This window comes from Staphylococcus hominis subsp. hominis, assembly GCF_002901845.1.
Classification (GTDB): domain Bacteria; phylum Bacillota; class Bacilli; order Staphylococcales; family Staphylococcaceae; genus Staphylococcus; species Staphylococcus hominis.
The window spans coordinates 27,647-85,317 of record NZ_PPQE01000005.1 but is presented as its reverse complement, the minus strand read 5'-3'; the positions used below and the strand labels follow the sequence as shown (position 1 = coordinate 85,317).

The window sequence follows — 57,671 nt, the reverse complement described above, 5'->3', positions numbered from 1 at the left end:
TTACTAATAATTCTGCATATTGTTTTAATTTGTCTTGATAATCTTGATTGGCCATTTAAATTCTCCTTACTCGTGACGTAAATTACCTAATTCATCAGCAATTGCTGTAATTTCACTTGGTGAAAATGAATCTTTAGACATAACAAAATCATGAATATCTTTAATATCCTTTGTATCTGTATCTTTAAATTTTTCTGGATTAATTAAAGATTGATTTACAATATTTAATTTTTTTCGAATATTTTTAATCATTTGTTCATTATTCTGTGCCATTTGTTTCACCTCTTTATTATCATATTTTATCAAAGTATAAAAATTTATTAAACTTTTATAGAAATTAGTAAAATTATGACTTTATAAATGTTAAAAATAACTATAAAATAGTTTATATATTAAAGTTTGGAGGAGTACAAGATGATAGATGTAGCTTTTGTATGTCTTGGAAATATTTGTCGTTCTACAATGGCTGAAGCAATCATGCGTCAACGATTAAAAGAACGCGGTATTTCTGATGTTATTGTACATTCTAGGGGTACTGGACGTTGGAATTTAGGTGAACCTCCTCATCAAGGTACTCAAAAAATTCTGAAACAACACCATATACCTTTTGATGGTATTGTTAGTGAATTATTTGAACCGGATGATGATTTTGATTATATTATCGCTATGGACCAAAGTAATGTGGATAATATTAAATCAATTAATCCCAATCTTAAAGGTCAATTGTTCAAATTGCTAGAATTTAGTAACATGGAAGAGACTGATGTGCCTGATCCTTATTACACAAATAATTTTGAAGGTGTATATGACATGGTACAATCATCTTGTGACAATTTAATAGATTTCATCGTTAAAGATGCTAATTTGAAAGAGGGGTAACTAAAATGGAAAACAAATTTGTTCCAGGTATTATTATTGGTGCTATCGTTGGTGGAGCTGCTACTTTAGCAGATAAATCAACACGCAATGCATTAGTACAATCATTCAAAGACATTAAAGAAGGTAATCGTTCTCGTAAACCTTCTAAAATTACTTCAATTAAAAATGAAGTATTGTATTGGAAAGATACGATCGAAGAAATTCGTCGTAATAATCCAGAATTAGAAAAATCAATTAAAGATGCTAAAGATACATTTGTAAATCGTAAAAACAATCGTCTTAGCTAATCAAATATAATTGACAGAAAATAAAGGCAAAATTCCTTTTTACTTAGGTAGTTTTGCCTTTATTTTAGAATTAATTTTTAAGGAGACGTCTATGTCAAAAAAAAATCAATCAAACTCTAAGTACCTTAACTCTATTAAGGAAAAAGAGACAGAAAATAAAGAGAAAATAAAGGTTGATCGTACATACGTAGAACCTCAGGAATTTCAATCAAAGAAGCCTAAAAAAGATAAACAAGTTTTTTTCGTTTCTAGATTGAATAAACCTGCAAAATACACTAAAAATTCTAATTTTTTATCTTATCTTATTTATCGTATTGGTAAAGATGATGCTTCAGGTTTAGCGGCTCAAATGACGTATCACTTTGTATTAGCTTTATTCCCAATGTTAATCTTTTTATTAACTTTATTACCATTATTCCAAATTGATCCTCAGCAAATTAAAGACTTAGTTAGTCAAAATGCTCCTGCCGAGACTGCTGACGTTGTTACTAAAATTTTTAAAGATATTACAAGTAACTCTAGTGGTAGCTTATTATCAGTTGGTTTGATTTTAGCTATTTGGTCAGCATCAAATGGTATGACAGCAATTATGAATTCATTCAATGTTGCTTATGACGTTGAAGATGCTCGTAATCCTATTGTTCTTAAATTATTAAGCATTTTGTTTACAATTGTTATGGCTATTGTATTAGCTATAGCTCTAACATTACCTACATTTGGTAATTTTATTAAAGATCATCTATTTGGTCCGTTAGGTTTAGATCAACAAGTCGCTTGGATATTTGATTTAGTGCGTATATTGTTACCACTTATTGTTATTATTATTTTATTCTTAACATTATATTCAGTAGCACCTAACGTTAAAACTAAGTTTAAATCTGTATATCCTGGCGCAATCTTTACTTCTATTGTATGGTTATTAGGATCATTTGCATTTGGTTGGTATTTATCTAACTTTGGCAACTATTCTAAAACATATGGTAGTCTTGCTGGAATCATCATTTTATTACTATGGATTTATATTACATGTTTTATTATTATTATTGGTGCTGAAATTAATGCAGTTATCCACCAAAGACATGTTATTAAAGGTTCTACACCTGAAGAAGCTGCCTTAAAACATGATGATAATAATGAAAATCACTACAATGAAAATACAAAATATGAATACGATTCTACAGCATCATCTAAATATGAAAAAAATTATGATGTGGATCCTACACCAAATGATAAACATAGTGAACAAGAATCTTTTGTTGATAAAATTAAAGATAAATTTGATAAAGATAATAATAAATAGCTATAGAAAAGAAAATATCTAACGAAAAAACTCCTTATGAGATAGTCATTTTTAGACCTCTTTATAAGGAGCTTTTTTATTATTGAATTAAATTATGTTGGAATGCATAAATAACCGCTTGTGTTCTATCTTGTACCTCTAGTTTACTTAAAATATTACTCACATGTGTTTTTACTGTTTTAATTGTAATATGTGAAGCACTGGCAATTTCTTGATTAGAATAGCCTTTAGCAATTAATAACAATATTTCCATTTCACGTTCAGTGAGCATTTCATATAATTCTGCTTTCTTCTTCATTCTATTTCTCATTTTTACTAAAACTTCTGGCTCAAATACAGATTCTCCACGATATGTTTTTCTAACTGCTTCTGCAATATCACTTGCACTTGTCGTTTTTAATATATAACTATCAACCCCTGCATCAAGTGCCCTATATACTTCTTTATCTTCTATAAAACTTGTTAACATGACTACTTTGATGTGAGGCAAATCTTTTTTTATTTGTGTCGTCGCTTCTACACCGTCCATATCATTCATTAACAAATCCATTAAAATTAAATCAGGATTTAACGTATGTGCTTTTTCGATTGCCTCTTTTCCTGATGATCCTTCCCCTACTACTTCAATATCAGATTGAGTAGATAAATAACTTGAAATACCAATTCTAACCATTTCATGATCATCTACAAATAATACTTTAATCGTCATATTAACCCTCCTCTTTCGTTAAAGGTGCTTTTACCTCTATTCTAGTTCCTGAATCTGGTAAAGATACGATATGAAACGTTGCACCTATTTCTAATGCACGTTCTCTCATATTTTTCAATCCATAACTTTGTTCTACTTTTTCATCTACGTTAAAACCTTTACCATTATCCTGAATTCTTAATAATAAATAATCTTGATGATTAAATAATTCTACTGTCACTTTAGTTCCATTAGAATGTCTTAATGTATTTGAAATTGCCTCTTGTGTAATTCGAAATAGATGATCTTCAATTCCTTTAGGAACTTTAAAATCTTGTATATCATAAATGACTTTCATAGGTACTTTCTTTTGTAAATCAATGACTAAATCTTTAATACCTTCCCCTAATGATTTATCTTTGAGTCCTAAAGGTCGCAAATGTAGTAATAGCGCTCGCATCTCTAATTGAGATTCTTGTATCATTTTCTCAAGTACTGGAATTTGTTGATTAAGAGGTGGTGCTAGTTCTGTTTCTTTTATCGCTGATAGCATCATACTTGCTGCGAAAAGTTGTTGACTTACTGAATCGTGTAGTTCCCTTGCTAAACGCTGACGCTCATCTTCTATGATTTTTTTAACTTTAATGTCATTCATATTATAGTTTTCATTTGTTAAATTTTGAGTTTTAATTCTTAATCTCTGTAATTCTTGATTTAAAGGCACTAACATTTGATAAATATCAATTGTCTCATTATATAGTTCTATATTTTTATCATTAATCCCTACCGTTTCGCCTTCAATGGCATGTTCAATTTGATTCTTTATCCAATCATTTTGCTGATTTATTTTATAAGCTAATACAGAGCCAACGATAATACAAAGTAAAATAATCACTAAATTAAGAAATAGAAACACAGGTATACCAAATATTTGAGTATAGAACATTCCTTGAAAATATATAATATTTACAAAAACTTTATCTATAAATAAAAACGCAGTTAGCATGCTATACACTAAAATAAGCATGGATCCTATTGCTCTTAAATAGTGATTCATCGATAAATCACCTCAACATCACCAATAAATGTTGATACATATATATTTACACTATAATTTTCTTCTTTAGGTTTTTCTTCTACTTGGACATGATTATTTTCTACTTTATATGCTTCTCCATTTATATAAGCTGTACCATAAAATGCTGCCATGTGAAGATTAATATTATAATTAACTGGAACAATCAGTTGTACTTTACCTAAAATATGTCTAACTACAATCGTATTATTTTCTTTGATATTTGCTGCTTTTGTCATATCAATATGAATATCTCCAACCCCATGTTGAATTTGCACATCTTCCCATTTATATACATATACTGGAGTGCGTTGTTCACCTAGCCAACGTTGTTTAATAAATTGAGGAGAGGTCACTTCTTCTTCCGACGCCGCAATCTTCAAAGGTTTAAATTTAAAAACTAAGTATCTAATAATGATTATTACTAAAAATATAAATAAAATAATAATCGTATATTTGTTGGATAACAAGGTAAACGCTATGAGTAGTGCTCCTATCCAAAACGCTAATAACCCTCTTACTTTATGAAAGTAAAGGTATCCTACATAAATTAATATACACCCTAATAATAAAATAAATAAATATCCAATTTTTTCAAAAAAGATGTAATAAAAGTTAGCGATAATCATTAGCGCTGTAAAAATAATTAATAATTCAGTAGATATATATTTACGTGTCAATGTGTCCCTCCTGATTTTAATTAAGCTACATAACTCATTTGTTCAATCATTGCATATTGTTCTTCTGTAGCAATTCGTTCTTTCGTACAACGATGAATATTAGCTTCAATTTTTGCATAGTATGCTTCAAATTTATCTAAACGTTGTTTTAATAAATCTATTTCATAATTATGGACTTCTTGCGCATTTTTTATATTATACATATTTATCATATCAATATACTTATTTTCTAGTGTAGCAGATAAACTGTCAATTAATGTATTCATTTTTGCTTTTTTATTTTTTAAATATTTTATATATCGCTCCATATTTTGAAGCTTATCATCTAATAATGAGCGATAATCATTGATATTATTTTTTATAATTATTTTTAAAAAGTGTTGTAAATATAAATCTAAATAATTCATAGAACCACCTCGTTGTTGATTAAACTTTATTATAAATGAGTTTAATCTTACTTAATATAGTCCTAGGAACCATTTTCTTCTCATACTTAAGTACGATTAATTTTAATTTATTGAAGAATATGCTATAAATAAATAGCGCTAAATTAAATTTATAGTTAAATCAATTCATTATTCATCAAAATTAGCATATAATAATGTATATTTAGTTAGAAAGTAGGTCATATGAGTTGAATACAATTAAAAAGAGAGATTTAAGTTGGCTTCCATATATTGTAATAGTTATTTTACTTCACATTATCGGCTTTAGTTTTTTATTTATTGCTAATACTAATCATTTATTATTTGGTATGGGAATTTTAGCATATACTCTTGGATTGCGTCATGCTTTCGATGCAGATCATATTGCTGCTATTGATAATACAGTCCGCAAGTTACTTCAACAAAAACGAAATCCTGTTGGAGTTGGGTTTTACTTCTCTATAGGTCACTCAACTGTTGTGTTTTTAATGTCTGTTCTTCTAGGAATTTCAGTAAAATGGGCTAAAGATGAACTTCCATATTTTCAAAATATAGGCGGTATTATAGGGACATTAGTGTCTGGATTCTTTTTACTTCTTATTGGAATATTAAATTTATTTATTCTAATTTCATTAATAAAGCTTTTTGCTCGATTACGTAATGAACATATACGAGAAGAAGAATTAGATGCACTATTGGAATCACGTGGTTTTATTACTCGCTTTATTGCTCCTTATTTTAAATTGATTAGCCGTAGTTGGCATGTCTTACCTTTAGGTTTCTTATTTGGTTTAGGTTTTGATACTGCAAGTGAAATCGCTCTTCTTGCACTTTCATCAGGAGCTTCTCAACAATCCATTTCGTTTTTAGGCATTTTATCTCTGCCTATTTTATTTGCAGCAGGAATGAGCTTATTAGATACACTCGATGGCATTATTATGAAATCTGCCTATAATTGGGCTTTCTTTAATCCTATACGCAAAATTTACTACAATATTACAATTACAGCCATTTCAGTAATTGCGGCATTAATTATTGGATTAATTGAATTACTTCAAATTATGGAAGATAAACTTCACCTTAAAGGTACGTTTTGGAATATAATTCAGTCGATTCAATTTGATTATTTAGGCTACATCTTGGTAGCTTTATTCTTAATTACATGGCTTATTTCTACACTTATTTGGAAATTTGGCAAAGTAGAACAACGTTGGTCATAAAAAGAAGTTGGATAGAATTCAAAACGAATTCTATCCAACTCTTTTTTCTTAATCAATTTTTGTTGTTAGAATCGGACCGTCTTTAGTAACAATGACAGTATGTTCAATTTGAGCTACAAAACTTTTATCTTTAGTTTCAAATGCCCAATCGTTTTTACCTTCAGTAACAAAAGTTGCTTTAGACGAAATAAAAGGTTCTACTGCAATGACTACGCCTTCTTTTAAAAGCGTCTTATCTTTAGGATCATAATAATTCATAACATGACTTGGCGCTTCATGTAAAGATTGTCCTACACCATGACCTGTTAAATTCTTAATAACAGTTAAATCATTTTTACGTGCTGTAGCGTGGACTGCCTTACCAATGTTACTTAATTTTGTACCTGGTTTTACTTTAGCCATTGCTGCATCAAATGCTTCAAGTGCTACATCACATACTTTTTGTTTTAAAGGATTATCCGCTTCTCCTACTACAAAAGAAATGCCAGTATCTGCATAATATCCATTTTTTAATGCTGAAACATCTATATTAACTAAATCCCCTTCACGAATAACACGTTTGCCAGGTATGCCATGAGCTACTTCTTCATTAACACTAATACAAGTTTGACCTGGGAATTTTTCATCATGAATAGGTGCTGAGATTGCACCATGTTCTTCAAATAATTCTTTAGCGATATTATCTAATTCTTTTGTAGTAATACCAGGTTTAGTTGCTTCTTGCATTGTATCTCGCACTTTCGCACATATATATCCTATTTCTTTTAACGCTTGTAATTCTTCATCTGTTTTTACAATCATATTATCCCGTTCCTTTTTAAAAAATATTCCACCTTATTATACCAAAAATTTTTTGATATACTAAATAAGAAATGTACTATCTACTGACTTGATGTCTCACTACATCAAGCTTGATATTAAACTTATTCTAACATTATAATCATCACGTTCATTCTTTGAGAGGATTTAACAATATGAATCAATGGTATAAACATATTATAGGCGCTAGAACAATAAAAACGGGGCTAGCTACTTTTCTAACAACTTTATTTTGTTTACTATTAAACTTAACTCCTATATTTGCTATTTTAACAGCAATTGTTTCGATTGAACCAACTGCTAAAGCTTCTTTACGAAAAGGTTATCGTCGACTTCCTGCTACTGTCATAGGTGCATTATTTGCAGTTATTTTTACGTATATCTTCGGCGATCAATCTCCATTTACTTACACCTTTAGTGCTATTTTCACTATTTTAGCGTGTACGAAATTAAATCTCCAAGTTGGTACAACTGTTGCAGTATTAACTTCAGTTGCTATGATACCTGGTATTCATGAAGCCTATCTTTTTAATTTTTTCTCAAGACTCTTAACAGCTTTAATTGGCCTAGTAACTGCTGGATTAGTAAATTTTTTCGTATTACCGCCTAAATATTATCATCAAATCGAAGAGAACTTAATTCATTCAGAAAATAAATTGTATGAACTATTCGCTTCTAGATGTCATGAATTATTATTAGGAAAATTTGATTCAGATAATAGTAATATTTCATTAGCAACCTTATCTGATATGAATAAAAAAACAGATACTTTAATGAATTATCAACGAGATGAATTACGCTATCATAAAAATAACGAAGATAAATGGAAACAATTAAAAAACATGTCAAATAGAGCATATATTGATAGACTTCTTGCTACACATTTATCAAATATTATTTATTTACCAAAAAACGTAAATATTTGTTTTACTACTGAGGAAAAAATGGCAATTATAAAAATTAGTAATAGTATCAACAATATTCCTTTAGATGGAGTTTTTAAAAGAGAATCTAAGTCTGTATCTACTTTAAAATCATCAGTCAAAATATTAGAAGAATTCGATAAGAATCAAATTAAGAGTCATGTTATTTATGAAATTTTACTTATCTATAATTTACTAGATAATCGATTTGTTAAAGCATAAAAAAGTTGGATGAATTGAAATAATTCAATTCATCCAACGTTTTTTTATTTTTCTGAACGTTCAATAATAACATATTTCGCAGCTTCTTCTTCAGTATTATCTAACTGTTTAGGTGTAAATGGAATCCCTTTACGTTCACATGCCTTCTCTAATAAATAATCAGTAAGTTCATGATTTTTCGGTAATATAGGGCCATGCAGGTAAGTTCCTAATAAGTTTTTATAATGAATACCTTCTTTTTTATCATCATCATTATTTCCATACCCTGTTACTACATGCCCCAATGTATCAAAATTATGATATGTACGACCACCGTGATTTTCAAAACCTACTATTGTTCCAAATGTATCACTTTTAATTACGATATCCCCTGTTAAACGATCTGTTTTTGATTTTGTATAAAAGTCCAAAATTCCAAGTCCTTCTAACTCTGTACCATCAGGGGTAATATATTTAGTACCTAAAAATTGATATCCACCACAAATGGTTAAACCTGGCATTCCATCTTCTATTGCATCTTTTAATATTGTTTTAATTTCACTTAACTCTTTAGTAGCGATACTTTGTTCTCTATCACTACCCCCACCAATAAAGAAAATATCGCAATTTTCTAATGTAACTCCCTCAGTTTCATTAATTTCGATAACTTTTAAATTAATATTGCGTTTTTTTGCTCTCTGTTTTAAAGCAATAATATTTCCTATATCACTATATAAATTTAATTTGTCCGACATAAAATGAAAAACTGTTAATTCGTACATATCTAACGTCCTCCTGCAAATGAGCGATTAAGTTGTTCTAACATAGGTGAAAGTGACGTATAATTTGGAATCGCTACTGTAAAGCCTGCATAATTCATAGTTAAAGCTGTAGCTTTATAAATATCTTTCTCTAAAATAATTGGAACATCTACTTCAGCTAATTTCAGTCTAAGTTGTAATTCTTCTGCTCTTGTACCCGTTACAATAATTTTTTCTATATTTTGATTACGTAACTTTTCAAAATCTGCATCGTAAATCCAAGATGTATCTCTGCCATCAGCTGCATTATCATTCAGACTGATAACATATACTTTTTTTTCTTTAAGTTGATCTCCGACTGATAGACTCACATTCATGCCAGCAGGATTTTTAGCTAAATTAATCATTGCTTCTTTTTGACCACGTTTAAAGTATTGCATTCGGCCATTATTTGAAGTGTATGTGTTAAATCCTTTACGAATTGCATCATTATTTAAGCCTAATTCTTTTAATACTGAATATGCAGCAAGTGCATTAAAAGCATTAAAATCACCAGCAATTTTCATTTCAAAGTGTGCATCGTTCACATCCATATCAATAAATGGCTGTACCTCAAATTGTGAAACCTCATATTTAGGTGTTTCACGCTTAAATCCACATTCACAATGATAATGTCCTAATTGATTATAATGGGTATAATCATAAGTTAATAATCTACCACAATTCGGACAATATTTACTTTCATTCATAGTACTTTGTTCAAATTCATGTGCATGAGCTTTCATTCCGTAATATACAATTGTATCACTCGCTATTTTCAAACGACTTACAAATGGATCATCGGCATTTAAAATTAATTTAATCCCTTTATTACTAATTGATTTTGCAATATTATTAACCATAATATCAATTTCACCAAATCGATCCATTTGGTCGCGAAAGAAATTAGTAAATACCATCATTGAAGGTGTAACTTCTTTTAATACTTTTGGAATTGAACCCTCATCAATTTCAATAACCGCTACTTTAATACCTTTTACATTTTTCATGATGAATGCCGAGGTAATTCCAGCAGCCATGTTAGCACCTTCATTATTATGTATAATTTCAATATTATTTGCTTTTAAAGTGTGCCCAATCAAATTGGAAGTTGTTGTTTTCCCATTTGTTCCACTGATAAAAACAATATCATCAACTTGTGAAGCTAACTTTCGTAAAATATTTTGATCTACTTTGCGAGCAATTTGACCTGGTAAATCAGTTCCTTTTTTTCCTGCTGCGATACTTATCTTGCGTGCTAATTTAGCCAAGTGTGTTGCTGTCCATTGTCTCATGTCTTTCCTCCTCGCATAATTCACTCGAGTAATTATACCATGTATCTAAAATAACAAAAAATATTCTCAATTAAAAGTAACTAAATACACTTCTAATTATAACTTTTTCACTTTAAATTCCGTATCTATTTTTTTACTTTGTTATTTATAGATTATGAAAAAAAGCAATTATTTATATTTAAACCGTACTTTCTGTTAAACTGTGAATAATTCAATTTAAGTATTTAGAAAGGAATATAGAATGGTTAAAAATTCATTTATAGCTTTGGATTTTGAAACTGCAAATAAAAAAAGAACAAGTATTTGTTCTGTTGGCATGGTAAAAGTAGTAGATAACGAAATAGTCGAAACGTTTTACACGCTTGTTAATCCTCATGACTATTTTTCAGAAACACATATTCATGTTCATGGTATTCATCCTAAGGACGTTAAAGATGCGCCAGATTTTAAAGAAGTCTTTCCATATATGTTGCAATTTATAAATCAATTACCCGTAGTGGCACATAATGCTGCTTTTGATATGGGTGTATTACATCAAAGCTTAAAACATTTAAACATAGCTGTTCCCTCACTTACCTATTTCTGCTCGTATCAACTTGCTAGACGTACGATCAAAGCTTATCGATATGGATTAAAACATCTAATGAACCATTACAACTTAAATTTTCATGGTCATCATGATGCCCTAAATGACGCAAAAGCTTGCGCAATGATTACTTATAGATTATTAAAACACTATGATAGCTTACAAAGTGTGCTTCAATTTCATGGTAAAAATTTAAAAGATAGAAATAGGTAATTTAAAACGTCTTATCTATCTCTATCTTTAAATGAAATCATAAATGGTCATATTTTGATATGTTGATTGCTCTAGATGACCTACTGTAACACCAATTAATCTGATAGGTACATCAGGGTCTTTTAATTCATGATATAAATCATAAGCTATATTATAAATATCGATGTCTTTACTTACCGCTTCTCTCAAACTTCTTTGTTTAGAATATGTTTCAAAGCGATGCGTTTTAATTTTGACAGTAACTGTTGTGCCAGACTTTTGCAATTGAGTTAATCGTTCAGATGTTTTACCAGAAAGTTCCCATATTTTTTGTAGAATCGCTTCATCATCATTAATATCTGTTGAAAAAGTACGTTCTGTTCCTACTGACTTACGAATCCTACTTGCCTTTACTTCACTATCATCAATTCCTCTTACTTTTTGATAAAGTCCTCGTCCTTTTTTTCCAAACCAGCGAATCAATTCAAATTCCGATTTGCTATATAAATCTTTACCAGTATAAATATCATGTTCATGCATGATTTTTTTAGAAGCTTTTCCAACGCCTGGAAAATCGCCTATATCTAAGTTCATTAATATGTCATGCACATTCTCATAATGAATAACCATCATTCCATTAGGCTTATTCATTCCACTAGCTAATTTAGCTAAATACTTATTATAAGAAACACCAGCAGAAGACGTTAAACCTGTTTTGTTAAAGATATCTTTACGTATGTTTGAAGCAATTTTTGATGCTGATCTATGTGGTTTAACTAAATGAGTAATATCTAAATATGCTTCATCTAGTGCTAAAGGTTCTACAATCTCAGTATACTGTTTAAAAATTTCCATTATCTTGCTTGAAACTTCACGATATACATCAAATCTTGCTCTAACATAGTACCCATTTGGACATAGTTTATGTGCTTGCGACATAGGCATTGCTGAATGAACACCATATTTACGTGCTTCATATGAAGCAGTTGAAACGACGCCTCGATGACTTGCTTTTCCACCTACAATGACAGGTTTTCCTTGTAATTTAGGATTATCTCTCATTTCTACCTGAGCGTAGAAACAATCCATATCAATATGAACGATTCTCCTTTCTGTCATTGTCTCACTCCTTTTTAAATAAAATAAGCCTCAATACTATTATACTGCACCCTAAAAGAAAACACTTTATAAATGCATTTATAATAATATTAAGACTTATGCAGATGTTTATTCATAGTCATTATTTATAGATATAGGCAAATGATGATACATAAAGATACCTTCATCAGTAGAACGAATATATTTAAATTTGTTAATAATTGTTATAGCTGTTAGATAAATATCAATCAAACAATACCCGATGTGTATGCTTGATATAAATATAATAGAAGAGTAAGCAAAGTGATAAAATGAAATCATTAACCCTATTGTAATGATCACTAATGGCGCAAGCATAACTGCACAAAATTGCCATTTATTAAAGTATTTAGATGACAAATAAATGAACAAAATTCCATTTTTATATTTAAGTTGTGGTTTCTGTCCTTTAGAAAAAATAAAAAATAAACATTTATGTATTAATTCGTGAATAATTAATACTCCAATAAAACCAAGTATTCCATAAATGACATTTGTCAAAAAACGTTGTTCAATAATATCAACATAATTAATTGCCCACTTATATGTAACTAAAATTGCAAATAACATCATAACAACTTGAATGGTAAGTAATTTTGATATTTTGATTCGATTGTGTGATAAATCAATTTTGTGCATCTGTCAACCTCCACCCATTTCGCTAAAACTCTTCCATAGTATACATGTAGAAGTGTTAGAATGAAAGCGATTATACATAACTTAAACCCTTTGTAATCTTATTTTAATAAACTTCTCCTCATTTACTTTAATTTAATTACAATGTTTTTCTTTCGAATAAGGCCACAGTTTCAATATGTGTTGTATGTGGAAACATATCGACTGGTGTTATTTCTTTTAAATAATATAGATTAGCTAAAAGCTGAGCATCTCTTTGTTGTGTTGAAGGATTACATGAAATATAGATAATACGCTTAGGGGCTAACTCTAATAATGTTTCTATAAAGACTTGATCGCATCCTTTTCGTGGAGGATCGACCATGATAACATCAGGTTCTATTCCTTTTTGTTTCCATTCAATTATCACTTCTTCTGCTTTACCACATTCGAACGTTGTATTATCAAAATGATTAATTAAAGCATTTTGCTTGGCATCTTGAATAGCAGATGGCACAATTTCGACACCATATACATGTTTAGCCACTGGTGCCATGTAAAGTCCAATCGTTCCTATGCCACAATATGTATCTAAAACAATTTCATTTCCACTTAATTGAGCATAGTCGATCGCTTTCTGATATAATTTTTCTGTTTGAACAGAATTAATTTGATAAAACGATTGATCACTAATTTCAAAAATAGTTTCACTTAACTGATCTGTAATTTTATCTTTTCCATATAAAGTCATCGATTGCTTACCCATTATGACATTTGAATGTGAATTATTAATATTTTGTTTAATACTTGTTATGTTAGGATATACCTCTGTTAGTCTATGTACTAGGGTTTCAGCTTCTTTAAATTTAGAACCATTTGTTACAAATATAATCATAACTTCATTTGTATAATGACTTGTTCGAATGACTACATGACGTAATAACCCTTTTTTATTTTTTTCATTATAAATGCTTACATTCAATTCATTTAACCACTGTTTTATATCATTCATTAGTTCTTGTTGTTTTTCATCTTGAATTAAACAACTATCCATATCAATGATGTCATGACTTCTTTGACGGTAATATCCCATTATCGTTTTATTATTTTTATCTTTACCTACAGGAAGCTGGGATTTATTTCTATATCGCCATGGATGGTCCATACCAATAGTATCGTGAATCACTGTTTCCTCTAATTTCGCCTTTTTATGAAATAAATTCACAACTTGTTGTTTTTTCATTTTTAGCTGAGATTCATAAGACATATGTTGTAACTGGCATCCTCCACATTTCTCATAATATATACAAGGAGGTATTACTCTTTGCTCACTTTGTTTTAGTACTTTTATTAGTTTACCAATAGCAAAGTTTTTCTTTACTTTAATTACCTTAAACTCTACTTCTTCATCAATTAACACATTAGGAACAAAGATAGGATAACGATCTAATTTAATCACACCATGTCCTTCATGCGTTAAATCTATCACTTTTCCTTTTATTACATCATTTTTATTAATCATCACAATTATTTTTCACTCCATATGAAAAAGAGGTACGTATAACTTCTTACCATTTCAAATCAGAAATTATAGATAACCTCTTTTTAACTTCTTATTTCATTTTCCCTAATCAGTTTAATTCTTAAATACGTTAATTATTTTTCTGATAGCTCATCATTATAAATATCTTTAGGTGTACAAACTTCAATATGCTGTTTTAAATTTAAAAAGTTTGCAGGTAATTTACCACCATATTCTCCATCTACATTTAATTGCATATCTGTAAATGATGAAATATTAATTGATTTTGCTTTTTTATATATTACTTTAGGATGTTTGGTATGTTCACCTCTAGAAGCTAATGTCATGATATGGCCTAATTCAGCTAAGTTTGCTTTCTCAACAATAATTAAAGTATAATACCCATCATCTAACTTAGCATCAGGTACAAGTTTTTCAAAGCCTGCCATTGAATTGGTAAGCCCTAGTAAGAATAACAACGCTTCCCCTTGGAATACTTCATTATCATATTCAATTCTCAAATCGACTGCCTTCATTTGCGGCAACATTTCGAAACCTTTTATATAATATGCAAAAGGCCCAACAATAGATTTTAAACGACTCGGTGTTTCATAGGATACTTGCGTGAGCTTACCTCCAGCAGCTAAATTTATAAAATATCGGTTATTCATTTTTCCGATATCTACTTTTGTCGTATGACCTTTAATAATAACATCTACTGCACCCATAATATCATTTGGTAAATGTAAAGCTCGTCCAAAATCATTCACTGTACCCATAGGTATAATACCTAATTTAGGTCTATTGGGTTGTTCAGCAATTCCATTTACAACTTCATTTAAAGTGCCATCACCACCAGCGGCTATAATAATATCATAGTTTTGTTCAAGTGCACGTTCCGCTTCAAGTGTAGCATCTCCTTCTCGTTCAGTTGCATAAGCACTTGTTTCATAACCTGCACGTTCTAATTTTATTAAAACATCTGGTAAAGTACGTTTAAATAGCTCCTTTCCAGAAGTTGGATTATAAATGATTCTTGCTCGTTTTCTCATAAGTGATCCCTCTACTTTTTTTTACATAACACTATATTAAATGATTTATGAATGAGTTAAAAGTATTTATACCAATTCTTTTAAATTTTTGTGGGTATCATTTTGTTGTACAATTGTTGTAAGAAACTAACCGACGTAAAGCATATCTCATTCTTTTGACACTAGGAACAAACTAAATACTGCGCTTATCTATCCTATTGAAATCCAATAGCCTTTTCTCTAGAAATATGAATAAAAAAACTGTTCACAATCTTAAACGCTTTGTGAACAGTTTAGCTTAAACTTATATTTAATACCTCATATGAGATGAGCTATTATCTTTTATCCAATTCTTGTTTTAATAATTGATTGACTTTTTGAGGATTAGCTTGACCTTTTGAAGCTTTCATAATTTGACCCACTAAGAAGCCCATAGCTTTCCCTTTACCATTTTTATAATCTTCAACAGATTGTGGATTATTATCTAAAGCTTCATTAACAAATTTTAATAATGTAGCTTCATCTGAAATTTGAACTAAACCTTTATCTTCCATAATTTGTTTAGCTTCTCCACCATTTTCAGCTAATTCTGGGAATACTTTTTTGGCAATTTTACTACTCATTGTTCCATCTTCGATAAGCTTAATCATTCCAGCAAGATTTTCAGGAGTTAATTTTGTATCTTCTAAATCTACTTGATTTTTATTAAGATATTCATTAACGCCACCCATCAACCAGTTAGATGTTAGTTTAACATCTGCACCATGTTCAATCGCACCTTCAAAGAAATCAGACATTTCTTTAGTAAGTGTTAATACATGCGCATCATATTCAGGTAAGCCTAATTCATTAACATATTTAGCTTTACGTTCGTCAGGCAATTCTGGAATGGTTTGTCGCACACGTTCTTTCCACTCATCATCGACATATAGAGGTACAATATCTGGTTCTGGGAAGTAACGATAATCATCAGAACCTTCTTTAACACGCATTAAAATAGTTTTACCCGTTGATTCATCAAAACGACGTGTTTCTTGACCAATCGTACCACCATTTAATAATTCTTCTTCTTGACGTTTTTCTTCGTATTCTAAACCTTTTCTCACATAGTTAAATGAGTTTAGATTTTTCAATTCAGTTTTAGTACCGAATTCTTTTTGACCGTGAGGACGTAATGAAATATTAGCGTCACAACGTAGTGAACCTTCTTCCATTTTACAATCAGAGACACCAGTATATTGGATAATTGAACGTAATTTTTCTAAATAAGCATATGCCTCTTTAGGAGAACGAATATCTGGTTCAGATACAATCTCTATTAATGGTGTACCTTGACGGTTTAAGTCTACTAAAGAGTAACCATCTTTATGAGTTGATTTACCTGCGTCTTCTTCCATATGAAGACGAGTAATACCAATACGTTTCGTTTCACCATCAACTTCAATATCAATATATCCATTTTCACCGATTGGTTGATCAAATTGAGAAATTTGATATGCTTTCGGATTATCTGGATAAAAATAGTTTTTGCGATCAAATTTAGAATTTGTAGCAATATCCATATTTAGAGCCATTGACGCACGCATCGCCCAATCTACTGCTCTTCTATTTACAACAGGTAAAACACCCGGATAAGCTAAATCAATAACATTAGTGTTTGAGTTAGGTTCAGCCCCAAAATGTGCTGGTGATGGAGAGAACATTTTTGAGTCTGTTTTTAATTCAACGTGAACTTCAAGTCCGATAACTGTTTCAAAATGCATTATTTCCACTCCTTATAATTTTTCGTATGCGTCGTGTAAGTTAAATTGTGTTTCATATTGATATGCCACACGATATAATGTTTTTTCATCAAATGGTTTACCAATAAATTGTAAACCGATTGGACGTCCGTTTGATTGGCCACATGGCACAGAAATGCCAGGTAAACCAGCTAAGTTAACAGGCGTAGTTAATAAGTCATTTGCATACATTGTTAAAGGATCATCAATTTCTTCGCCTAAATTAAACGCCGTTGTTGGAGCTGTAGGCCCTACAACAACATCATAATTTTCGAATACTTTATCGAAGTCATTTTTAATTAATGTTCTAACTTTTTGAGATTTATTATAAAATGCATCATAATAACCAGAACTTAATGCGAATGTACCTAAGAAGATACGACGTTTAACTTCGTCTCCAAAGCCTTCAGAACGAGACATTTTGTATAATTCTTCTAATGTTTGTGCTTCTTTTGAATGGTAGCCATAACGAATACCATCGAAACGTGCTAAATTTGCAGATGCTTCAGACGATGCGATTACATAATAAGAAGGAATACCATATTTAGTATTTGGTAATGACACTTCATCAACTTCTGCACCAAGTGATTTTAATGTTTCTACTGCTTGTTTTACAGAAGTTTTTACTTCCTCGTTAACACCTTCTCCTAAGTATTCTTTAGGAAGTGCAATTTTAAGACCTTTGATGTCTTTACCAATTTCAGAAGTAAAATCAACATCTTCAACCGGTGCACTTGTAGAGTCATTTTTGTCTGCGCCTGCAATTGCTTCTAATACCATCGCATTATCTTTAACATTACGAGTAATTGGTCCAATTTGATCTAATGAAGATGCAAATGCAACTAAACCAAAACGTGATACACGGCCATATGTAGGTTTCATACCTACTACACCACAATATGCAGCTGGTTGTCTGATTGATCCACCAGTATCAGAACCTAAACTAAATGGTACTAATCCTGCTGCTACTGCTGCAGCTGAACCTCCAGAAGATCCCCCTGGAACTGCTTGATGATCAAATGGATTTACAGTTTTTTTGAAATAAGATGTTTCTGTAGAACCACCCATTGCAAATTCATCCATATTTAATTTACCAATTAACACTGCGTTTTCTTGATGTAATTTATTCATCACTGTTGATTCATAAATCGGTACAAAACCTTCTAACATTTTACTTGCACAAGTTGTTTCGACATCTTTAGTAATAATATTATCTTTAATTCCCATTGGGATTCCAAATAATTTACCTTCAAATTGATCTTTAGCTTGTAACTCATCTAATTCTTTAGCTTTTTTAATTGCATTTTCTTTATCTAAAGCTAAAAATGATTTAATTGTTGGATCTGTTTCTTCAATAGCATCATAAATATCTTTAACTACTTCAGAAGGTTTAATTTCTTTATTCTTAATCATTTCTGAAAGTGTTTCAACAGATTCATAGCGAATACTCATCTTAAGCGTCCTCCTCATTCATGATAGCTGGTACTTTAAATTGACCGTCTTCTGTTTCTTTCGCATTTTTTAATGCAAGTTCTTGAGGAATACCCTCGATTGCTTTATCATCACGTAACACATTTTGTAAATCTAAGACATGATATGTTGGTTCCACACCTTCAGTATCTGCTGAATCGTTTTGTTTTGCAAAATCTAAGATACTTTCAAGTGTATTAGCCATTTCTTCAGTTTCTTCAGGAGAAATTTGAAGTCTTGCTAAATGTGCTATATGTTCAACTTCTTCGCGTGTAACTTTAGTCATTATTAAAAAAGCCTCCTTATTACTCATTCATCATAAAATTGTATCAAATTTTCAGTTAAAAATCTAAATATTTATTATGATACTCGGTGTATTAACTATTCTTAGCAAAGTTAAGAATTAAAACAACTTTCTTATGTAACTCATTTACATAGTTACCTATAAATATACATTAATTTCTATTAATAATTTATTAATATTAACGTTATATAATAAAATGAATTATTTTTTATCTATACTCTAATTCTTGTTAACGCTTATAATTACATTAAAATAAACTGTTATTTATAGATAAAATTTTACTTCTCTAATCTATAAATACCATTGTATAATATTACATGTAACTAATTTAAAAATCGTCACTTCTTTTTTTCAGTACAATGTTGTTGAAAAACATAAATTTAAAAGTTTTAAAGGGGGTAATTACAATGTTTGTATTAGGTGCAAATTTAGGTACTCATGCTAACACAAGCTGGCAGACTTATATTATGATTGCAATCTATTTTATTATTCTGCTAGTGATTGGTTACTATGGTTATAAACAGGCAACCGGCAATTTAAGTGAGTATATGTTAGGTGGGAGGAATATAGGCCCATATATTACTGCTTTATCAGCCGGTGCTTCAGATATGAGTGGTTGGATGATTATGGGACTTCCAGGGTCTGTTTATAGCACAGGTTTATCGACAATATGGATTACAATTGGTTTAACTATTGGCGCCTATGTTAACTATCTCGTTGTTGCACCAAGGCTTAGAGTATATACAGAAGTTGCTGGAGATGCAATTACGCTCCCTGATTTTTTCAAAAACCGTCTTAATGATAAACATAGTATCATTAAAATTATTTCTGGTCTTATTATTGTTATTTTTTTCACTTTATATACTCACTCTGGCTTTGTTTCTGGAGGTAAATTATTCGAAAGCGCATTTGGATTAAATTATCATTTGGGACTTATTTCAGTCGCAATTATCGTTATTTTATATACCTTTTTCGGAGGATATTTAGCTGTTTCTATTACTGACTTTTTCCAAGGGGTTATCATGCTTATCGCAATGGTAATGGTACCAATAGTTGCTTTGATACAACTTAGTGGATGGGATACATTCCATCAAGTAGCTGAAATGAAACCAACTAATATGGATTTATTTAGAGGTACTACTTTTTTAGGTATGATTTCATTATTTGCATGGGGATTAGGTTATTTTGGTCAGCCTCATATTATTGTACGATTTATGTCTATTAAATCTCACAAACTTTTACCTAAAGCACGACGCTTAGGAATAAGTTGGATGACTGTAGGTTTACTTGGAGCTGTGGGTGTAGGGTTAACTGGAATTGCTTTTATTTCGAAAAATCATATTAAAATGGACGATCCAGAAACATTATTTATTATCATGAGCCAAGTTCTTTTCCATCCTTTAGTAGGTGGATTCTTACTTGCTGCCATTCTAGCTGCTATTATGAGTACAATTTCTTCACAATTATTAGTGACTTCAAGCTCACTTACAGAAGATTTCTATAAGCTCATTCGCGGTGAAGAACATGCTCAATCACATCAAAAAGAATTTGTACTGGTAGGCAGATTGTCTGTGTTAGCTGTAGCCATTGTAGCTCTTGCTATTGCATGGTCTCCTAATGACACCATATTAAACCTAGTCGGAAATGCTTGGGCAGGTTTTGGTGCAGCATTTAGCCCACTTGTTCTTTTTTCTTTATATTGGAAAAAACTAACACGTGAGGGTGCGATAAGTGGTATGATTGCTGGAGCTCTCGTAGTCATTATTTGGATTGTCTGGGTTAAACCACTTGCTAATATTAATGAACTATTTGGCATGTATGAAATTATACCTGGTTTTATTAGTAGTGTAATCGTTACATACCTTGTTAGCATCTTCACCTATAAATCAGACTATTCTATTGAACAACAGTTAAATCAAGTTAAAACAATTGTTCGCGAAAAATAAATTAATTTATTGAAAATTAAAAAGAGGCTGCGACACGACGTGTCACAACCTCTTTTTAATTAATTACTATAAATATGGACTTGTGGGTCTTTGTCATCTTTTGTTTTACTAATAAGTGCTCTTGAATTGTTACCATCTTTTATACGAATTTCGTAACTATCTATATTATCAAAATATTTCTTAGCTTGTTCTGTTACATATTGTGTAATTCCTATTGTTTCAGCTTGACCATAGTAATCGATTGGCAAATCAATCACTAGTCTATTAGGTTTCTTATCTACAAATTTCACTTTTCCAATTGCTTGAGTAAAATTAGAGAAATAAGATTGAAGATCGTCATTAAATTGTTTAAAGTTATTATTTAGATTTTTGTCATATTTTTCTGCTTCTGTTGAAGGTAAAAGTGCTGAAATCTCATCAATTTTATTCCATTTATTAATTTTAGTTTGTTTATCATCAACAATCGTATTAGCAATAAAGTGTCCTGGCGCAATTGCATCTTGACTCGATTGAACATATATTGCAAAGTGAATTGGAATATTTTTCAAATCTTTATTTGCTCTAAGGCGTGTAAGTAACTCTTGAGCCATTGCTTTACCTTGTTTTTCAATTTCTTTATTATCTAGCGATTTGCTATATGTTTCTCCATCTTTTTCTTTTTGATAATAATAGACACTATTCATAGCAAGACCAATTGTTATGCCTTTAATTTTTTTTCCTTTTGTATCATTTGTATCATAAAAATCTTGTTCTAAGATATTAGATAAATAAGCAGGAGAGCTTTCTGCTATTTTTTCTGGTTTAGTTTCTCCATCATGTGATGGATTAAGACCTAAATTTTCAGTAGCTTTTTTTGATTCTTTTTCACTTTCACTCATGTGATCAATTTCGTCTTTAGAATACTTGGGATTTAAATATGCGTTAACTGTATTTTTGTCTAAATACTGCCCATCTTGATATAAAAAATTATCAGTTGGAAATACAGACTTACTTAGATGTAATAAACCATTTTCGAAATCTTCACCATTATAGCTATTAGCCATATTATCTTGTAATACTCCACGAGCTTGGCTTTCTTTAAATGGTAAGATTGTACGATAATTATCTCCTTGAACTTCTTGATCAGTGGCAACTGTTTTTACATTATTTGAATTTTGTTCTTGTTGCTTATTATTTGACTGACTATTTTTATCATTCCCATTGCCACACGCTGTCAATATCATAAGCGACGTTATAACTAATAATAATAACCGCTTCATTACGTTCTCCTCTATTCTGCTATTTCATTTTGTTTTTCAATAAATTGTGATTCGGACCATATTTCTGTACCAAATTGTTCAGCTTTAGACAATTTTGAGCCAGCATCTTCACCAGCTATTACTAAATCTGTACTTTTAGTTACACTACTTGTTACTTTAGCACCTTGCATTTCTAACCATGTTGTTGCTTCTTTACGTGTCATTTGTTGTAATTTTCCAGTAAGAACAATAGTCTTATTTTGAAATTCCGGATGTCCTTCAATTTCAGAGGATTTAACACCTTTATATGTCATGTTGACATTTTTATCTTTTAATTTTTCAATAAGTGCTTTAATATCCTCATTATCTAGATACGTTACTACAGATTGTGCTAATTTATCTCCAATATCATGGATCGCTACCAGTTCTTCTTCTGTTACTTTAAGTAAACGATCCATGGTTTCAAATTTCTCTGCTAAAATTTGACTTGCTTTGGCGCCAAGATGTCGTATACCTAAACCAAATAATAAATGTTCTAAAGAATTTTGTTTTGCATGTTCGATAGCGCTTAATAAGTTTTCTACTTTTTTTGTGCCCATTCGTTCTAAAGGCAATAAATCTTCTTTAGTTAAATAAAAAATGTCACCTACATCTTTAATAAGCTGATGATGATACAGTTGCTGAATGATTTTATTTCCTAGTCCGTCTATATTCATCGCTTGTCGAGAAACAAAATGAATCAATCCTTCCACAAGTTGCGCTTGGCATTTTGGATTGATACATCTAAGCGCAACCTCTCCTTCAATACGCACTAATTCATGACCACAACTTGGACAATGCGTTGGCATATGGTATGGTTTTGCATCATTTGGACGACGGTCAATAATACTTCTTACGACTTCAGGAATAATATCTCCAGCCTTTTTCACTATAACGCTATCACCGATTCTAATATCACGTTCTTTAATTAAATCTTCATTATGAAGTGATGCTCTTGAAACTGTAGTACCCGCAACACGAATAGGTTCTAAAATGGCTGTCGGTGTAACGACGCCAGTACGTCCTATACTTAATTCAATATCTTTAAGTTCTGTGACAACCTCTTCAGCTGGAAACTTATAAGCGATTGCCCAACGTGGAGATTTTTGAGTAAATCCCATTTCGTCTTGTTGATCAAGATCATTCACTTTAATAACAATTCCATCAATATCATAAGATAGCTGTTCACGTTGTTTAGTCCACTTTTTAATATATTCTAGTACACCCTCTATATCTTCTACGCGTGCACGTTCATGATTAGTTTTAAACCCTAAACGATCTAATTCATCTAATGCATCACTTTGAGTAGTAGCGCTAAAATCTGTAAAATCATTTACACTATATAAAAAGACACTTAGTTTACGTTTAGCAGCTAATTTAGGATCTAATTGTCTTAAAGAACCTGCTGCTGCATTACGTGGATTAGCAAATGGTTGTTCTTCATTTTTTTCTCTCTCATCATTCAATCTCATAAAGGAACGACGTGGCATATATGCTTCTCCACGAACTTCAACATTTAAAGGTTCTTTAATTTTAAGAGGAATCGCATGAATAGTACGTAGATTTTCTGTAATATCTTCTCCTGTGGTCCCATCTCCTCGCGTTAATCCCTGCACAAATCGTCCATCTTCATATTTTAAAGAAACTGCTAAACCATCAATTTTTAGCTCACACATATATTCCACGTTACCAATATGTTCTCGAATACGTTCATCAAAACGTCTTAGTTCTTCCTCATTAAAAGCATTACCTAAACTAAGCATAGGTGTTTCGTGATTTACTTTTTCAAATGATGATTGAGCTTCTCCACCAACCCTAACTGTTGGAGAATCGTCAGTTTTTAGTTCAGGATGTGCATTTTCAATATCAATTAATTCACGTAATAATTTATCATATTCACTATCAGGTACAGAAGGATTATCTTTCACATAATATTCGTAACTATATTGATTTAATAAATCATGCAGTTCATTGACACGATTTTGAATGTTATCCATTTACTAATCCTCCTTTTTTTCGATAGGCGCAAATTGAGCTAATAAACGCTTAGGACCTTCAGATTTAAATATAATATCTAATTCAACAGAGCCATTTTTTTCACTTACATTGCTCACCATACCTTCGCCCCATGATTTATGTGTCACTTTATCTCCTACCTTCCAATCTGAAGCAGATACTTGTTTTTTAGTAGAAGTCGTACGTTTACTAAAACCACGTTTTGACGGTGTAGTTGACTTAGAAGTGATTGTTTGTCGTTTTGATTTTGCTGGTGTTTCTAATAATTCTTCAGGGATTTCTTTTAAGAAGCGTGATGGTAGATTTGCTTGTGAACGTCCAAATAACATACGAGAAGTCGCATGTGTAATATATAACACTTCTTCTGCACGTGTAATGGCTACATAACAAATTCGTCTTTCTTCTTCCATCTCATGGTCATCATCACTTTTAATTGCTCTAATATGAGGGAAAAGTGATTCTTCCATACCCATTAAGAATACAATTGGGAACTCTAATCCTTTTGCAGAATGCATGGTCATTAACGTTACACCACTATCAATTTGTGCTTCGTCAATATCTGCGACAAGTGATAAATCAGTTAAAAAGTTAATCAATGATTGTTCTTCTAAAGGTGTATCTTTTTCATAGTCTTTAGGTACAGACATAAATTCATCAATATTTTCAAGACGACTACGTGATTCAATTGTTTGTTCACGTTCTAACATTTGACGATAACCTGATTTTTCAAGTATTTCCTCAACAATCTCACTAATTTCTAAAAATTCTTGTTCTTTAATTAAGTTTTGAACCATTTCATAAAATTGTATACATTCTTGAGTTACTTTTTTAGAGAGCCCTATAAAATCCACTTCTCCTAATGCATCAAACATACTAATATTGTTATCTAGTGCATATCGTTGAATTTTATCAACTGATGATGGCCCTATCCCTCTTTTAGGAACATTAATAATTCTTTGAAGACTAATATCATCATTACTATTTGCCACTATTCTTAAATAACTTAACAGGTCTTTGATTTCTTTACGATCATAGAACTTTTGGCCACCAACCATCGTATAAGGAATATTTGATTTCATAAATGTTTCTTCTAACACACGTGATTGTGCATTTGTTCGATACAAAATTGCCATATCATTATAGTCTTTTCCAGACTTACGATGTTTAATAATTTCACGAACTACATATTCTGCTTCGTCACGTTCAGTCATCGCTTCATAATATTTAATCTTTTCTCCACCATTATTTGCGGTCCATAACCCTTTAGGTTTCCGTTCAGTATTATGTTTAATCACTTCATTTGCAGCTGTTAAAATGGTTTTTGTTGATCGATAATTTTGTTCTAGGAAAATAGTCTTTGCTTCAGGATAGTCTTCCTCGAAAGATAGTATATTTTGAATATCTGCACCACGCCATCCATATATTGATTGATCAGAATCACCTACAACACATAAATTTTTAAATTTACTTGCAAGTAATTTAACAAGTGTATATTGTGCTTTATTTGTATCTTGATACTCATCTACATGGATGTATTGAAATTTATTTTGATAGTATTCTAATGCATCTGGTACACGTTCAAATAAACGAATCGTTTTCATGATTAAATCATCAAAATCCAATGCTTCATTTCTAGATAGTTGACGTTGGTATCCACTATATACTGTTGCAACCATTTGTGAATGAAAATCATTTGCTTCTTTCATCGCATCTTCGGGCGTTTTCAATTCATTTTTTAAATTACTGATGGCACCAACAAACATTCTCGGTTCAAAACGTTTACTATCAATATTTTCATTTTTAAGTACATCTTTAATTACAGATTTTTGATCAGTTGGGTCAATAATGGTAAAGTTGCGTTCAATGCCAATACGATCTGCATCTCTTCTTAAAATCTTTACACACATTGAATGGAATGTTGACATCCAAATCACTTGAGCTTCTTCACCAACCAAGTGTTCCACACGCTCTTTCATTTCTTTTGCAGCTTTATTAGTAAACGTAATAGCTAAAATGTTATACGGAGAAACATCTTTTTCATCTAATAAGTAGGCTATGCGGTGTGTTAACACCCTTGTTTTACCTGACCCTGCGCCAGCCATGATAAGCAAAGGACCTTCTGTCGTTCTAACTGCTTCACTTTGTTCTTTATTCATATTACTTACTAGAGCATTCATTATTTCGACTCCTTCTTTATTTTTACAGTTTTTAAAGCTTTTTTAATATCTGAGTATATAATATTACCTACAATAATTGTATCGGCATAATTTTTCATTTCTTTAGCTTCAGTTAAAGAACTAATACCACCACCATAAAATAATTGTGTATGGGTTAACATTTGGGAAGTGGCTTTTACGATATCTTTATCTCCATATGTACCACTATATTCTAAATACAAAATTGGCAACTTATACATTTCTTCAACGAGTTGAGCATAAGCTTCAATATCTTCAACATCTAACTGAGTATTTGATTGCGTAAGTTTGGCTACTTTACTATCTGGATTAAGAACGACATACCCTTCAAGCATCACTTCTTCAAAATTAATCATATGACCATATTGTTTTAATGCTTTATGAAGCAAACCATTATGGTATGTCACATCATTACTATTTAATATTGAGGGTATAAAATAAAAGTCAAAGCCAGGCATTACGCTATCTAAATTTGAAACCTCTAGTACTAAAGGTAATGGATATCTTCTAACTCTACTCATAAGATGAATGACATTATCTTCAGTTACATCGTCTGTCCCACCAATCATGATGGCATCAGTATCTGACATACATAAGGCTTCTAAATTTTCGTCGCTAATCTCTTTGGCAGGATCAAGTTTAAATACATGCTGCCACTTTCTAATGTCATACATTATCCATAACTCCTTCTTTTAACATACACTAAATTATAGCATTTTTACCTTTGCAATTCTAAATCCATACACTAAGTTTATACTAGTACAAATTGTAAAAATTATATTCACAAAAAAGAGACAATTGCTATTTTTAGCTAAGCAATTGTCTCTCTTTATTTATTCTTTTGTTTCAACATTTAATCTCTCTAAAATCATTGTATACGCATCATTACCCCATTGCAGTGAGCGTTTAACTCTAGATATCGTAGCTGTTGATGCACCAGATTTCTGTTCTATAGTTGCATAAGTAAAACCTTGCTTTATCATTTTAGCAACTTGAAGTCTTTGAGATAAAGATTGAATTTCATTGACTGTACATAAATCATCAAAGAATTGATAACATTCTTCTCTATCTTTAAGTGTTAAGATGGCATCAAATAATTCATCCAATGCTTCTCCTCTTAATTTTTCAATTTGCATCTCAAGCAACCCCTATTTTCAAATTAAATATAACTATATTTTAACGCATTAATTAATTAAAGTGTAGTTATTTCAATTGAACATGCTAAAACTATATTAGTAACTATTCTAAATTAGCACGTTTGAAAATGGTATCGACTTGGTTCAAATGATGTTTTGGATCAAAACACTCGTCTAATTCTTCTTTAGATAAAACATTTGTAATGGTTGAATCTTGTTCTATAAGTTCACGGAAAGGTGTTTTAGTTTCCCAAGATTTCATCGCTTTAGGTTGTACTTTATCGTATGCTTCTTCACGAACCATACCTTTATTAATTAATGCAAGTAAAACGCGTTGTGAAAAAATAAGACCAAATGTTTTATTAATATTATTTCTCATATTATCTTCAAATACTGTTAAACGGTCGATAATATTAGTAAATCTATTTAAAGCATAATCTAATGCAATTGTTACATCTGGTAACATAATTCGCTCTGCAGAAGAATGAGAAATGTCTCGTTCATGCCATAATGGGACATTTTCATAGGCAGTTGTAATATAACCACGAATCACTCTTGAAATACCTGTAATATTTTCTGAACCGATTGGATTACGTTTATGCGGCATTGCTGATGATCCTTTTTGACCTTTTGCAAATGCTTCTTCAACTTCTCTCGTTTCAGTTTTTTGTAAATTACGAACTTCTACAGCAAATTTTTCTAATGATGTCGCAATTAACGCTAAAGTTGCAATGTAATAAGCGTGACGATCACGTTGAAGTGTTTGAGTTGATACAGGGGCTGTGTCAATTCCAAGATGTTTACAAACGTAATTTTCAATTTCAGGAGGAATATTGGCAAATGTTCCTACTGCGCCACTCATTTTCCCAACTTCAATTTCTTTACGTACCTCTTTAAAACGTTTTAAATTACGTTTCATTTCTGTATACCATAATGCCATTTTTACGCCAAAAGTGGTTGGCTCAGCATGAACACCGTGTGTACGACCCATCATTAATGTATATTTATATTTTTTAGCTTTTTCTTCAAGTACTTTAATAAAGCGTTCAATATCTTTTTCAATAATTTCATTCGCTTGTTTAATTACATAACTTAATGCAGTATCCACAACATCTGTAGAAGTTAATCCATAATGAACCCATTTACGTTCTTCTCCAAGTGTTTCAGATACTTGTCTTGTAAATGCTACTACATCATGACGTGTTTCTTGTTCAATTTCTTTTGCACGATTGACATCCACTTTAGCATTTTCACGAATTTTTTTTACGTCGTCCTTAGGAATATATCCTAATTCACTCCAGGCTTCACAAGCAAGAATCTCCACTTCTAACCATGCTTCATATCTATTTTGGTCTGTCCAAATACTAGACATTTCTTCTCTTGAATAACGTTCAATCATTATTAAACTCCTATCTTATGTAATTATTTTTATAAAAAGCTGTACATTAAATCATTTTTAAGTAAAATAGTTCGTATTTAACTCTATATTTATAGTTTAACAGATTCTATACTAAAAGTATAAAGATTTTTTATTCTAATTGAATATAGGTTTACGAACTTTATAAAAATATTAAAAGGTCTCTGACTTCTAAATTGTCAAAGACCCATATATGAGCAGTTATTAAATGTCATTTTCTATTTTCTTACCAACAAATTGAATATCTTGTCGTAATATCTTTATATTTCCTTGTTTATCTTCAAAGTAAACAGGTTTTTCAATACGTCTGACTGGCATGTATCCTTCTTTTCTCATACGTGCAATACAATCTGAAATAGTTTCATTTTCATTTACCTTGAACTTCACTATGTTCCACAACACTTTCTATTTCTTCTACTTCATATGCTTTTACTTTCTTAGTTCGAACACCTTTAGTCCAGAATCCACCGTGAATAGCTCTAGGTTCATACGCAATGATAAATGCTTTTTCATCTAAACTACGAACAGTTTCCATTAATTTTCGTTCATAACGTCTAGGTGTTAAAATTTGCATTACCATTCGACTTCCATCTCTACCATGTGCTTCATAGTGAGTAACACCATAACCTAAATTTCGTAACTCTTTAGGTAAATCAAGGTCGTATTCTGCAGATGTTACGTTTACAACTGTATAGCCTAATGCAAGCTTTTCTTCAATTTTCATTCCAACAATGATACCTATTGAGAATCCAAAGGCATATGCAATAATATTTTGAATTTGATCTAAACTAGACATCACTAGCCCTAATCCAACAACATATATTAAAACTTCAAGAAAACTCACTACTGCTGCCATGTAACGATATCCTTTTAACGTTAAAATTGTGCGCATTGTAAGAAATGTAACGTAAAAAACGTTAATGATGAATATCGCTAATATCATTATCCATGGATTTGACGTTATTACTGACATATTATTCCTCATTTCATTTAACTAAAATTCGAAATAATTTTATCAGTCACAAATAATTTTGTCACTAAAAACTAATAGTAATTAAATCATTTAATTATTAGAGTATTCATTTATTCTTTTGTAGATGAATGTTTAGGCCAAGTATAGCGAGTATATGCCAATTCTCTTTTATGTGCATTTTTAACATAATGATTCTCTATCGTTGTTTTTGCATCACTTGGTACTTCTTTGCCCTCTAAGTAGTCATCAATTTGATTATAAGTTACCCCTAATGCTTCCTCATCAGGTAATTGAGGTTTATCATCTTCTAAATCAGCAGTAGGCACTTTTTCATATAAATGTGTTGGCGCTTCTAAATATTCTAAAAGCTGTCTACCTTGGCGTTTATCTAGTCCAAAGATAGGTGCAATGTCAGCAGCACCATCACCATATTTAGTATAAAAACCTGTGATATTTTCAGCTGAATGGTCCGTTCCTATAACAATACCACTACGATATGAAGCAATAGAAAATTGTACTTTCATGCGCTCTCTTGCTTTTTCATTTCCTCTTTGGAAATCTGTAAGTTCAATACCCGCTTCTTTCAATGATGCTACACTTTGATCTACTGCTGGTTTAATATTAACTGTAATCACTTCATCAGGTTGAATAAAATGAAGTGCATCTTCTACTTCATCAGCATCCTTTTGTTTACCATAGGGAAGTTTAACTGCTATAAATTGGCATTCTCTTCCTTCTTTACGGAGTTCTTCAACTGCTAATTGCGCTAATTTACCAGTAAGTGTAGAATCTTGACCACCAGATATGCCAAGTACTAATGACTCAATAAATGTATGTGATTGAACATAGTTTTTAATGAATTGGATAATCTCACGAATTTCTTGTTGACTATCAATATGTTTCTTTACTTTCATTTCTTTTACTACGATATCTTGTAAATTAGTCATTGTCTTCCTCCATTTCCTTAACATGTTCTGTCACTTCAAGAATGCGCTTTTGTTTATTATTCCAACAACTTGTGCTTAAATCTACTGGATATTCTTGTGGATTTAAATAACGTTTATTTTCTTCCCACAATTGTGATAATGATTGTTTTAAATAATCTTGAGTTTCTTTTTCACTTGGTAAGTCATAAACTAATTTACCATTTTCGAAAATTGAATGATGTAAATCAATTGCTTCAAAATGCTTAACATGTTTCATTTTATAAGTATGAACTGGATGGAACATCTTTAATGGTTTTTCTTTATTAGGATTTTCATGTTCAAGCGTGATATAGTCACCTTCAGCCTTGCCAGTTTTAGTATTAATAATACGATATACTTTTTTCTTACCAGGCGTAGTAACTTTTTCCGCATTATTTGATAGCTTGATACGATCTACATATTCACCTTCATTATTTTCAACAGCGACAAGTTTATAAACTGCTCCTAAGGCTGGTTGATCATAACCCGTGATCAATTTAGTCCCTATACCCCAAGAATCTACTTTTGCACCCTGTGCCTTTAAACTGGTAATTGTTTGCTCATCTAAATCATTTGAAGCAATGATTTTTGCGTCTTTAAAGCCTGCATCATCAAGCATACGACGAGCTTTTTTCGATAAATATGCAATGTCACCAGAATCTAATCTTATACCTATAAAATTAATGGAATCTCCTAATTCTTTTGCAACTTTAATTGCAGTTGGTACCCCTGATTTTAAAGTGTGGAACGTATCTACTAAAAACACACAATTTTTATGTCGTTCTGCATAAATCTTAAATGCTTTATACTCATCACCATATGTTTGAACTAGTGCATGAGCATGAGTTCCGGAAACTGGAATACCAAATAATTTGCCTGCTCGGACATTACTTGTTGAATCAAACCCACCAATATATGCTGCACGTGCTCCCCAAACTGCGGCGTCAATTTCTTGTGCACGTCGTGTACCAAATTCCATTAACGTATCTTGTGGTGCAACTTGACGAATTCTACTAGCTTTCGTTGTAATAAGCGTATGAAAATTTACAATATTAAGTAAAATCGTTTCAATAAGTTGAGCTTGAATTAATGGCGCTTCTACTCGTAATAATGGTTCATTCCCAAAACACAATTCCCCTTCTTGCATCGCGCGAATATTCCCTGTAAATTTCAAATTTTTAAGATATTTTAAAAAATCATTTTTATATCCTATTGATTGTAAATATTCGATATCAGAATCACTAAAATGGAAGTTTTCTATAAATTGAATCATCCTTTTTAACCCATTAAAAACAGCATATCCACTTCTAAATGGCATATTTCTGAAATACAAATCAAACACTGCATTTCTTTCATGAATACCGTCATTCCAGTAACTTTCTGCCATATTTATTTGATATAAGTCATTATGTAACATTAAACTATCATCTTCGTAACGATACATCCTCATCTCTCCTAACAACCTTTTTGTATATTTTATCACAATTCAGTAATAGTGAGTATTTTCGATAATAGTCTTTAATTTAAAAATTAAATTTTTTTAATTCGACAAATTCATGACACAAGTATTTATTGTATGTGTTATATCAGTTTCTCGCTTATAATACTATTGAGGTGATTATATGCTATTAGAAGAAGCTACAAATTTTATCCAAACTATGTATGGTGAATTAAATTACTCAAATCATACTATTTCTAAACGTATCACTGAGATAGAGAAAGAAATCAATCGGACAGGTACCTATACACATACTTATGAAGAACTAAATTATGGCGCTAAAATGGCATGGCGTAATTCCAATCGATGTGTCGGGCGCTTATTTTGGGAATCATTAAATGTTGTGGATGCACGAGATAGTTATACAGAACAACATTTCTTAGATGCGCTTCATAATCATTTAAACAAAGCAACAAATGGCGGTAAAATCAAACCATATATCACTATATTTTCTTCAACTGATGCACCTAAAATATATAACAATCAATTAATACGTTACGCAGGATATGAAGATAAAGGTGATCCATCAGAACGCGAGATAACACAATTAGCTAATCATTTGGGATGGAAAGGCAAAGGTTCAGACTTTGACGTGCTTCCTCTTATTTATCAATTACCAAATTCACCTATAAAATATCATGAATTTCCTGCTTCATTGATTAAAGAAGTAGATATAGAACATGATCAATTTCCAAAGCTGAAAGATTTACATTTAAAATGGTATGGTGTTCCTATTATTTCTAATATGGATTTGAAAATAGGTGGAATTACATATCCAACTGCTCCTTTTAATGGTTGGTACATGGTTACTGAAATTGCAGTTCGTAATTTTACTGATACTTACCGCTATAATTTGCTTGAAAAAGTTGCAGAAACATTTGAATTTGGTACACTTAAAAATAATTCATTTAATAAAGATCGTACATTAGTAGAATTAAATTATGCAGTTTATCACTCTTTTAAATCACAGGGTGTTTCTATTGTTGACCACTTAACTGCTGCTAAACAATTTGAATTATTTGAAGAAAAAGAGGAACAGCATCATCGTGATGTTACTGGAAAATGGTCATGGTTAGCCCCACCGTTATCGCCAACGTTAACTGCTAATTATCATCATGGATACAAAAATATTATTAAAGATCCTAATTTCCATTATAAAAAAGCGACACCGATGAAATGTCCATTCCACTAATGTACAAGATTCATGAGGTGACAATTCATCATGCATTTATATTATTTAGGTCCCGAAGGTACATTTTCATATTTAGCCGCTAAAAAATATTTTTCAAAAGATAATTTTAACTTCATACCAAAGTCTAATTTATACGAAGTCATTAAGGCAGTAAATAGTGACGCTCAATCTGTAGCAATTGTACCCATAGAAAATTCAATTGAAGGAACTATAAACATTGTGGCAGATGCACTGGCTCAACAACATGTTTTTGCACATGGAGAAATACATTTAGATATTAATTTTGGTTTATATGCGACAAGGGACTCAAAGATAGAAAATATAAAAAAGGTATACTCTATCGCACCAGCCATCAGTCAAACAAGCCAATACATTCACAAACATCAATTTTCTTACGATTATGTTGACAGTACGATTCAAGGATTAGAAAAAATCTCCTCGGATGTAGCAGCCATTGTCCCAGTAGGTAGTGGTGAAATGTACGGATATACTGCTATAGAGAGTAATATTCAAGATTACCCGCATAATGTTACACGTTTTTTAGTCATAAAAAATGATAATAACTTTGAGTCTAAAACGAATAACACAATGCTATTAATTACCCCTAAGTATGACAAAGCTGGATTACTGGCAAGTATACTGACTACATTTGCATTATTTGATATTAATTTATCATGGATTGAATCAAGACCACTGAAAACTCAACTGGGTATGTATCGCTTCTTTGTACAAGCAGATACCGGGCTATCAGATAATTTGAATAAAGTTATATCGATATTAGAAACATTAGATTTTTCAGTGAAAATTATTGGTGCTTTTCATCGTCAATAAAAGGGAGTGGACAATATTTGTGTTAAATGTATCCTTTCATTCTGAAAACCTAACCGCATCATATTAAAAATGCCTAGGACCACTCATGAACTCATGATGTCCCAGGCATTTTTTGTATATTTATTTAAAATATTAAGATAAAACGTACATAGTGAATATATGATTTCAAGATATTTAATTTTATTTTAAATTTAATGTGTCAGAAATATCAAATCCTAAAATATATGGCATTAAGAAATAAACAACTACTATAATAATCACTGCAGAAATTAAATTAACCCAAACTCCTACTTTAGCCATTTCTTTAATACTCAACTTACCTGATCCAAATATAATAGCATTTGGGGGTGTTCCTACTGGTAACATGTAAGCACAGTTTGCTGCCATAGCTGCGGGTACCATTAATAACATTGGATGTACACCTACTGCTACAGATAGCGCAGCAAGAATAGGTAAAATCATTGTAGCAGTTGCTGTATTTGAAGTCACTTCTGTTAAAAATAACACAAATATTGTAATGACAATAACTATTACTAGTGGATGCACCCCATCTAACATTTTTAGTTGCTCACCTAGCCATTTTGCTAAACCACTTTCTGAAATTCCTTTTGCTAAAGCTAAGCCTCCACCAAATAATATAAGTACACCCCATGGTAATTCTTTTGCCACTTCCCAATCAATAATTCGCTTATGCTTTTCTTTACTTTTAGCCGGAAATATAAAAAGTAAAATAGAAATAAATATTGCAATTGTACCGTCTGCAACTTCAGATGTTATTGAAAAATTTTTTAAAATAAATTCTCTTGTTATCCATAGTAAACTTGCAAGAATAAAAATAGCTTGAACCACTTTTTCTTCATAAGACATTTTACCAAGACGATTGAGTTTATCTTCAATCAATGTTTGACCACCCGGTAAATACTTCAAATCATGTCTAAATGCGATAAATCTTAAATAAGCCCATGCTAATGCTATTAAAATAATGACTGTAGGAATACCAACAATCATCCATTTAGCAAAGCTAATTTCTTGTCCAAAATGTTGTTCAAATTGTCCTTTTAGTATAATGAGTGGCGGTGTTCCAATAAGTGTACCTAATCCTCCGATGGTCCCAGAATAACCAATAGCTAAGACAAGTGATTTTTCAAACTTCGAAATACTATCTGATTTAACGTCATCATCTTTCAACTCATTCGCTTCTTTAATAATTGCTAAACCAATAGGTATCATTATCATAACAGCCGCTGTATTTGATACAAACATTGATAGGAATCCTGTAGCAATCATGAAGCCTAATAATATTTTACTCGTGCTTGCTCCAATATATCTAATAATAGTTAAAGCTACACGTGTATGTAAATTCCATCTTTCCATAGCAATTGCAAGAATAAAACCACCTAAAAATAAAAAGATAATATCATTACCATATTCAGAAGAGACTTGTTCAGGCGAAAGTACATGTCCTAAAGGCAAAAGTATGAGTGGTAAAAAACTCGTTGCAGCAATTGGTATCGCTTCTGTAATCCACCAAATAGCTATCCACACCGTAATTCCTAAAACATATACCCCTTTGAAAGGAAGTTCTACTGGATGAAAGAATGATAAGATAAGAACAAACAATAACGGTCCTAAAATGAGCCCCAATAATTGTCCCATAGAATAAGATTGATTTGTATGATCTTTTTTAGAAAAAAATGTTAAGTATTGTGCATTTCTTCGAAAACCTGATTGCTTAGTCATCTAATTCTCCCCCTTTAAAATTAGAAACTTAACTTAATATATTCTATTTTTAGAAATATGGCATCATCTCAACAAAGTTGATTTGATACCTATTATATTGCAAACAAGCCTCATAGAAATCTGACTTTTTTGAAAATATATAATGATATTATAACATAAAAGAAAACGCTTTATTATATATCATAATAAAGTGCGTATCATTTATTTTTCATCTATAATTATATCTTTTTAAATTAAATACTAATCAATATTAATTTTTTTAACTTTAACTTTATCATTTTGATTAAATGTCAAATTAGAAATATCTTCTAAATGTAATCTTTGTGTCGAATGATTAAACGAATTACCTGCAATAAAAACATTAGTATGTTTTACATTATTATAACTTCTCACGTGTATAGCATCTCTTTTCATTTCTCCTTCGAAATGATTACCGGTTACAGTCAAATTATCTCCAGCTTGAGTCTTTTGAACTTGTCCTGTAGAAACATCAGCCGCATTTTTTCCATCTTTAACTCCAAGAAAACGAATACCACCATTACAATTTATAAAGGTATTATTTGAGATAAACATTGTCTTTGATTTTAACGGAGTTAATGCATATTCATTCATTCCGTTAAACACATTATTCCTTATATGAATATTTTCGTAAAAGCGATTATAACGACTGGCATGAGAGCCTATCGCTCTATTCCAAGCTTGCATTTTAGGTTGGTTTGAATTTCCAAAATAGCAATCTTCAATGACAACATTTTTGGTAATCGTGCCATCAGTCGTACCAAATTTAGGAAATGACCCAGGCACTTGAATGTCTAATTGAATTGCTTCAGAAAATGAGCGATCACCATTTACATCAAAAAAGCCTTTAAACTTACAGTTCTTAATATATAAACCATTGATTCCACAAGCATCTAGTGCATGTCCACCTACAACATCAAGTACTGTAATATCTATTAACTCGATATCTTCAGCATGACCTATAGACATTGCGGTATTATTATAGGGGTACTTTGAACCGTTCATATCAAATATACCACCTTTTATTTTAATATGCCCATTTCCTTGATATCCATGATAGAAACCAAATTTTTTACCATTTTTTAACAATGCATCTCTCGAGTGACGTTGCAAGATGGTATCATCTTCTAATATTAAAGTGGTATGATCATATATCACTAATGCTTTACTAATATAATAAGTCCCAGATGGTATATAAACTGTATGTTCTCCATATCTTGCGGCATTAAGTGCTTTTTGCATAGCTTTAGTATCTCTTCGTTTATGTTTTCCTTTTAAACCAAAATCCTGTGCATTGATCAATATTTTTTATCCCCTATCTTATGTTGTTATTAAATATATTTGTAACCATAATGGTGTATAGCTATACTATATTTATAATTTAATATTATACATTTTTTAAGGTATTCAAACATTTATTAAGAAAGGGATGTTTATTATGACTAACAAAGCATTGATTGTTGTAGATTATTCTTATGATTTTATCGCTGATGACGGCCGATTAACTTGTGGTAAACCAGGCCAAGATATTGAACAGTTTATTGTAGAAAGACTCAATCAATATCAACATCAACATGATAATATCTTTTTCATGATGGATTTACATTTTGAAGAAGACCCGTATCATCCTGAAACTAAATTATTCCCACCACATAACATTGAAGGCACTTCAGGTCGTCAATTATATGGTAAGGTAAAATCATTTTTTGATAAATATAAAAATGAAGATACTGTACATTATTTAGATAAGCGACGTTATGATTCTTTTTATGGTACTGCTTTAGATAGTTTATTAAGAGAAAGACATATTGATACTGTTGAAATTGTAGGTGTATGTACTGATATATGTGTACTCCATACAGCAATTTCTGCTTATAATTTAGGCTATCATATTATTATCCCTGAACAAGGTGTTGCCTCATTTAATGAAGAGGGTCATCAGTTCGCTTTAGCTCATTTTAAAAACTCATTAGGTGCAAAGGTAGAAGTTATCAATTAAAACATGCTAAAATAAGGATAAATTTAAAAATTAAGGGTGAATAAATCAATGGCAAAAACTTATATTTTTGGACATCAAAATCCGGATACAGATGCAATATCTTCAGCTATTATAATGGCTGATTTTGAACAACAAACTGGAAATTCTGAAGCAACTCCTTATCGCTTAGGTGAAGTGAGTGCTGAAACAAAATATGCATTAGATCATTTTAAAGTTGATGCACCAACTTTATTAAATGATGATTTAGAAGGTCAAGACGTTATCTTAGTTGACCACAATGAATTCCAACAAAGTGCTGAAACTATTGCTAAAGCGAATATTGTGAATGTCGTAGATCATCATAGAATTGCGAACTTTGAAACAGCAGGTCCTTTATACTATCGTGCAGAACCTGTAGGTTGTACTGCTACAATTCTTTATAAAATGTATAAAGAACGTAACTTTAAGATTAAACCTGAAATTGCTGGATTAATGATTTCAGCTATTATTTCAGATAGTTTATTATTTAAATCTCCAACATGTACTGAAGAAGATGTAAATGCTGCTAAAGCATTAAAAGACATTGCTAATGTCGATTTAGATGAATATGGTTTAGAAATGTTGAAAGCAGGTGCTTCAACAACTGATAAATCTGCTGAAGAGTTATTAAATATGGATGCTAAATCATTTAATATGGGAGATTATGTTACTCGTATTGCTCAAGTCAATACTGTAGATATTGATGAAGTCTTAAATCGTAAAGATGAATTGGAAAAAGCAATGTTAGAAACAAGTGCAAACGAAAAATATGATTTATTTGTATTAGTTGTCACTGATATTATTAACAGTGATTCTAAAATTTTAGTTGTCGGGGCTGAAAAGGATAAAGTTGGTCAAGCCTTCAATGTTCAATTAGATGATGGTATGGCTTTCTTATCAGGTGTAGTTTCTCGTAAAAAACAAGTTGTACCTCAAATCACTGAAATTTTAACTAAATAATTCATATTTTAATTCATATATAATAAGGCTGAGATAGTAGGTTACTTAACTCTCAGCCTTTTTTAATTTATTTTAATCATTCATTCAAATGTTTTAACCTTGGATACATTTAACTAAAATTATATAGTCAACTACACCTATAACGGTATTGGGATTGACTGTACAGGAGGTACTACAATTGAATTTAATAGAAAAACAATTTCAAGAAAGTAAACAGTTTTTTAAAACACATCAAACTAAAGATATCAAATTTCGTAAACAACAGTTAAAACTATTAAGTAAAAGTATTAAAGACCATGAAACAGAATTATTAGAGTCGTTAAAAATAGACTTAGGGAAAGGTTCAGTAGAAGCGTATGCTACTGAAATTGGTATACTTTTAAAAAGTATAAAAACAGCTCGTAAAGAATTAAAAAACTGGGCTAAAACTAAGCAAGTAGATACACCACTATTTATGTTTCCATCAAAGAGTTATATTAAGCCTGAGCCCTATGGGACAATATTAATTATCGGTCCATTTAATTATCCTGTACAACTTTTATTCGAACCTCTTATTGGTGCTATAGCAGCTGGTAATAACGCCATCATTAAACCTTCTGAACTTACTCCTCATGTTGCACAAGTAGTGCGAAAAGTGATTGAAGATGTGTTTGCAAGCGATTTTGTAGCTGTCGTTGAAGGTGGCGTTGAAGAAACTCAAACATTAATCAATCTTCCATTTGATTATATATTCTTTACTGGTAGCGAAAATGTAGGTCGAATTGTTTACGAAGCAGCAAGTAAAAATTTAGTTCCTGTCACACTTGAACTTGGTGGTAAATCACCAGTGATTGTAGATGAAACTGCTAATATTAAAGTAGCAAGTGATCGTATTAGCTTCGGTAAATTCACCAATGCTGGTCAAACTTGCGTAGCACCAGATTATATTTTAGTGAATAGAAAAGTTAAAAATGAATTAATTCAAGCATTTAAACAATCTATTGAAGAGTTCTATGGCAAAAATATTCAAAATAGCCCTGATTTTGGACGTATTGTTAATACAAAACATTTCAATCGACTTTCTGAATTATTAGCAATACATCGTAATGAAGTGATTTTTGGTGGGCATACTGATGAAAATGAACAATATATCGAACCTACAATTTTAGACGGTATTACTCCACAATCTAAAATTATGGAAGAAGAAATTTTTGGTCCATTATTACCAATCATCGTCTACGATGATTTTAATGAAGCGATAGATATTATTCAAAGCAAATCTAAACCTCTAAGCTTATATTTATTTAGTGAAGATGAAAATACAACGAACTGTGTGCTAGAAGAATTGTCATTTGGTGGCGGTGCAATCAATGACACTTTAATGCATTTAGCTAACCCAAATTTACCCTTTGGTGGCGTAGGTGCTTCAGGAATTGGCGAATATCATGGCAAATATTCATTTGATACATTTAGTCATATGAAATCATATATTTTTAAATCTACTCGACTAGATTCGAGTATTATCTATCCCCCTTATAAAGGTAAATTCAAATATATTAGAACATTTTTCAAAAACTTATAAAAAAATCCCTATAATGGCTCACTTTACAAGTGTTTACATTATAGGGGTATTTTTTATCTATAACGATGAATTCAAGAAATCAACAAATACACCTTCAGGTGCGGTATACTGATTGTCAGTAGCAATCAACATACCACTATTTGTATCACGTCTAAATACTGTTAACGCGTAATTTCCTTCTTGATGTGCACATACAAGGTATTCATCTGACTCAGTAATATTAAAATCTCTTGGAAATTCTCCCCCGCTTTTTACTATTTCAACCGGGTTAATTCCTTTTCCATCGTCAACTACTGTAAATATCGCTATACTATCATGTCCACGATTACTAATATATAAATTTTGTTCATCATGAGATAGTCTCACAGCTGCTAATTTAGTTTCTTCAGTGAAATCTTCAGGAATCGTTAAATGACGTTCAATTTCTTCAAATTTTCCATCATGATATTGTACAACGCTTACTCTATTAGATAACTCATGAACAACATACGCGTATTTCCCATTATTATGGAATTCAATATGACGCGGTCCATCTTCAGCATGGAATTCTGATACCGCATGTTCTTTAAACCCTTCAACTCCGAATGTATATGTTACAATTTTATCTGCACCTAAATCAGTCACAGCTACATATTTATGGTCAGGGGTTTCTCTAATAAAATGAATATGATTATGATCTTGACGCTCATGTGTTCCAGTTGGATAACTATGTTCTAACTCTTCAATTAATTTTACCACTTCGCCTGTCTCAGGATTAAGTTGATATATACGTGCTATTCCAGCAGTATAAACCGCTTCGAATAAGAAGTTATGATCACTAGAAACAGAAATATAACACCCTGTTCCATTCTCTGAAGCTAAACATTTATTAATGAGTGTAAGCTGTCCATTCTCGTCTTTTTTAAATGCAGCCACACCACATGCCTCATTCTCTTTAGTAATTGCATACAAAAATTGTTCAGTTTGAGCAAGATAAGTCGATGCTTCGATATCATATCCTGTATCTACTGATTGTATTTCTCCATTATCTTCATTAAGTTCGAATATATAAATACCCTTACCTTCTTTTTTTGTATAAGACCCCACATAACCTTTGGTTGTCATTTTAATACCTCCATTATATTCAATATTATTAACATTTATACTAGCTAATTGTATTTATTTAAGAGTAATAAAAAAAACCAGTAACTTCAAATGAAATTACTGGTATATGGTACATCGTTGCATTAAGCATTATTGCTTTCAATATCAGATACGATTTCTTTTGTTTTTCTTTCGATATCTTCAAAGTCTTTTTTGAAAATAAAGCCAAATACTACTACTACTACACCAACAACTAGTGCTGTAATAGCTGTAAAGCTTAATAAGAATTTAAATAAACCTTTAATGAAATCCCACATTTATGTTTCACCCCTGTACTTAAAATAAATACGTTTACATTAAATAATTTTAACATAGTTAACGTTATGATTAAATACATACCTTTTTATATATTATTTCAAACCTAAAATTAAAGATTTTTAAAAAATCAAATATTTTTTCTTTATTTATAATGAATGACATTGGTCTTATTTACACAGTGAATTACTATCATATATAAATAAACATTATAAGGCTTTAAATTTAATATAAATTATTGTTCAATATAAATAATAAAACAAATGATAGGAGGATTTTTCATGCAAGAAGTTAAGTCAGATATTATGACCTTTCGCGGATCACATTTTGATTTAGGTATCAAAACTGCTCAGTGGTTAAAACAGACGCCCTTACTAGAAAATAGAGAACGTGAATGGAAGAAGCGTATACCTCGTTTTGACATTGATGTTAATGAAACATATAGCATTTTCCAAACGTATGCACCAGAAATCTGGGAAGAATTATTAGGAATGCAAGAGATATTAAATTTACCGACTAAACAAATGATTTTAAATTTCGGTCACTATCGTTTTACTGATTTAAATGAAAGTGGATGTACAGTTTTTCAAGGTAAAGATTATATGGTTCGTAATTATGACTATCATCCTGCTACATATGATGGCAGATATCTTCTTTATCAACCAAATGATGGTGGACTCGCGCAAATAGGACCAACCTCTAGAGTAACTGGTCGTATGGATGGTATGAATGAAGCAGGTCTTGTGATGGGATATAATTTTATGCACCGTAAGCATCCTGCAAATGGATTTGTATGTTATATGGTAGGACGACTTGTCTTAGAATATTGTAAAGATGTAAAAGAAGCAATTCAATTTCTAAAAGAGTTACCCCATAGAAGTTCATTTAGTTATATTTTAATGGATAAGCATTTAAATCATGCAATTGTTGAAATTACGCCACGCTCATTTGATGTTAGATATGATAAAGTTTGTACTAATCACTTTGAAATATTAACACATGAAAATCGTAACTATACCAAAGAATCTAAAGAACGTCTTGCTCGCACAATTAGTCAAACTTCAGAAGGTATAGATAAATATACTGCGTTTAAACTTTTTAATGATCCTAAATATAATATTTATAGTAAGTTGTTTAAAAGTTGGTCAGGAACGATTCATACATCAATGTATGAACCTAAACATTTAAAAGCTTGGATGACATTAGGTGAGAATAACCCCCCTCTATCTATCGACTTTCAGTCATGGTTAGAGGGTCATGAACTTGACTTAATAGAATTTACTGGAAAGCTAGATACTGATTTAACATTTGCTACGTATTAATAAAAAAAGATTAGATAAACGTTTTAAAATTTAATTAATCAACGTTTTGTCTAATCTTTTTCATCCTATTTAATATTTATATCACCTTTAACGTTATAACACTCTATAATATTATAACTATTACCTACTTTGCTATCTTTAAAATAAGGATTCTTAATGTTATTGTCACCCATTCCTGGATGTAGTTTTAACAAGGTGTCTTTAGGCTTAGTTTTATACTCAATGTTTATATCACCTTTTTTACTTGAGCTCTTCATATCAATTTGACTTGGCATGTTTTTAAAGTCAAGTTTTCCTTCATTTGTAATGAATAACCCATTTTTCAAGGTACAATGATTAACCACAATATTAGAATTTATTACTTTAAATTGACTATTTTTAATATCACTATTTTTAATATTAATTGTTCCATGATCGCTATAATAATCAATACAATCAAGTTTAGCTTCTTTGATATTTAAATTTTCTCCGTCTTTTCTAATTCTGGCTTTTTTGATATCTATATTATTAATATTTAATTTTCCTAATTTAGCATCAATATTTAATTGTTTTAATTTATCAGGTGGAATAGTTATATGTATGTTGAACTTGCTTCTTTTAAAAGGGTTTAAATTAAAGCTATACCCTCTTTTAGAAGAACGTGATTCTTTTACATTTAAGCTGTCTTTTTGAGTGTTCACTTTTATACTATTGTCCCCGTAATATTTCACTCTAAATGAAGAACCTTGAGTAATAGTGATATCAGAACTATAACTATCTATATTCAATTTGGAGATAGATGATTGATGAAACGTTTCATTATATTTCAGTCGTTTATAAATATCTTTATCATGAACAAACCATACCAACGTTGCTGCTAGAAAAAAAACAACAAATATAACTAATCCACTTATTGTTAACTTTTTCATCACTGGATTCTTCCTTTAATTATTTTTATATACCATGATAAATATTTTAAAACAAGTTTATATAAATTCTGAACAATTTTTATTATTGCAACGAACACTAATATACCTATTCCAGCATAAGAAATACTATAAAGAAAATTACTAAAAGAGTCAGGAGTGCCTTTAAGGATACTAATAATAATTAATAAGATAGGTAAACAAATAAGCACAATTGAAATGACGAAAACAAAGGCTAGAAATATTAAGAATATTATCATTGGGATAACAATTAAGAAAAAAGAAATAACACCCAAACTTAATGATGCCATAATAGCTTTTACAATATTACGAAAGTTAGGTGTAACTTTTGCATGTGAAATTGCTTCTTTAGCTTTTATTTCTTTTCCAATAGTATAAGGATTTTTCAAATCATCTAATATTTGAGCATCTGTTTTGCCTTTTGTTTCTTGATTATAAAAGATATCTTCATATTCATTCATTACTTTATCTTTTTCTTTACGTGGTAAATCATCAAGCTCCGTTTCCAGTTCATTCAAAAAAGTAATTTTATCCATTTTCTTTCACATACTTTCTTAAAATATAAATTTATTTTTATTAACTATCAACGACTAAAGAATTCAATTCGCTTAACAATATTATCTTTATATAAAATTGATAATTTCATGTGATGATCTTTATCAAGATACACTAAAGCATCATAACCTTTACCTACCTTATCTTTGTCATAGTTATAACCTAGATTATCTATAACAGCATCGATTGGGTCACCTATATGAACATCAAAATTTGTGTTAACAAAAGTATCTTTAACTAAGATAATTCCTTTAATTTTGTGATGTTTTTTCTTGACTTTTATTGTTAAATTTTTATATTTATTATGATTATAAAAAACATACCTATCTAATTTCACATGCTTATTTAAACTATATTCTGAGTTATCAAACGTTTCATTAAGCTTTAAATGATTAATTTCTACATCACTTAAATCAACCGTTTTTTCATTTTTATAAATTGTCAATCCTAGTACAACTAATAAAGAAATGACAATAAATAAAATTGAAATAACCCATCTATTTTGAATATGCAATAGGACCACCACTTATATACTTATTTTTTTTAATATATCATAACTATGATTATATTCAAAAAATATTAAAGTACCTTTCAATGCAAATAAAACTGGCGACAAAAATTGAACGTATCGTCACCAGTTTTATTAAAAAGTTATTAATTTAAATGTCTCGTTTAGCAGCATAAAGTACATCAGCGATAAATAAAATAACAATAGATGCAATAGAAATGAACCATTGCCAATTCGTAAATTCAATACTACCTGATGATGATTTTTCTGTTAAGTAACTAAAAGGTATATATTTGAGTGATTTTTGAATATTATCGCCCCATTCAGGGATTAAACCTAAAAATGGTTGTAAAAATGGTACGATAAACACTAAAAAGATACCTAATGTAAAAATGACTGCTGGTTTTTGTACAATTAAAGTAATTAAGAATAATAATAGTCCAAAAAATAGTAAAAAGATAAGATAGAACCAAATATTTGTTAGGAATTTATCTCCATTTAAATTTTTACCATCTGTAAAAGTTTGAATAACTAAAAGTGTAACATACGTGATAAGTGTAAATATGAACGAAAAAATAATAATCGAAATCGTTTTTGCTATCACATAACCTACTCTATTTTTCACTTTATTCATATAAAGTTGAATCGTTCCTTGAGAATAGTCACGTGTAATTGTTTTAATAACAACAAGTAAACCAAAGAATAGAAACATCCAATTTGCCATTGGTAATATCATTGAATAATCGACTTTATCAGTATTTTTTGCTAATAGTACAGTCATTGCTGTGATGATACCCCAAATACATATAAGCGCGATATATGTTAAATAACTTTTTAAAAAACTTAATATATCATATTTAACTAATTGTAAACTCTTCATTTAATGGTCACCTCTTTGATTAATATTAAAGTACGTATCTCGAAGCGAATTTTTACGTGTTTCAATATATTTAGGATACACATTAATATGTGCGAGCGCTTTAAGCAATGTTCGATAATCTCGTTCTGCTTTAATAAGAATTTCTCCATTTTGTTTATAAGAATGAATAACATTAAAATGTTCTTGTAAATAATTTAGCGCTTGATCAAAATCATCATTGTCCAACGTAATAGAGGTACTTTCTTCTGCACTACCATCTTTCATATTGACATCTTGAACGAAATGTCCATCTCTTAAAAAGACAGCTCTATCACAAATTAATTCGATGTCTTCTAATTTATGACTTGAAATAAGAATTTTCATATTTAATTCATTTACTAAAGATTGTATCGTTTCTAGAACATCGATTGAGCCATCTGGATCCATGCCATTGGTCGGTTCATCCAAAATAAGATATTTTGGTTTATTCATTAATGATACAGCAATCGCTAATTTTTGTTTCATACCCATTGAATATTTTTTAACTTTTTTCTTAATATACGGACGCATACCAAAAGCATCTATAATTTTATCTGAATATGCTTTATCAAATCCTTGACCAAGCACCTGAGCAAAGAGTCTTAAATTATAAAGTCCTGTTTTATTATCATAAAGTTTTGGATGTTCAATGAGATAGCCAATATTTTCATCATCTTTTAAATTAACTTTACCTTTGTAATTAATAATATTTCCATTCATCACTTTCATCAGTGTAGTTTTACCCACACCGTTTTTACCAATGAGTCCTACAATTTTGCTATCTCCAAAATCAAAATCTATATTGTCTAAAACATTATTATTACCGTATGTTTTAGTAATATTTTCTAATTTCATAAAAGTCCTCCTTTTTTCTAGCGACGATTAACACGTGCTATTTGAATAAAATAATTTATAACTAGCCAAATCACACTTATAATAACTAATCCAATACTTAAATATTTATTAAATACATTTGGATCAAGTGCATTATGAAAGATAAATAAATTAATAGTCAAAAAGATAAATGCAATTGCCATCGGTATAGCAAGTACCATTAAAATAATATAAACAGTGTAAGAAATATATTCTCTTTTTCTTTCTGTACTTTTACTAAAGGCAATAGGAATGCTAAATAAATTTACACTTAAAAATGAAAGTGCTGTCGAATAACGCAACTCATTTACCTGAATATTTGTTGATTGAAAATTATATAATCCAATAATCAATGTTCCTAAAATCGTTAATATAATACATGTCAGATAATTTGCATTAAGCAATTCTTTCTTAGTTATTGGTAAACTTTCATAAAAAAGATACGACTCTTTTCCACCTAACCGTCTATGTACTCTAAATAATTGTCCTGAATCTAAAATGCTTATAATCATTAATGTAATGGCAAGTGGAATATATACAACGAAACCATAACTTGTTTTTGAAAAAAATAGTGTATAAATAGGATTAATAACAATAAGCACTAAATAAATGATAAGTGTCCAACGTCTTAACTTAAAATTTCTTATTATTAGTTGCTTCATGCCATCAACCCATTTCTATTTGGAGTTTCAACATCATTAGTTTCTTTCATTTTCTCAAGGTAAATCATTAATTCTTCAATCGTTGGATGTTTTATTTCAACTTGTTTTCCAAATAATTCCTTAAATGCTTGACCATGTTTTGTAAAACCGACATAACCTGTATGCTTTTCTTCTTTATATAAAAGGAGTTGATTTAATTCATCATCTAAATCTTTGTTATCACCTTTTACGATAAAATATTCCTCTTTTATATCATCACAATAGCCTTCAAGTACAAGATTGCCTGTTTTTATATATACAAGATAATCTGCTATTTTTTCTAAGTCTGAAATAATATGAGTCGAAATAAAAACCGTTTTATTTTCATCTATTAATTCTTGCTGCAATATTTCTAGAACTTCATTTCTTACAATTGGATCTAAACCTGCTGTTGGTTCATCTAATATAAATAACTCAGCGTGGTGACTTAAAGCAATGGCTAAAGATAACTTCATTTTCATTCCACTAGAGAAATGCTTAATTTTAAGATGACTTGGTATATTGAATCGCTCTAAATACTGATGGAATATATGACTATCCCACTTAGAATAAAAAGGAGAAATCATATTTTCTAGTTTTTTTATATTCCATTGTTGGTTGAAATAAATTTCTGAGTAAACAAAACCAATTTTATTTTTAATCCATTTTGCCGATTCTTTCATTTGTCGTCCTAAGATTTTAATTTCTCCAGTATTAGGTTCAAGTAAATCCATCATTAATCGAATCATTGTTGTCTTGCCAGCACCATTACTCCCAATAAAGCCCGTAACAAATCCTTGAGGAATACTGAATGAAAGATCTTTGATTTGGAAAGTTTTAGTGTTATAACTTACGTGTTTAACTTCAATCGCTTTCATTCATCTTCCTCCTCGTAAATTAAAGCTAAAACTTCATTTAATTCTTTTAGAGGCATACCAATTGTTTTTGCTTCTTTTACCATGGAACGTGCAAGATGTTCAATTACAAAAAATTGTTTTTCTTTTAAAATTGAACTGTCTTGTTCTTTTACGAATGTTCCTTTACCTCTTATTGTTGTGACAAACCCTTCTTTTTCCAAATCTTCATAGGCACGCTTTGTTGTAATTAAACTGACTTGCAAATCTTTCGCCAGTTCCCTCATAGATGGTAAGTGACTTCCAGCTTCAACGTAACCTTTTAATATATTTTCTTTAATTTGTTGTTTAATTTGTTCATAAATGGGCTGTTCACTGGTGTTTTTTAGAATAACTTTCATTTATGTCCCCCTTTACAACTGTATATAAATAATATATACAGTATATACAGATTTGTAAAGTGAAATAATAAAAATAAGATAAAATCAGTATTCTTAAGACATAAATTGTATATACACTATAAACATAGTTAAACAAAAAAACTATGATACAGTATTACAGTGGTAATTGCATCATAGTTTTCATATGTTACTTTTTATTTTTACGTCTGTCATTGCTACGATTAATAAATGCACATATCATAAACATAATGGCAGCCAATAATAACTTTATACCTTGACTTTCATGTCCAGTGGCTTGTAGATAATATCCAATGACAAACAAAACAATAGCTAAACCTACAAAAATTTTTGTTAGGTGTTTCATCATTTTTAGTCACCTCATTATAATAATTATATCAAATTTTTTATTTTATATGCATTAATCATTTATTTAATTAAAATTGAATTGTATATGTTCTATGTTAAGATAGTGTTATATCCACAAATTGCATTACACCCCCTAACTTGCCACATCAAGTTAAGGGGTTTTTGTGTAAGGTCATCTTATTTATTTTTCCACTTAGTTTCTAACCAAACTCGAAATATAATTAGCATACTCCCTGTTATAAGTGTGACTAAACCTTCTAATAACCACGACATTACACTACACCTCCACCAAGTAAAGTGTCATATCTCATGATGACCTATATATATTTTAACACATAAACAGAACATACGTTCTATTTATGGATAAAAGCACTTCTCCGATTTATTTTTTATTAGAAAACTTTATATTTTGTTTAATTCAAGATAATATATAATGTGAATAACAATTTAAAGCGAGGTTATGAAAATGAATCCTTTAGCACAACATTTAAACGATCAACTAGTCGATGACAGTCCTGAAATATTAAGCATGTTATCGACATTAGGTCAATCTATGTTTTATCCCAAAGGTATTCTGTCTCAATCTGCAGAAGCTAAATCAACAAAATACAATGCAACCATTGGTATGGCAACTAATGATAAAGGAAAAATGTATGCAGATACATTATTTGATGTCTACAATCATCTTTCGCCTGATGAGATTTTCCCATATGCTCCGCCACAAGGAATTGAAACTTTAAGAGATTTATGGCAACAAAAAATGTTAAAAGAAAATCCTAGTTTAAAAGCTTCATCTATAAGCCGTCCGATCGTGACGAATGCATTAACCCATGGTTTATCTTTAGTTGCTGACTTATTTGTAAATGATGAAGATACAATTTTATTACCAACACATAACTGGGGAAACTATAAACTTATTTTTAATACAAGACATAAGGCAAATATTGAAACTTATGCTATTTTCGATCAAGATGGACATTATACAACAAACTCACTTGTATCTACTTTAGATAATTTTAAACAAGATAAAGCTATTATTATCTTAAACTATCCTAATAATCCAACTGGCTATACACCTACTAAAGAAGAAGTTCGTACAATTGTCTCAGCAATTGAACGCTTAGCAGAAAAAGGAACTAAGGTGATTACAGTTGTAGATGATGCATACTATGGTTTATTTTATGAAGATGTCTATACACAATCTATTTTTACTGCAATTACTCAATTAGATTCAAAAAACATTTTACCGATACGCCTTGACGGTGCAACTAAAGAATTTTTTGCTTGGGGTTTACGTGTTGGCTTTCTTACATTTGGATTAAGTAATCAAAAAGCTAAAGACGTATTAGAGGCTAAAGTTAAAGGATTAATTAGAAGTAATATTTCAAGTGGAGCAATGCCTTCTCAAAGTGCAATTAAATATATACTAGAGAATCATGAACAATTTGATAAAGAAATTCAAGCTAATGTAAAAACATTACAAGAACGTTATGAAGTAACAAAAGAAGTGGTTTATGATGAAAAATATAAACAACATTGGCAAGCATATGATTTTAACTCTGGATACTTTATGGCACTTAAAGTAATCGGTGTTAACCCAGAAAAACTTCGTGTTCATTTAATCGATAACTATTCAATTGGTATTATTGCACTTAATGATACAGATATTCGTATTGCTTTTAGTTGTGTTGAAAAAAACGATATTCCACATGTTTTTGATTCTATTGCTAAAGCAATTGATGACTTAAAATAACATAAAAGTATAATAGCGAGAGACCTAACCAGGAAGGTTCTCGCTATTTTTTAATGACTTGTAATAAAATCTAACAATTTAAACATTACTTCTTTATTCTCTCTTGGTACTTCTTGGTTAAGAATCTGGTCTGGCGTTTGATTTAATACGGAATCAAACACGTATGGAGCATCATTCATGACAATCTCTTTTATATCATGAGCACCTGGTTCAAAATGAAATTGTAGTCCGATAATATTATTATTCAAAATAAATCCTTGATTTTTTAAATATTGACTTGAAAATAATAATTGTGCATTTTTAGGTATATAAAATGTTTCTTCATGCCAATGTAATGCCATCAATTCTTTTGGAATATTAGGAATGATGGATGACTCACGATAAACTTTATTCCAACCGACTTCTTTTACTGGAGATTTTCCTACAGTATATCCTAGGGCTTTAGTAATTTGTTGAGCGCCAAAACATATACCAAATATTGGCTTATTTTGCTGTATTAAATTGCGAATTAATTCTCGTTCTTCAAAAATCCATTTATCCTCATTATTAGGACTCATGGGTCCTCCTAAAATAATAAGTAAATCTGTTTCTTTAACATTGGGAAGGATACCACTATTAAAATAAGGATGATAAATATATAATTCATGGTGATGCTCGGTAGCCCAATCTCTGATAACTCCAGGACCTTCATTAGGGGTATGTTGTAAAATATTAATCCTCATTGTTGATTCTCCTTTAAAAGTCAATGTTTATTTATATCTTTGCTATCATTATACTTCGAAACACTTAAAATAAATACTATAAAAATTATATAATTTTTATATTTAAAAAACTTTTATAAGCACTCCAATATATAAAAGGAATCTAAGACAATCATTTTTTGCCATAGACTCCAATATAAAACTCATACTTTTCTATTTTCTATTAAGTCACTATAGTATTTAATAGGGTTCATTCTATCTTTCCATCTAATATAAATCAGTGTTCCACCATGTTTTTTGAGTTTTTCATTACTAGCACCACGTTCAAATGAAGACGCTAGTTCAATATTCATATTAGGATTAACATTTAATAATTTTGCATACCATTTAACCCATACATCACCTTTGACTGGATCATTTTGAATTAACTAATCAATATTTCAGTACAGATTCACTTTATAATCAAAACCGTCAGAAAATTAAATAACAACATAAATATAAAAAGCAAGAATTCTTTTATCACTATATTAATCTATATTATTATTTTGATTATTAAATTTAGCATTTTTATTTATTATCTTTTTTTCAATTTGTATATTAAATAAAATTGTTAAAAATCAAAAGATGTAAAATTTCGACAAGTTTTATGTAAAAATTGTTCAAATTATATTTAAAGATATCAGTGAAATTAAATAAGTAATTAAAGAATATATCTACTTTTTTAATACAAAAAACTAACATTAAAAATGGCTGATTTTGCATAAAACAAAACCAACCATATCTTTTAATTATTTACTTGTCTATTTGACTGAGCGCACTTCAAAATGAACTTATCAGTCTTTTTATTATATTTTCTAAATTTCTATAACCATGACCAGTAAAAACACAAAACATTGATATATCAACATTTATAGGTGTTTTTACATCATACCTGGCATACCACCCATTGCAGCATTGTCATTACTTTCAGGTTCTGGAATATTTGCAACTACCGCTTCAGTAGTTAAGAACATTGCAGCAACACTTGCAGCGTGTTGTAAAGCTGAACGTGTTACCTTAGTAGGATCTACAATACCTTCTTCAAGCATATTCACCCACTCGTTTGTAGCAGCATTGAATCCGACACCTGCATCAGCATGTTTAAGTCTTTCAACAATAACTGAACCTTCTAATCCAGCATTTTCAGCAATTTGGCGTACTGGTGCTGATAAAGCTTTAAGTACAATATTAACACCTGTCGCAACATCGCCTTCCGCTTCTATTTCTTCAACTTTATTATAGATATTAACTAAAGCTGTACCACCACCTGCAACAATACCTTCTTCAACTGCAGCGCGTGTAGAATTTAATGCATCTTCAATACGTAATTTACGTTCTTTTAATTCTGTTTCAGAAGCAGCACCTACTTTTATCACTGCTACACCACCAGCTAATTTAGCAAGACGTTCTTGTAATTTTTCTCTATCAAAGTCTGAATCAGTTTCTTCAATTTGTGCTTTGATTTGACTTACTCGTGCATCAATACTGTTATCGTCTCCATCACCATCAACAACAGTTGTATTATCTTTTGTTACTTCTACTTTATTTGCAGTACCTAACATATCAATAGAAGCATCTTTTAATTCTAATCCTAAATCATCTGTAATCACTGTTGCACCAGTCAATATTGCTAAATCTTCTAACATTGCTTTACGACGATCACCAAAGCCAGGTGCTTTAACAGCTACAGCAGTGAAAGTACCTCTCATGCGGTTTAATACAATATTTGTTAATGCATCACCTTCAACTTCATCTGCCACGATTAAGATTGGTCGGCTTGATTGAACAACTTGTTCTAATAAAGGTAATATATCTTGGAATGATGAAATTTTCTTATCTGTAACTAAAATATATGGTCTTTCTAATTCCGCAATCATTTTATCAGAATCTGTTACCATATATGGAGATTGATAACCTCTATCAAATTGCATACCTTCTACAACTTCTAATTCCGTATCAAGTCCATTAGATTCTTCAATTGTAATAACACCGTCATTACCTACTTTATCCATTGCTTCAGAAATATATTTACCAATTTCTTCATCAGCAGCAGAAATTGCACCTACTTGTGCGATTTCATTTTTATTTTCAACTTTTTGAGAAATGTCATGTAATGCTTCAACTGCTACTCTGACTGCTTTATCAATGCCTTCACGTAAACCAACTGGATTTGCACCACTTGTTACGTTTTTCAAACCTTCTTGAATCATTGCTTGTGCTAATACTGTAGCAGTTGTAGTACCATCACCAGCAATTTCATTTGTTTTATTTGCTACTTCTTGAACTAACTTAGCACCCATATTTTCATATGGATCTTCTAATTCAATTTCTTTGGCAATTGTTACACCATCGTTTGTAATTAAAGGTGCAACATATTCTTTATCTAATACAACATTTCGACCTTTAGGACCAATTGTTACTTTAACAGCGTTTGCTAATTTATCCACACCACGTAACATTGCTTGTCGTGCATCTTCTGAAAATTTAAGATCTTTAGCCATTTATACAACCTCCATTAATATTAATCCTGTTTTTCGACAATTTTATATAGTTATTTTTACTTTTCTATAATTGCTAATATATCTTCTACATTTAAAATTAAATAGCTTTCTTCTCCACGTTTAATCTCTGATCCAGCATATTCTTGAAATACTACTGAATCACCTTCTTTTACTTCGGGAGCAACTGTCTCACCATTATCAAGAAGACGTCCGCTGCCTACTGCAACTACAACACCTTCGTTAGATTTTTCTTTTGCGCTATCAGTTAAAACGATTCCACTTTTAGTTGTTTGTTCTTGTTCTTTTCTTTCGATAATCACACGATTTCCTAATGGTTTAAGCATGATTGTTCCTCCTTAGCAGGGTCTATTTAGCACTTTAATATAATGAGTGCTAATCTAATTTTTATAATAATCAAATTTGGTCAATATATCAAGTAAAAACCTTCTCTTACTTTTTGTACATCTGAGTTTTTTACGATAAAATAATGATTATTGATATTTAATCTGGAGGTTTCAAATGGCAAGAATTTGGGTGGCAATACTAACATTAATTATATATGCTTTAGCACAATTTTTACCCTTAGTTCTAGCACAAACGCCTATATTTAGTCGTTTATCAGGTATGGCTTTAGCTAGGGCTGGGGTGTATACTCAAGTTATCTTATTTATACTTGCAGCAATTTTAATCATCTTTTTTCATTTCAAAATTAAGAATCCTACAAACTTAGAGCAAGAACATAAAGAATCAAAACGTTATATTATCCCATGGGCTATACTTGGCTTTTTCATAGTTATGTTATATCAAGTTATTGTAGGTGTGATTAACATATGGATTTTCGGTCAACCACAACAAAGTCCAAATACTCAACGAATAATGGCTGTAGCAAAACAACTTCCTATTTTTATTATATTAATTTCTGTTGTAGGGCCTATTTTAGAAGAATATGTATTTAGAAAAGTGTTCTTTGGTGAACTATATGATCGAATTAAAGGAAATAGAATCATTGCCTTCTTAATTGCTTCTACCGTAAGTTCTTTACTTTTTGCATTAGCGCATAATGATATTAAATTTATTCTTATTTATTTTGGTATGGGGATGATACTTTCGTTAGCTTATACTTTAACAAAACGAATTTCTGTGCCGATACTTATTCATATATTTCAAAATGGCTTCGTTGTAGTAATGCAATTTTTCCTTGGCGATTCATTAAATCATTTGAAACAACAAACTCAATTTATTATTCACTTGTGTAATTAGCACATAATTTATCTTAATAAATAAAAGCATCGAATGCTCTAGACATTTGATGCTTTTACTTTTTTTTCGTTTTTAAATTTTGATATACATAAATTATCATTACAGTGGAAGATATTAAAATTAAAGTAGGAATCAGTATCATATTCAAAGTTTTTATATATGATTTTGATTCTGTTTTTTTATGAGAAGAAGTAATGACTTTTTTATGTTGTTCTTCTTCTACTTCATCCTTATGAATTGTTTTTGGCTTTTTTAAATCAGGCATAGAGCCAATGTCACTTGTAATTAATGATAAAACTTGCTCATCTAAATTTTTATAATATTCTTTAGCATTAAGTGGATTAAAATATTGAAATCTAAAGTATTGAGAATCCTCTTGTAATATATTTAGATTTTGATTATCAAATTTTTGTTTCTTAATTAAACGATTAAAATCTTTATTTGTTATCTTTTCACCATTATCATCTAAATGATTAATCTTATTAATAATATAAGGGTTGTACTTATAAGCACCTTTTGCATATTGATTAAACCTATTTAAGATATTTTCTGAAAATCTTGACTCTATTTGATATGCATTTCGATAAGTGGATTCTTTTCCTCTATCACTTTGGAAATATAGATTATTTTGCTTTAAATGTGTTGGTTCAAAATTATTATGATTGTTTTCAACTAGTTGTCGTGAAACCAATTGGTTAAACATTGTTTTGGAAATACTATTTTGAGACTTATCCTTTTGATAAGTAGTTTTTGAGTAAACATTGGATGAAGTATTATCATTATATGGTTGTATGATTTGATTTTGTTTCGACTTCATTGATTTAGACCTTACATTTTGATGTTCTTCTTGCTTAAAAATAGTTGAATCATCATTTTTATAATTTTTACTTTTTTGTGCTGTTTTATATTTAGTATGATTTTTTTCTTTAGAAGATGACGTGTTATTTTTATGAATATGTTCTATTCCACTCTTTTGTTGATTCTTATCATTAACTTTTTCTTTTTTTAGTTCTTCAAGGCTATTAGTTTCGTCGCTTTCTTTTCGTGATTCTTCTGCTGTTGATTTTTCTGTGCTATTAGTCTCGTCGCTTTCTTGTTGGGACTCTTCTACTGTTGATTTTTCTTTACTGTTAGTCTCGTCACTTTCTTGTTGGGACTCTTCTACTGCTGATTTTTCTGTGCTATTAGTCTCGTCGCTTTCTTTTCGTGACTCTTCTACTGTTGATTTTTCTTTACTGTTAGTCTCGTCACTTTCTTGTTGTGACTCTTCTACTGCTGATTTTTCTTTACTGTTAGTCTCGTCGCTTTCTTGATGTATATTTTCTATTTTTGGTTCTTCTGTGTTGCTAGTTTCATCACTAGTATAATTAAATTTTTTTATGTTTTCCTTACTTAGTTTAATTTTAGATTGCTGAGTATCAGAAGTTTTTTGTAGGTTTACTTTCTGATCTACGCCTTCACTCTCTATATTAGAAGAGGTTTCAGCATAACTATAGTGACTAAATATAATTGTACTTATAGCAAAAATAAGACTTGTTCGAATAACTTTTTGTTTTATCATTCTGAGACCTCCTCTTATTTTTAACAATTTTAGTATAAAGAAATAAAAAATATCATGCATGTATATAAACAAATTGATAAAAAACATTAATATTTATGAAATT

60 protein-coding genes (1 of these 60 cut by a window edge) are annotated in these 57,671 nt (G+C 30.4%); 15 read left to right on the top strand and 45 right to left on the bottom strand.

Annotation, left to right across the window (positions count from 1 at the left end; all coding sequences use genetic code 11):
- Positions 1–55: the 5' portion of an aminopeptidase gene (locus CD034_RS00790; RefSeq protein WP_103288029.1), read on the bottom strand. Its footprint begins 1,193 nt before the window's first position; the window shows 55 of its 1,248 coding nt (coding positions 1–55); its start codon is at positions 53–55; its stop codon lies off the left edge, out of view.
- Between the two features lie 11 nt (positions 56–66).
- The gene (locus CD034_RS00785; RefSeq protein ID WP_002450082.1) at positions 67–273 is read right to left on the bottom strand and encodes a DUF1128 domain-containing protein; all 207 of its coding nucleotides are present in this window, start codon (positions 271–273) and stop codon (positions 67–69) included.
- 141 nt (positions 274–414) lie between these two features.
- Between CD034_RS00785 and CD034_RS00780 the strand changes: the two genes are divergently transcribed.
- From CD034_RS00780 to CD034_RS00770, 3 genes are all read left to right on the top strand, one after another.
- On the top strand, positions 415–879 hold the full coding sequence (locus CD034_RS00780; RefSeq protein WP_002455129.1) for a low molecular weight protein-tyrosine-phosphatase: 465 nt from the start codon (positions 415–417) through the stop codon (positions 877–879).
- 5 nt (positions 880–884) lie between these two features.
- On the top strand, positions 885–1,166 hold the full coding sequence (locus CD034_RS00775) for a hypothetical protein (RefSeq protein ID WP_002450075.1): 282 nt from the start codon (positions 885–887) through the stop codon (positions 1,164–1,166).
- A 91-nt stretch (positions 1,167–1,257) separates the two neighbouring features.
- Positions 1,258–2,466 (top strand): YihY/virulence factor BrkB family protein, encoded by a 1,209-nt coding sequence (locus CD034_RS00770; protein ID WP_002455128.1) that lies wholly within the window; start codon positions 1,258–1,260, stop codon positions 2,464–2,466.
- 79 nt (positions 2,467–2,545) lie between these two features.
- Here CD034_RS00770 and vraR read toward each other — a convergent pair whose 3' ends face one another.
- From vraR to CD034_RS00750, 4 genes are read right to left on the bottom strand one after another with little or no spacing between them, the layout of a single operon-like run.
- Positions 2,546–3,175 (bottom strand): response regulator transcription factor VraR, encoded by a 630-nt coding sequence (gene vraR, locus CD034_RS00765; protein ID WP_002450048.1) that lies wholly within the window; start codon positions 3,173–3,175, stop codon positions 2,546–2,548.
- A gap of 1 nt (position 3,176) precedes the next feature.
- Positions 3,177–4,211, bottom strand: coding sequence for a sensor histidine kinase VraS (gene vraS, locus CD034_RS00760; protein WP_002450020.1), 1,035 nt, complete (start codon positions 4,209–4,211; stop codon positions 3,177–3,179).
- On the bottom strand, positions 4,208–4,909 hold the full coding sequence (gene vraT / locus CD034_RS00755) for a cell wall-active antibiotics response protein VraT (protein WP_002450089.1): 702 nt from the start codon (positions 4,907–4,909) through the stop codon (positions 4,208–4,210). The genes vraS and vraT overlap by 4 nt, the downstream gene beginning before the upstream one ends.
- Before the next feature lie 20 nt (positions 4,910–4,929).
- Positions 4,930–5,316, bottom strand: coding sequence for a hypothetical protein (locus tag CD034_RS00750; RefSeq protein WP_002455127.1), 387 nt, complete (start codon positions 5,314–5,316; stop codon positions 4,930–4,932).
- A gap of 227 nt (positions 5,317–5,543) precedes the next feature.
- On the opposite strand from CD034_RS00750, the gene CD034_RS00745 reads away from it, so the two are divergent.
- Positions 5,544–6,554, top strand: a complete 1,011-nt coding sequence (locus CD034_RS00745) for a HoxN/HupN/NixA family nickel/cobalt transporter (protein WP_002455126.1) — start codon at positions 5,544–5,546, stop codon at positions 6,552–6,554.
- Between the two features lie 48 nt (positions 6,555–6,602).
- On the opposite strand, the gene map is transcribed toward CD034_RS00745, so the two are convergent.
- Positions 6,603–7,355 (bottom strand): type I methionyl aminopeptidase, encoded by a 753-nt coding sequence (map, locus tag CD034_RS00740; RefSeq protein WP_002455125.1) that lies wholly within the window; start codon positions 7,353–7,355, stop codon positions 6,603–6,605.
- 173 nt (positions 7,356–7,528) lie between these two features.
- On the opposite strand from map, the gene CD034_RS00735 reads away from it, so the two are divergent.
- Complete coding sequence (locus CD034_RS00735; protein WP_049438092.1) at positions 7,529–8,518, top strand: FUSC family protein; 990 nt, start codon at positions 7,529–7,531, stop codon at positions 8,516–8,518.
- Positions 8,519–8,562: 44 nt separating this feature from the next.
- Here the strand turns inward: CD034_RS00735 and gatD are convergent, their stop codons facing one another.
- Entirely contained in the window at positions 8,563–9,279 is a 717-nt protein-coding gene (gene gatD, locus CD034_RS00730) for a lipid II isoglutaminyl synthase subunit GatD (protein WP_103288028.1), read from the bottom strand.
- Positions 9,280–9,281: 2 nt separating this feature from the next.
- Complete coding sequence (murT, locus tag CD034_RS00725) at positions 9,282–10,592, bottom strand: lipid II isoglutaminyl synthase subunit MurT (protein ID WP_002455123.1); 1,311 nt, start codon at positions 10,590–10,592, stop codon at positions 9,282–9,284.
- Between the two features lie 241 nt (positions 10,593–10,833).
- Here murT and CD034_RS00720 point away from each other — a divergent pair, with 241 nt between their 5' ends.
- On the top strand, positions 10,834–11,391 hold the full coding sequence (locus CD034_RS00720) for a 3'-5' exonuclease (protein ID WP_002450022.1): 558 nt from the start codon (positions 10,834–10,836) through the stop codon (positions 11,389–11,391).
- A 27-nt stretch (positions 11,392–11,418) separates the two neighbouring features.
- Here the strand turns inward: CD034_RS00720 and dinB are convergent, their stop codons facing one another.
- The 7 genes from dinB to gatC all read right to left on the bottom strand — a co-directional run bounded on the left by dinB (position 11,419) and on the right by gatC (position 19,212).
- Positions 11,419–12,489 (bottom strand): DNA polymerase IV, encoded by a 1,071-nt coding sequence (dinB, locus tag CD034_RS00715; protein ID WP_002455122.1) that lies wholly within the window; start codon positions 12,487–12,489, stop codon positions 11,419–11,421.
- Between the two features lie 108 nt (positions 12,490–12,597).
- Entirely contained in the window at positions 12,598–13,146 is a 549-nt protein-coding gene (locus tag CD034_RS00710; RefSeq protein ID WP_002455121.1) for a DUF3267 domain-containing protein, read from the bottom strand.
- A gap of 136 nt (positions 13,147–13,282) precedes the next feature.
- A complete protein-coding gene (gene rlmD / locus CD034_RS00705; protein ID WP_172457928.1) occupies positions 13,283–14,644 on the bottom strand; it encodes a 23S rRNA (uracil(1939)-C(5))-methyltransferase RlmD in 1,362 nt (453 codons plus the stop codon).
- Positions 14,645–14,778: 134 nt separating this feature from the next.
- On the bottom strand, positions 14,779–15,696 hold the full coding sequence (locus tag CD034_RS00700) for a diacylglycerol kinase (protein ID WP_002455119.1): 918 nt from the start codon (positions 15,694–15,696) through the stop codon (positions 14,779–14,781).
- A 314-nt stretch (positions 15,697–16,010) separates the two neighbouring features.
- Positions 16,011–17,438 carry an Asp-tRNA(Asn)/Glu-tRNA(Gln) amidotransferase subunit GatB gene (gene gatB, locus CD034_RS00695; RefSeq protein WP_002455118.1) on the bottom strand — a complete coding sequence of 476 codons (1,428 nt, stop codon included), beginning with the start codon at positions 17,436–17,438 and terminating at the stop codon, positions 16,011–16,013.
- Between the two features lie 12 nt (positions 17,439–17,450).
- The gene (gene gatA / locus CD034_RS00690; protein ID WP_002488084.1) at positions 17,451–18,908 is read right to left on the bottom strand and encodes an Asp-tRNA(Asn)/Glu-tRNA(Gln) amidotransferase subunit GatA; all 1,458 of its coding nucleotides are present in this window, start codon (positions 18,906–18,908) and stop codon (positions 17,451–17,453) included.
- A gap of 1 nt (position 18,909) precedes the next feature.
- Positions 18,910–19,212, bottom strand: a complete 303-nt coding sequence (gene gatC, locus CD034_RS00685; RefSeq protein ID WP_002450027.1) for an Asp-tRNA(Asn)/Glu-tRNA(Gln) amidotransferase subunit GatC — start codon at positions 19,210–19,212, stop codon at positions 18,910–18,912.
- A 425-nt stretch (positions 19,213–19,637) separates the two neighbouring features.
- On the opposite strand from gatC, the gene putP reads away from it, so the two are divergent.
- Positions 19,638–21,176, top strand: a complete 1,539-nt coding sequence (gene putP, locus CD034_RS00680) for a sodium/proline symporter PutP (RefSeq protein ID WP_002455116.1) — start codon at positions 19,638–19,640, stop codon at positions 21,174–21,176.
- A gap of 59 nt (positions 21,177–21,235) precedes the next feature.
- Here the strand turns inward: putP and CD034_RS00675 are convergent, their stop codons facing one another.
- From CD034_RS00675 to CD034_RS00630, 10 genes are all read right to left on the bottom strand, one after another.
- Positions 21,236–22,435 (bottom strand): CamS family sex pheromone protein, encoded by a 1,200-nt coding sequence (locus CD034_RS00675; RefSeq protein ID WP_103288026.1) that lies wholly within the window; start codon positions 22,433–22,435, stop codon positions 21,236–21,238.
- 11 nt (positions 22,436–22,446) lie between these two features.
- On the bottom strand, positions 22,447–24,450 hold the full coding sequence (gene ligA, locus CD034_RS00670; RefSeq protein ID WP_002455115.1) for an NAD-dependent DNA ligase LigA: 2,004 nt from the start codon (positions 24,448–24,450) through the stop codon (positions 22,447–22,449).
- A gap of 3 nt (positions 24,451–24,453) precedes the next feature.
- The gene (gene pcrA, locus CD034_RS00665) at positions 24,454–26,646 is read right to left on the bottom strand and encodes a DNA helicase PcrA (RefSeq protein WP_002455114.1); all 2,193 of its coding nucleotides are present in this window, start codon (positions 26,644–26,646) and stop codon (positions 24,454–24,456) included.
- A complete protein-coding gene (gene pcrB, locus CD034_RS00660) occupies positions 26,646–27,338 on the bottom strand; it encodes a heptaprenylglyceryl phosphate synthase (protein WP_002455113.1) in 693 nt (230 codons plus the stop codon). Before pcrB ends, pcrA begins: the two co-directional genes overlap by 1 nt.
- A gap of 159 nt (positions 27,339–27,497) precedes the next feature.
- Positions 27,498–27,800 (bottom strand): YerC/YecD family TrpR-related protein, encoded by a 303-nt coding sequence (locus CD034_RS00655; RefSeq protein WP_002488068.1) that lies wholly within the window; start codon positions 27,798–27,800, stop codon positions 27,498–27,500.
- Positions 27,801–27,903: 103 nt separating this feature from the next.
- Positions 27,904–29,199: an adenylosuccinate lyase gene (purB, locus tag CD034_RS00650; protein ID WP_002488049.1), complete on the bottom strand. Its 1,296-nt coding sequence runs from the start codon at positions 29,197–29,199 to the stop codon at positions 27,904–27,906.
- A gap of 222 nt (positions 29,200–29,421) precedes the next feature.
- Complete coding sequence (locus CD034_RS00645) at positions 29,422–29,604, bottom strand: NETI motif-containing protein (RefSeq protein ID WP_002455112.1); 183 nt, start codon at positions 29,602–29,604, stop codon at positions 29,422–29,424.
- Positions 29,585–30,190: a DUF2179 domain-containing protein gene (locus CD034_RS00640; RefSeq protein WP_037555679.1), complete on the bottom strand. Its 606-nt coding sequence runs from the start codon at positions 30,188–30,190 to the stop codon at positions 29,585–29,587. The genes CD034_RS00645 and CD034_RS00640 overlap by 20 nt, the downstream gene beginning before the upstream one ends.
- Positions 30,191–30,300: 110 nt before the next feature.
- Positions 30,301–31,137 (bottom strand): NAD(+) synthase, encoded by an 837-nt coding sequence (gene nadE, locus CD034_RS00635; RefSeq protein ID WP_103288025.1) that lies wholly within the window; start codon positions 31,135–31,137, stop codon positions 30,301–30,303.
- Complete coding sequence (locus CD034_RS00630) at positions 31,130–32,599, bottom strand: nicotinate phosphoribosyltransferase (protein ID WP_103288024.1); 1,470 nt, start codon at positions 32,597–32,599, stop codon at positions 31,130–31,132. Before CD034_RS00630 ends, nadE begins: the two co-directional genes overlap by 8 nt.
- A 178-nt stretch (positions 32,600–32,777) precedes the next feature.
- On the opposite strand from CD034_RS00630, the gene CD034_RS00625 reads away from it, so the two are divergent.
- Together CD034_RS00625 and CD034_RS00620 are read left to right on the top strand one after the other, a co-directional pair.
- The gene (locus tag CD034_RS00625) at positions 32,778–33,845 is read left to right on the top strand and encodes a nitric oxide synthase oxygenase (RefSeq protein WP_002455108.1); all 1,068 of its coding nucleotides are present in this window, start codon (positions 32,778–32,780) and stop codon (positions 33,843–33,845) included.
- A 30-nt stretch (positions 33,846–33,875) separates the two neighbouring features.
- Entirely contained in the window at positions 33,876–34,676 is an 801-nt protein-coding gene (locus tag CD034_RS00620) for a prephenate dehydratase (RefSeq protein ID WP_002450078.1), read from the top strand.
- A 180-nt stretch (positions 34,677–34,856) separates the two neighbouring features.
- Here the strand turns inward: CD034_RS00620 and CD034_RS00615 are convergent, their stop codons facing one another.
- Together CD034_RS00615 and CD034_RS00610 are read right to left on the bottom strand one after the other, a co-directional pair.
- Complete coding sequence (locus tag CD034_RS00615; RefSeq protein ID WP_002450079.1) at positions 34,857–36,416, bottom strand: SLC13 family permease; 1,560 nt, start codon at positions 36,414–36,416, stop codon at positions 34,857–34,859.
- Positions 36,417–36,656: 240 nt separating this feature from the next.
- Complete coding sequence (locus CD034_RS00610; protein WP_172457927.1) at positions 36,657–37,739, bottom strand: glycosyl hydrolase family 28-related protein; 1,083 nt, start codon at positions 37,737–37,739, stop codon at positions 36,657–36,659.
- Between the two features lie 133 nt (positions 37,740–37,872).
- Between CD034_RS00610 and CD034_RS00605 the strand changes: the two genes are divergently transcribed.
- The 3 genes from CD034_RS00605 (at position 37,873) to CD034_RS00595 (ending at position 40,972) form a co-directional block, all read left to right on the top strand.
- Positions 37,873–38,433, top strand: coding sequence for a cysteine hydrolase family protein (locus CD034_RS00605; RefSeq protein WP_002450084.1), 561 nt, complete (start codon positions 37,873–37,875; stop codon positions 38,431–38,433).
- Positions 38,434–38,481: 48 nt separating this feature from the next.
- Entirely contained in the window at positions 38,482–39,411 is a 930-nt protein-coding gene (locus CD034_RS00600) for a manganese-dependent inorganic pyrophosphatase (protein ID WP_002450056.1), read from the top strand.
- A gap of 178 nt (positions 39,412–39,589) precedes the next feature.
- On the top strand, positions 39,590–40,972 hold the full coding sequence (locus CD034_RS00595; protein ID WP_002450045.1) for an aldehyde dehydrogenase: 1,383 nt from the start codon (positions 39,590–39,592) through the stop codon (positions 40,970–40,972).
- Positions 40,973–41,029: 57 nt separating this feature from the next.
- Here CD034_RS00595 and pglS read toward each other — a convergent pair whose 3' ends face one another.
- Together pglS and CD034_RS00585 are read right to left on the bottom strand one after the other, a co-directional pair.
- Positions 41,030–42,076, bottom strand: coding sequence for a 6-phosphogluconolactonase (gene pglS / locus CD034_RS00590; RefSeq protein ID WP_002450080.1), 1,047 nt, complete (start codon positions 42,074–42,076; stop codon positions 41,030–41,032).
- A 122-nt stretch (positions 42,077–42,198) separates the two neighbouring features.
- On the bottom strand, positions 42,199–42,372 hold the full coding sequence (locus tag CD034_RS00585) for a hypothetical protein (protein ID WP_002450085.1): 174 nt from the start codon (positions 42,370–42,372) through the stop codon (positions 42,199–42,201).
- 279 nt (positions 42,373–42,651) lie between these two features.
- On the opposite strand from CD034_RS00585, the gene CD034_RS00580 reads away from it, so the two are divergent.
- Positions 42,652–43,692, top strand: coding sequence for a C45 family autoproteolytic acyltransferase/hydrolase (locus CD034_RS00580; protein ID WP_002488070.1), 1,041 nt, complete (start codon positions 42,652–42,654; stop codon positions 43,690–43,692).
- Positions 43,693–43,757: 65 nt separating this feature from the next.
- Here CD034_RS00580 and CD034_RS00575 read toward each other — a convergent pair whose 3' ends face one another.
- The 10 genes from CD034_RS00575 to CD034_RS11575 form a co-directional block, all read right to left on the bottom strand.
- A complete protein-coding gene (locus CD034_RS00575; protein WP_049431180.1) occupies positions 43,758–44,600 on the bottom strand; it encodes a DUF4097 family beta strand repeat-containing protein in 843 nt (280 codons plus the stop codon).
- Positions 44,600–45,154 (bottom strand): HAAS signaling domain-containing protein, encoded by a 555-nt coding sequence (locus tag CD034_RS00570; RefSeq protein ID WP_049431178.1) that lies wholly within the window; start codon positions 45,152–45,154, stop codon positions 44,600–44,602. The genes CD034_RS00575 and CD034_RS00570 overlap by 1 nt, the downstream gene beginning before the upstream one ends.
- Positions 45,155–45,201: 47 nt before the next feature.
- Positions 45,202–45,687, bottom strand: a complete 486-nt coding sequence (locus CD034_RS00565; RefSeq protein WP_019835506.1) for a hypothetical protein — start codon at positions 45,685–45,687, stop codon at positions 45,202–45,204.
- 145 nt (positions 45,688–45,832) lie between these two features.
- Positions 45,833–46,561, bottom strand: coding sequence for a phenol-soluble modulin export ABC transporter permease subunit PmtD (gene pmtD / locus CD034_RS00560; RefSeq protein ID WP_002450058.1), 729 nt, complete (start codon positions 46,559–46,561; stop codon positions 45,833–45,835).
- Positions 46,562–47,434 carry a phenol-soluble modulin export ABC transporter ATP-binding protein PmtC gene (gene pmtC / locus CD034_RS00555; protein ID WP_002450019.1) on the bottom strand — a complete coding sequence of 291 codons (873 nt, stop codon included), beginning with the start codon at positions 47,432–47,434 and terminating at the stop codon, positions 46,562–46,564.
- Between the two features lie 17 nt (positions 47,435–47,451).
- Positions 47,452–48,114, bottom strand: a complete 663-nt coding sequence (gene pmtB, locus CD034_RS00550) for a phenol-soluble modulin export ABC transporter permease subunit PmtB (protein ID WP_002450044.1) — start codon at positions 48,112–48,114, stop codon at positions 47,452–47,454.
- Positions 48,111–49,010 carry a phenol-soluble modulin export ABC transporter ATP-binding protein PmtA gene (gene pmtA, locus CD034_RS00545; protein WP_002450028.1) on the bottom strand — a complete coding sequence of 300 codons (900 nt, stop codon included), beginning with the start codon at positions 49,008–49,010 and terminating at the stop codon, positions 48,111–48,113. Before pmtA ends, pmtB begins: the two co-directional genes overlap by 4 nt.
- Positions 49,007–49,387, bottom strand: coding sequence for a PSM export ABC transporter transcriptional regulator PmtR (gene pmtR / locus CD034_RS00540; protein ID WP_002450053.1), 381 nt, complete (start codon positions 49,385–49,387; stop codon positions 49,007–49,009). Before pmtR ends, pmtA begins: the two co-directional genes overlap by 4 nt.
- 187 nt (positions 49,388–49,574) lie before the next feature.
- Positions 49,575–49,751, bottom strand: coding sequence for an SE1626 family protein (locus CD034_RS00535; RefSeq protein WP_002455099.1), 177 nt, complete (start codon positions 49,749–49,751; stop codon positions 49,575–49,577).
- Positions 49,752–49,930: 179 nt separating this feature from the next.
- Entirely contained in the window at positions 49,931–50,026 is a 96-nt protein-coding gene (locus tag CD034_RS11575) for a Trp-rich small protein (protein ID WP_017175266.1), read from the bottom strand.
- 193 nt (positions 50,027–50,219) lie between these two features.
- Between CD034_RS11575 and CD034_RS00530 the strand changes: the two genes are divergently transcribed.
- Entirely contained in the window at positions 50,220–51,506 is a 1,287-nt protein-coding gene (locus CD034_RS00530; RefSeq protein WP_049431173.1) for an aminotransferase class I/II-fold pyridoxal phosphate-dependent enzyme, read from the top strand.
- Between the two features lie 50 nt (positions 51,507–51,556).
- Here CD034_RS00530 and CD034_RS00525 read toward each other — a convergent pair whose 3' ends face one another.
- The 4 genes from CD034_RS00525 to groES form a co-directional block, all read right to left on the bottom strand.
- Positions 51,557–52,228: a type 1 glutamine amidotransferase gene (locus tag CD034_RS00525; RefSeq protein ID WP_049417664.1), complete on the bottom strand. Its 672-nt coding sequence runs from the start codon at positions 52,226–52,228 to the stop codon at positions 51,557–51,559.
- A 182-nt stretch (positions 52,229–52,410) separates the two neighbouring features.
- Positions 52,411–52,560 carry a hypothetical protein gene (locus CD034_RS00520; RefSeq protein ID WP_002455097.1) on the bottom strand — a complete coding sequence of 50 codons (150 nt, stop codon included), beginning with the start codon at positions 52,558–52,560 and terminating at the stop codon, positions 52,411–52,413.
- A gap of 567 nt (positions 52,561–53,127) precedes the next feature.
- Positions 53,128–54,747, bottom strand: coding sequence for a chaperonin GroEL (groL, locus tag CD034_RS00515; protein WP_002450059.1), 1,620 nt, complete (start codon positions 54,745–54,747; stop codon positions 53,128–53,130).
- A 56-nt stretch (positions 54,748–54,803) separates the two neighbouring features.
- A complete protein-coding gene (gene groES, locus CD034_RS00510) occupies positions 54,804–55,091 on the bottom strand; it encodes a co-chaperone GroES (RefSeq protein WP_002450026.1) in 288 nt (95 codons plus the stop codon).
- A gap of 175 nt (positions 55,092–55,266) precedes the next feature.
- On the opposite strand from groES, the gene mroQ reads away from it, so the two are divergent.
- Positions 55,267–56,007 carry an intramembrane glutamic endopeptidase MroQ gene (mroQ, locus tag CD034_RS00505; protein ID WP_002450067.1) on the top strand — a complete coding sequence of 247 codons (741 nt, stop codon included), beginning with the start codon at positions 55,267–55,269 and terminating at the stop codon, positions 56,005–56,007.
- Between the two features lie 55 nt (positions 56,008–56,062).
- Here mroQ and CD034_RS00500 read toward each other — a convergent pair whose 3' ends face one another.
- A complete protein-coding gene (locus CD034_RS00500) occupies positions 56,063–57,568 on the bottom strand; it encodes an SdrH family protein (protein WP_049431166.1) in 1,506 nt (501 codons plus the stop codon).
- Between the last annotated feature and the right edge of the window lie 103 nt (positions 57,569–57,671).

Coding starts and splice junctions, on each gene's coding strand:
- CD034_RS00570 (WP_049431178.1), bottom strand. CDS start 45,154: ATGGATAAAATTACTTTTTTGAATGAACTGGAAACGGAGCTTGATGAT.
- pmtB (WP_002450044.1), bottom strand. CDS start 48,114: ATGAAGCAACTAATAATAAGAAATTTTAAGTTAAGACGTTGGACACTT.
- CD034_RS00615 (WP_002450079.1), bottom strand. CDS start 36,416: ATGACTAAGCAATCAGGTTTTCGAAGAAATGCACAATACTTAACATTT.
- pcrA (WP_002455114.1), bottom strand. CDS start 26,646: ATGAATGCTCTAGTAAGTAATATGAATAAAGAACAAAGTGAAGCAGTT.
- CD034_RS00735 (WP_049438092.1), top strand. CDS start 7,529: ATGAATCAATGGTATAAACATATTATAGGCGCTAGAACAATAAAAACG.
- CD034_RS00530 (WP_049431173.1), top strand. CDS start 50,220: ATGAATCCTTTAGCACAACATTTAAACGATCAACTAGTCGATGACAGT.
- pglS (WP_002450080.1), bottom strand. CDS start 42,076: ATGACAACCAAAGGTTATGTGGGGTCTTATACAAAAAAAGAAGGTAAG.
- gatD (WP_103288028.1), bottom strand. CDS start 9,279: ATGTACGAATTAACAGTTTTTCATTTTATGTCGGACAAATTAAATTTA.
- gatB (WP_002455118.1), bottom strand. CDS start 17,438: ATGCATTTTGAAACAGTTATCGGACTTGAAGTTCACGTTGAATTAAAA.
- CD034_RS00640 (WP_037555679.1), bottom strand. CDS start 30,190: ATGTCAGTAATAACGTCAAATCCATGGATAATGATATTAGCGATATTC.
- CD034_RS00625 (WP_002455108.1), top strand. CDS start 32,778: ATGCTATTAGAAGAAGCTACAAATTTTATCCAAACTATGTATGGTGAA.
- dinB (WP_002455122.1), bottom strand. CDS start 12,489: ATGACAGAAAGGAGAATCGTTCATATTGATATGGATTGTTTCTACGCT.
- CD034_RS00585 (WP_002450085.1), bottom strand. CDS start 42,372: ATGTGGGATTTCATTAAAGGTTTATTTAAATTCTTATTAAGCTTTACA.
- pmtA (WP_002450028.1), bottom strand. CDS start 49,010: ATGAAAGCGATTGAAGTTAAACACGTAAGTTATAACACTAAAACTTTC.
- mroQ (WP_002450067.1), top strand. CDS start 55,267: ATGGCAAGAATTTGGGTGGCAATACTAACATTAATTATATATGCTTTA.
- ligA (WP_002455115.1), bottom strand. CDS start 24,450: ATGGATAACATTCAAAATCGTGTCAATGAACTGCATGATTTATTAAAT.
- vraR (WP_002450048.1), bottom strand. CDS start 3,175: ATGACGATTAAAGTATTATTTGTAGATGATCATGAAATGGTTAGAATT.
- nadE (WP_103288025.1), bottom strand. CDS start 31,137: ATGACTAATTTACAAGATATCGTAGTAAAAGAAATGAAAGTAAAGAAA.
- pcrB (WP_002455113.1), bottom strand. CDS start 27,338: ATGTATGACATTAGAAAGTGGCAGCATGTATTTAAACTTGATCCTGCC.
- gatC (WP_002450027.1), bottom strand. CDS start 19,212: ATGACTAAAGTTACACGCGAAGAAGTTGAACATATAGCACATTTAGCA.
- CD034_RS00775 (WP_002450075.1), top strand. CDS start 885: ATGGAAAACAAATTTGTTCCAGGTATTATTATTGGTGCTATCGTTGGT.
- pmtR (WP_002450053.1), bottom strand. CDS start 49,387: ATGAAAGTTATTCTAAAAAACACCAGTGAACAGCCCATTTATGAACAA.
- pmtD (WP_002450058.1), bottom strand. CDS start 46,561: ATGAAGAGTTTACAATTAGTTAAATATGATATATTAAGTTTTTTAAAA.
- groL (WP_002450059.1), bottom strand. CDS start 54,747: ATGGCTAAAGATCTTAAATTTTCAGAAGATGCACGACAAGCAATGTTA.
- groES (WP_002450026.1), bottom strand. CDS start 55,091: ATGCTTAAACCATTAGGAAATCGTGTGATTATCGAAAGAAAAGAACAA.
- rlmD (WP_172457928.1), bottom strand. CDS start 14,644: ATGATTAATAAAAATGATGTAATAAAAGGAAAAGTGATAGATTTAACG.
- CD034_RS00600 (WP_002450056.1), top strand. CDS start 38,482: ATGGCAAAAACTTATATTTTTGGACATCAAAATCCGGATACAGATGCA.
- CD034_RS00605 (WP_002450084.1), top strand. CDS start 37,873: ATGACTAACAAAGCATTGATTGTTGTAGATTATTCTTATGATTTTATC.
- pmtC (WP_002450019.1), bottom strand. CDS start 47,434: ATGAAATTAGAAAATATTACTAAAACATACGGTAATAATAATGTTTTA.
- CD034_RS00580 (WP_002488070.1), top strand. CDS start 42,652: ATGCAAGAAGTTAAGTCAGATATTATGACCTTTCGCGGATCACATTTT.
- CD034_RS00780 (WP_002455129.1), top strand. CDS start 415: ATGATAGATGTAGCTTTTGTATGTCTTGGAAATATTTGTCGTTCTACA.
- CD034_RS00770 (WP_002455128.1), top strand. CDS start 1,258: ATGTCAAAAAAAAATCAATCAAACTCTAAGTACCTTAACTCTATTAAG.
- CD034_RS00750 (WP_002455127.1), bottom strand. CDS start 5,316: ATGAATTATTTAGATTTATATTTACAACACTTTTTAAAAATAATTATA.
- CD034_RS00520 (WP_002455097.1), bottom strand. CDS start 52,560: ATGAATATTGAACTAGCGTCTTCATTTGAACGTGGTGCTAGTAATGAA.
- CD034_RS00630 (WP_103288024.1), bottom strand. CDS start 32,599: ATGTATCGTTACGAAGATGATAGTTTAATGTTACATAATGACTTATAT.
- CD034_RS00575 (WP_049431180.1), bottom strand. CDS start 44,600: ATGAAAAAGTTAACAATAAGTGGATTAGTTATATTTGTTGTTTTTTTT.
- murT (WP_002455123.1), bottom strand. CDS start 10,592: ATGAGACAATGGACAGCAACACACTTGGCTAAATTAGCACGCAAGATA.
- CD034_RS00525 (WP_049417664.1), bottom strand. CDS start 52,228: ATGAGGATTAATATTTTACAACATACCCCTAATGAAGGTCCTGGAGTT.
- CD034_RS00675 (WP_103288026.1), bottom strand. CDS start 22,435: ATGAAGCGGTTATTATTATTAGTTATAACGTCGCTTATGATATTGACA.
- vraS (WP_002450020.1), bottom strand. CDS start 4,211: ATGAATCACTATTTAAGAGCAATAGGATCCATGCTTATTTTAGTGTAT.
- CD034_RS00785 (WP_002450082.1), bottom strand. CDS start 273: ATGGCACAGAATAATGAACAAATGATTAAAAATATTCGAAAAAAATTA.
- gatA (WP_002488084.1), bottom strand. CDS start 18,908: ATGAGTATTCGCTATGAATCTGTTGAAACACTTTCAGAAATGATTAAG.
- CD034_RS00710 (WP_002455121.1), bottom strand. CDS start 13,146: ATGCACAAAATTGATTTATCACACAATCGAATCAAAATATCAAAATTA.
- putP (WP_002455116.1), top strand. CDS start 19,638: ATGTTTGTATTAGGTGCAAATTTAGGTACTCATGCTAACACAAGCTGG.
- CD034_RS00535 (WP_002455099.1), bottom strand. CDS start 49,751: ATGAAACACCTAACAAAAATTTTTGTAGGTTTAGCTATTGTTTTGTTT.
- map (WP_002455125.1), bottom strand. CDS start 7,355: ATGATTGTAAAAACAGATGAAGAATTACAAGCGTTAAAAGAAATAGGA.
- purB (WP_002488049.1), bottom strand. CDS start 29,199: ATGATTGAACGTTATTCAAGAGAAGAAATGTCTAGTATTTGGACAGAC.
- CD034_RS11575 (WP_017175266.1), bottom strand. CDS start 50,026: ATGTCGTGGTTATTAGAAGGTTTAGTCACACTTATAACAGGGAGTATG.
- CD034_RS00655 (WP_002488068.1), bottom strand. CDS start 27,800: ATGCAAATTGAAAAATTAAGAGGAGAAGCATTGGATGAATTATTTGAT.
- CD034_RS00700 (WP_002455119.1), bottom strand. CDS start 15,696: ATGAGAAAACGAGCAAGAATCATTTATAATCCAACTTCTGGAAAGGAG.
- CD034_RS00620 (WP_002450078.1), top strand. CDS start 33,876: ATGCATTTATATTATTTAGGTCCCGAAGGTACATTTTCATATTTAGCC.
- CD034_RS00720 (WP_002450022.1), top strand. CDS start 10,834: ATGGTTAAAAATTCATTTATAGCTTTGGATTTTGAAACTGCAAATAAA.
- CD034_RS00500 (WP_049431166.1), bottom strand. CDS start 57,568: ATGATAAAACAAAAAGTTATTCGAACAAGTCTTATTTTTGCTATAAGT.